42 protein-coding genes and 2 riboswitches (1 of these 44 running past the window's edge) are annotated in these 57,671 nt (G+C 45.8%); of the genes, 39 read left to right on the top strand and 3 right to left on the bottom strand.

Annotated features, from left to right (window positions below; all coding sequences use genetic code 11):
- A protein-coding gene (locus J2Z66_RS12405) for an AraC family transcriptional regulator (protein ID WP_209971726.1) crosses the window boundary here: on the bottom strand, positions 1-836 show its 5' portion. It extends 49 nt beyond the left edge of the window; the window shows 836 of its 885 coding nt (coding positions 1-836); its start codon is at positions 834-836; the stop codon falls past the left edge of the window.
- Positions 837-1,093: 257 nt separating this feature from the next.
- On the opposite strand from J2Z66_RS12405, the gene J2Z66_RS12400 reads away from it, so the two are divergent.
- From J2Z66_RS12400 to J2Z66_RS12240, 33 genes are all read left to right on the top strand, one after another.
- Positions 1,094-1,489, top strand: coding sequence for a hypothetical protein (locus J2Z66_RS12400; protein ID WP_209971725.1), 396 nt, complete (start codon positions 1,094-1,096; stop codon positions 1,487-1,489).
- Positions 1,490-1,504: 15 nt separating this feature from the next.
- On the top strand, positions 1,505-2,356 hold the full coding sequence (locus J2Z66_RS12395) for a phytanoyl-CoA dioxygenase family protein (protein WP_209971724.1): 852 nt from the start codon (positions 1,505-1,507) through the stop codon (positions 2,354-2,356).
- A gap of 22 nt (positions 2,357-2,378) precedes the next feature.
- Positions 2,379-2,618 carry a hypothetical protein gene (locus tag J2Z66_RS12390; RefSeq protein ID WP_209971723.1) on the top strand — a complete coding sequence of 80 codons (240 nt, stop codon included), beginning with the start codon at positions 2,379-2,381 and terminating at the stop codon, positions 2,616-2,618.
- Between the two features lie 54 nt (positions 2,619-2,672).
- Positions 2,673-2,963, top strand: a complete 291-nt coding sequence (locus J2Z66_RS12385) for a hypothetical protein (RefSeq protein WP_209971722.1) — start codon at positions 2,673-2,675, stop codon at positions 2,961-2,963.
- A gap of 252 nt (positions 2,964-3,215) precedes the next feature.
- Positions 3,216-5,186: a right-handed parallel beta-helix repeat-containing protein gene (locus tag J2Z66_RS12380; RefSeq protein WP_209971721.1), complete on the top strand. Its 1,971-nt coding sequence runs from the start codon at positions 3,216-3,218 to the stop codon at positions 5,184-5,186.
- A 39-nt stretch (positions 5,187-5,225) separates the two neighbouring features.
- Positions 5,226-6,593 carry an ABC transporter substrate-binding protein gene (locus J2Z66_RS12375; protein ID WP_209971720.1) on the top strand — a complete coding sequence of 456 codons (1,368 nt, stop codon included), beginning with the start codon at positions 5,226-5,228 and terminating at the stop codon, positions 6,591-6,593.
- Positions 6,594-6,697: 104 nt separating this feature from the next.
- Complete coding sequence (locus tag J2Z66_RS12370; RefSeq protein ID WP_209971719.1) at positions 6,698-7,834, top strand: ABC transporter ATP-binding protein; 1,137 nt, start codon at positions 6,698-6,700, stop codon at positions 7,832-7,834.
- Complete coding sequence (locus J2Z66_RS12365) at positions 7,831-11,043, top strand: extracellular solute-binding protein (RefSeq protein WP_209971718.1); 3,213 nt, start codon at positions 7,831-7,833, stop codon at positions 11,041-11,043. Before J2Z66_RS12370 ends, J2Z66_RS12365 begins: the two co-directional genes overlap by 4 nt.
- Positions 11,033-12,061, top strand: a complete 1,029-nt coding sequence (locus J2Z66_RS12360) for a carbohydrate ABC transporter permease (protein ID WP_312894521.1) — start codon at positions 11,033-11,035, stop codon at positions 12,059-12,061. Before J2Z66_RS12365 ends, J2Z66_RS12360 begins: the two co-directional genes overlap by 11 nt.
- Positions 12,062-12,065: 4 nt before the next feature.
- Positions 12,066-13,061 carry a carbohydrate ABC transporter permease gene (locus J2Z66_RS12355; RefSeq protein ID WP_245375496.1) on the top strand — a complete coding sequence of 332 codons (996 nt, stop codon included), beginning with the start codon at positions 12,066-12,068 and terminating at the stop codon, positions 13,059-13,061.
- A complete protein-coding gene (locus J2Z66_RS12350; RefSeq protein ID WP_209971717.1) occupies positions 13,062-15,128 on the top strand; it encodes a YIP1 family protein in 2,067 nt (688 codons plus the stop codon).
- Entirely contained in the window at positions 15,121-17,340 is a 2,220-nt protein-coding gene (locus J2Z66_RS12345; RefSeq protein ID WP_209971716.1) for a DUF5696 domain-containing protein, read from the top strand. The genes J2Z66_RS12350 and J2Z66_RS12345 overlap by 8 nt, the downstream gene beginning before the upstream one ends.
- Positions 17,337-18,230: a carbohydrate ABC transporter permease gene (locus tag J2Z66_RS12340; protein WP_209971715.1), complete on the top strand. Its 894-nt coding sequence runs from the start codon at positions 17,337-17,339 to the stop codon at positions 18,228-18,230. The genes J2Z66_RS12345 and J2Z66_RS12340 overlap by 4 nt, the downstream gene beginning before the upstream one ends.
- On the top strand, positions 18,227-19,210 hold the full coding sequence (locus tag J2Z66_RS12335) for a carbohydrate ABC transporter permease (RefSeq protein WP_209971714.1): 984 nt from the start codon (positions 18,227-18,229) through the stop codon (positions 19,208-19,210). Before J2Z66_RS12340 ends, J2Z66_RS12335 begins: the two co-directional genes overlap by 4 nt.
- A 53-nt stretch (positions 19,211-19,263) precedes the next feature.
- A complete protein-coding gene (locus J2Z66_RS12330; RefSeq protein WP_209971713.1) occupies positions 19,264-21,933 on the top strand; it encodes an alpha-amylase family protein in 2,670 nt (889 codons plus the stop codon).
- A gap of 915 nt (positions 21,934-22,848) precedes the next feature.
- The gene (locus J2Z66_RS12325) at positions 22,849-24,003 is read left to right on the top strand and encodes a response regulator (protein WP_209971712.1); all 1,155 of its coding nucleotides are present in this window, start codon (positions 22,849-22,851) and stop codon (positions 24,001-24,003) included.
- Positions 24,004-24,072: 69 nt separating this feature from the next.
- A riboswitch (cyclic di-GMP riboswitch) is annotated at positions 24,073-24,151 on the top strand.
- 103 nt (positions 24,152-24,254) lie between these two features.
- A riboswitch (cyclic di-GMP riboswitch) is annotated at positions 24,255-24,337 on the top strand.
- A gap of 13 nt (positions 24,338-24,350) precedes the next feature.
- Positions 24,351-25,157, top strand: coding sequence for a transglutaminase-like domain-containing protein (locus J2Z66_RS12320; RefSeq protein ID WP_209971711.1), 807 nt, complete (start codon positions 24,351-24,353; stop codon positions 25,155-25,157).
- Between the two features lie 431 nt (positions 25,158-25,588).
- Positions 25,589-26,299, top strand: coding sequence for a FadR/GntR family transcriptional regulator (locus J2Z66_RS12315; protein ID WP_209971710.1), 711 nt, complete (start codon positions 25,589-25,591; stop codon positions 26,297-26,299).
- Between the two features lie 57 nt (positions 26,300-26,356).
- Complete coding sequence (locus tag J2Z66_RS12310) at positions 26,357-27,616, top strand: MFS transporter (protein WP_312894520.1); 1,260 nt, start codon at positions 26,357-26,359, stop codon at positions 27,614-27,616.
- A 5-nt stretch (positions 27,617-27,621) separates the two neighbouring features.
- Positions 27,622-27,852 (top strand): hypothetical protein, encoded by a 231-nt coding sequence (locus J2Z66_RS12305; protein ID WP_209971709.1) that lies wholly within the window; start codon positions 27,622-27,624, stop codon positions 27,850-27,852.
- A 474-nt stretch (positions 27,853-28,326) separates the two neighbouring features.
- Positions 28,327-30,108 carry a sensor histidine kinase gene (locus tag J2Z66_RS12300; protein ID WP_245375510.1) on the top strand — a complete coding sequence of 594 codons (1,782 nt, stop codon included), beginning with the start codon at positions 28,327-28,329 and terminating at the stop codon, positions 30,106-30,108.
- Between the two features lie 2 nt (positions 30,109-30,110).
- The gene (locus tag J2Z66_RS12295; RefSeq protein ID WP_209971707.1) at positions 30,111-31,475 is read left to right on the top strand and encodes a response regulator transcription factor; all 1,365 of its coding nucleotides are present in this window, start codon (positions 30,111-30,113) and stop codon (positions 31,473-31,475) included.
- Between the two features lie 107 nt (positions 31,476-31,582).
- Positions 31,583-33,274: an extracellular solute-binding protein gene (locus J2Z66_RS12290; protein ID WP_209971706.1), complete on the top strand. Its 1,692-nt coding sequence runs from the start codon at positions 31,583-31,585 to the stop codon at positions 33,272-33,274.
- A gap of 185 nt (positions 33,275-33,459) precedes the next feature.
- Positions 33,460-34,506, top strand: a complete 1,047-nt coding sequence (locus tag J2Z66_RS12285) for a phosphotriesterase family protein (protein ID WP_209971705.1) — start codon at positions 33,460-33,462, stop codon at positions 34,504-34,506.
- Between the two features lie 49 nt (positions 34,507-34,555).
- The gene (locus J2Z66_RS12280; RefSeq protein ID WP_209971704.1) at positions 34,556-35,341 is read left to right on the top strand and encodes an amidohydrolase family protein; all 786 of its coding nucleotides are present in this window, start codon (positions 34,556-34,558) and stop codon (positions 35,339-35,341) included.
- Complete coding sequence (locus J2Z66_RS12275; protein WP_209971703.1) at positions 35,338-36,168, top strand: amidohydrolase family protein; 831 nt, start codon at positions 35,338-35,340, stop codon at positions 36,166-36,168. The genes J2Z66_RS12280 and J2Z66_RS12275 overlap by 4 nt, the downstream gene beginning before the upstream one ends.
- A gap of 71 nt (positions 36,169-36,239) precedes the next feature.
- Positions 36,240-37,724, top strand: a complete 1,485-nt coding sequence (locus tag J2Z66_RS12270) for a hypothetical protein (RefSeq protein ID WP_209971702.1) — start codon at positions 36,240-36,242, stop codon at positions 37,722-37,724.
- A 13-nt stretch (positions 37,725-37,737) separates the two neighbouring features.
- The gene (locus J2Z66_RS12265) at positions 37,738-38,982 is read left to right on the top strand and encodes a M24 family metallopeptidase (protein ID WP_209971701.1); all 1,245 of its coding nucleotides are present in this window, start codon (positions 37,738-37,740) and stop codon (positions 38,980-38,982) included.
- 10 nt (positions 38,983-38,992) lie between these two features.
- Positions 38,993-39,400: a sensory rhodopsin transducer gene (locus tag J2Z66_RS12260; RefSeq protein WP_209971700.1), complete on the top strand. Its 408-nt coding sequence runs from the start codon at positions 38,993-38,995 to the stop codon at positions 39,398-39,400.
- 104 nt (positions 39,401-39,504) lie between these two features.
- Positions 39,505-40,362: an ABC transporter permease gene (locus J2Z66_RS12255; RefSeq protein WP_245375509.1), complete on the top strand. Its 858-nt coding sequence runs from the start codon at positions 39,505-39,507 to the stop codon at positions 40,360-40,362.
- 51 nt (positions 40,363-40,413) lie between these two features.
- Positions 40,414-41,295, top strand: coding sequence for a carbohydrate ABC transporter permease (locus tag J2Z66_RS12250; protein ID WP_209971699.1), 882 nt, complete (start codon positions 40,414-40,416; stop codon positions 41,293-41,295).
- Positions 41,296-41,345: 50 nt separating this feature from the next.
- Entirely contained in the window at positions 41,346-43,382 is a 2,037-nt protein-coding gene (locus tag J2Z66_RS12245) for a hypothetical protein (protein ID WP_209971698.1), read from the top strand.
- A 644-nt stretch (positions 43,383-44,026) separates the two neighbouring features.
- Positions 44,027-45,139, top strand: a complete 1,113-nt coding sequence (locus J2Z66_RS12240; RefSeq protein ID WP_209971697.1) for an SGNH/GDSL hydrolase family protein — start codon at positions 44,027-44,029, stop codon at positions 45,137-45,139.
- 282 nt (positions 45,140-45,421) lie between these two features.
- Here the strand turns inward: J2Z66_RS12240 and J2Z66_RS12235 are convergent, their stop codons facing one another.
- On the bottom strand, positions 45,422-47,005 hold the full coding sequence (locus J2Z66_RS12235) for a response regulator transcription factor (RefSeq protein ID WP_209971696.1): 1,584 nt from the start codon (positions 47,003-47,005) through the stop codon (positions 45,422-45,424).
- Positions 46,990-48,813 carry a sensor histidine kinase gene (locus tag J2Z66_RS12230; RefSeq protein ID WP_209971695.1) on the bottom strand — a complete coding sequence of 608 codons (1,824 nt, stop codon included), beginning with the start codon at positions 48,811-48,813 and terminating at the stop codon, positions 46,990-46,992. The genes J2Z66_RS12235 and J2Z66_RS12230 overlap by 16 nt, the downstream gene beginning before the upstream one ends.
- A 265-nt stretch (positions 48,814-49,078) precedes the next feature.
- On the opposite strand from J2Z66_RS12230, the gene J2Z66_RS12225 reads away from it, so the two are divergent.
- From J2Z66_RS12225 to J2Z66_RS12200, 6 genes are all read left to right on the top strand, one after another.
- On the top strand, positions 49,079-51,238 hold the full coding sequence (locus tag J2Z66_RS12225) for an alpha-galactosidase (protein ID WP_209971694.1): 2,160 nt from the start codon (positions 49,079-49,081) through the stop codon (positions 51,236-51,238).
- Positions 51,222-52,439 (top strand): DUF2190 family protein, encoded by a 1,218-nt coding sequence (locus tag J2Z66_RS12220; RefSeq protein ID WP_209971693.1) that lies wholly within the window; start codon positions 51,222-51,224, stop codon positions 52,437-52,439. Before J2Z66_RS12225 ends, J2Z66_RS12220 begins: the two co-directional genes overlap by 17 nt.
- Positions 52,440-52,470: 31 nt before the next feature.
- A complete protein-coding gene (locus tag J2Z66_RS12215; protein WP_245375495.1) occupies positions 52,471-53,385 on the top strand; it encodes an ABC transporter permease in 915 nt (304 codons plus the stop codon).
- Between the two features lie 18 nt (positions 53,386-53,403).
- On the top strand, positions 53,404-54,297 hold the full coding sequence (locus J2Z66_RS12210; RefSeq protein WP_209971692.1) for a carbohydrate ABC transporter permease: 894 nt from the start codon (positions 53,404-53,406) through the stop codon (positions 54,295-54,297).
- 74 nt (positions 54,298-54,371) lie between these two features.
- Positions 54,372-56,120, top strand: coding sequence for an extracellular solute-binding protein (locus tag J2Z66_RS12205; RefSeq protein ID WP_209971691.1), 1,749 nt, complete (start codon positions 54,372-54,374; stop codon positions 56,118-56,120).
- 711 nt (positions 56,121-56,831) lie between these two features.
- Positions 56,832-57,671: IS110 family RNA-guided transposase (locus J2Z66_RS12200; RefSeq protein ID WP_209971690.1), on the top strand; the 840-nt coding region annotated here is incomplete at its 3' end.

Below are 57,671 nucleotides of genomic sequence, written 5' to 3'. Positions count from 1 at the left end.
GTCAACCGTTTGAAGGTTTTGGAGAAGTAATGAACGCTGCTGAAGCCGAGCATGCTGGATATTTCCGTAAAGTTGCGGACATCCTCGCGGATGGAAAGCTTGGCCTGCTCAATCTTCATATAGCTGAAATATTCCATAATGCCTTTGCCCGTTTTCTTCTTGAAAATATCCATCAGCCGACTTTTCGAAACATGCAGGGTATTGCTGATTTCCGAAATATGGACATGGGTGTACAAGCGGAATTTTAAAAACTGGATAATGGCATTTGTCATGTCGTCGTCGCTTCGTTCTTTGGCTGGAGAGGAGAGTGAAGTGTCGATTTCGCTAGGGGGGTTGGTTGTCATTTTACGAAGCAGACGGATTAGAAATATTTCCAAATAATTTTTGATCATTTGCTCAGAGCCGGTTTGCTGGTCATCCTTGCGTTGTAAATGTAATTGAAAAGGGAAATTGAAGGCGTTAGTGCCTTCCTTGATAATATCAGCAAGCAGGTTGCGCTCCCCGTCCTGAAGATAAGTAACATAATTATGAAAATGCCGCATCGCCTTGGAGCTGCTCTCGAAAGTGATTACGATCAGATTGATGGCCTTGTCCTGAATGGCATGGAATCTATGGAATTCATTGGGCTTGTGAAAAATAAGAGAGCCCTGCTTCAAGCTGTAATGGATGCCGTCCGCTGTCATCTCAATCTCGCCTTTATCAACATAAAACAGCTCCCAGAAATCATGATCTTCGCCGAGAAATTCGAAACATTTGGAAAATTCCAGATAGTACATCGTTACAATTTTATTGATAACTATTGTGGGCTTCAAATGAACTTTTTTATATTCAGGCATGACAGGAACCTCCTTAAAATTGCTAACTTGTCAACTTGACTACTTGCAAAATGGATGATTTCTACCAACAACTATGCCATATATGCCATAACCCTCATTCAGAGGAGGATTCTGAGTGATTCTGAGTCATTCGAGAGAAGAGATTCCAATTCCTTCTTGTTGACATAAAATCCTTTTTTTCGATAATTGGAGGACGAGTTTCCTGATTGCAGAGCTGACTGTTCCTGAAAGAAGGACTGGACAAAAAAACAAAGATTTTGGGTTATAAGACAAAGCATTTCTCAGATGTTTCTATCTATAATGAAAGCAGTTTCACCGTTAACCGGGAACTGATGCGATTCGGCTCTCCGGGCGAATATCAGCTGGACTGCATGGTGGAAGCGCCTAACGGCAAAATCTATATCGGTACCGCATACGATGGTCTCGTATACGAAATGAATCCGATAACCGGGGAGATCCGCAATCTCGGATCTCCGCCTGTTGACTCCACTCCCTGGATTTTTACGATGATTTGCACCCGTGACGGGGAGATCTACGGTTGGAAACGGGAATCCGCGATAGACGGCAACGGCTGCAAAGATTTACATTCAAATCGTATCGAACCAGTAGGGAAAGAACTGCTGGAGGGTAGTACCGAAATGAAATTCATGTGAAAGGGTGGAGTTACGATGTTTCAACCGAAGTCGTCTTATCGACAATTTTTTGAGGAAGGCTATCTTGTTTTCCCGCAAGTGTTCGAGGGAGAGCAGTTGGCCAAGCTGCTTGTCGCCTCCAACTATGTGCTGGAGCAATTTACGGAGGAGTTTGACAAGCTGAATCCGGGCGTTGATTTCTATTCCATGCGTCATCTGAACGATGCCCGTTGGCACAGGGAAACACGCGAGCATTTCAAGACGATCATGGAAGCGGTAGCCGATCCCCGTTGTTTGGGACCGGTCGAGCAAATATTTGCCGGTCCGTCACTGTTCCGCAGCACCAGTTATTTCGTGAACCCGCGTTTTACGAACAAGGAGGGTGATTGGCACCGCGACTCGCAATTTGCGGTCCAGAGCGAACTGGAAGAGTTGGAAATTTTAAAAAAAATATGGAGTCGGGATTATTCGGGAGGCTTTGGCCTGCAATTTCAAATCGCGCTCGTGGACAATGACGATGTTGAATATGTACCTTATTCGGCAGGCCGGTTCGATTCGCCGGAAGAATCATATATTCGGCTTGCCGATGAGAAAATCCATAACCGCGATGCGGGGATGCCGGGCGCGATGAGGATACCGCTGAAGGCCGGAGACGGACTCATCTTCAATCCGTATGGGCTGCACCGGGGCCGATATCACCATGACATTCCCCGACGCACTTTAATGTTAACTTACACGACGTTGGAGAACCCGACGTACGACTTTTTTTCCGATCAGCCGTGGTGCGAAGAGCCGGGTTATCTGGATGGGTTGTCATCGCGCGCGGCAGCTTACTTTCAACAATTTGCCGATGTGTATCGCGATTTCTGGGTTTCGAACAAGAATTAGAAAAAAAATTAGGAGGTATTTATTGTATGAAATCTATTTTTTATCGAAAACAGCCTTCATAGCCTTCATCCTCATTCTGTTACTCACTGCGGCATGCAGCAGTAAACCGCCGGGACCGGCAGAGGAAACGCCAAGACCCGATGCGACGAAAAGTACCGGAACCTCCAAAAGTCCGGAACCTGCCCAAGAGGTGAAGCACGATCCGGTTAAATTAAAACTGGCTAGGAGTCGGATTGTTTCATCTCGACTGGCGGACAGGTAAACTGACCAGCTGCGGTGTTGTTCCCGGAAATCATAAGACGAAAGGGCTTCAATCATGCAATCTGATTATAAGGACTCTGGAGCAGCGTCCGGACGGTTTATTGTGGGGCGATACGAACCGGTTCGTCTTACATTCGAGGAGTATTGGCGAAACGAATCGACAGAAGGGCCGCTGCATCGAATCGCAGGAGACGGGCTTTGGTTTTTTTCAGCTGGCCGCGGTCGATTATACAAGGCGGTACCGGAACGGCTCGAAATAGTATCCGTTGCGGACAATCCGGAGCCTGTCACAAGCCGCTGCCTTGCTGCCTCACCAAGCGGATTGCTCGGAGCGGACACAGATTAAATATTCGGTAATAGCTGGACAAAAAAACAAAGATTTTGGGTTATAAGACAAAGCATTTTTCAGATGTTTCCATCTATAATGAAAGCAGTTTCACCGTTAATATAGGGGAGGAATGCTGGATGAAACTTGTCGGGTGTTGTTTCGTGAAGGAGGAAAGCGGGTCAAGAATAATGTGCAAAAGAAAGTAATCGATTTCTAAGGAAAATGCCTTTGCTAGTTTACTTTGATATTTCATTCTGAGGAGGAACGTCAATGAATTCAACAAACGATCCGCATACTCAAGAGCAGAAAATTACGGCTGTAATAAGCCGAAGAAAGTTACTAGGCGTCATTGGGGCAACTGGGGCTGCCCTGACCGTCGGTTCATTATTCACAGGTGGAGGCGTAAGCCTGGCAAATGGAGATTCCGATTCCAAGGAATGGTTGAACGTTAGACGAAAGGGGGTCAAGGGGAATGGCACTAATGATGACAGAGCAAAGTTGAATAGTTTAATCGGAGAACAGAACGGCAAGCTGACTACTTTTTATTTTCCGCCTGGTGTTTACAGAATTGGATCTCTACTGGACTTTCCGGAACATATTCGTCTCATACTTGATCCGGGTGCGACCCTTGCGCCTGATTCTACAGTTACTGTAAAAATTATGGGAAGAGTAGAGGCAAAAGTACAGCAGATTTTTAGCGGAGCTGGAGAAGTCTTGGTTCAAGGGACCTTGAATGCACAGGTTTATCCTCAGTGGTGGGGGGCCAAGGGAGATGGCATTACCGATGATACGGCTGCTATTCAAAAAGCGGCTGATGCAGCCTCAAGTTTAAAGGGTAAAGTATTTTTTTCGCAGGGTACTTATCTATTTAGTACAAATATTCGTTTGAAGGATAATACGAGCCTGGAAGGGGAATCAGCCGTATTAAAAGCGGCACCCGGCGTGAATGACATCGGAATCATGGCTCAGAATTGCTCCAATATACGAATAAGTCATCTGACAATTGAGATGAACAATCCGGGAGCACCCGGGCAAAGCGGGAATCCGACCCAGCATGTGGGGATCAAGATTATTTCAAATGGCAAGACGTCTTCAGGGTTCACGATCAGTCATGTTACTGTGAAACATACTAAAGGCTATGGCATATGGCTGCAGGGATTGCCTGACGGAAATCCGGTCGCTCATCTGGCCCAAAGCACGTATACAGTGGATGATGTGCTGATCGAACATGTTACGGTTGAATCCAGCCATATGGGGATCGTGGTGGCCGAGGGAAGAAGAGTTGAAGTTAGCAATTGCAAGGTCAGCAAATGTCTGGATTCGGGAATATTGTTATATCATTGCTCTGATTACTCCATGGTCAATAATAATTGCTCCAGCAACGCCGGACATGGGATCACTGCCGATTTATCCCGCTATGGAACGACTTCCGGAAATATTTGCCATGATAACATCAATGAACAGTCAGGCTTAGCTTGGGGAATCGTGATGTCCCGCAACTGTCAGAATTTTGTGGTCAATGAAAATGTATGCCGTGGCAATATGACTGGTGGTATTTCCATCGATGTAACCCTCGACGACATGTCTCCTGTCAAAACTTACGGTATCGTTTCCAATAATGTTTGTACAGATGCCATCAGATTTCATGGGATATATGCAACTTATGCACATGACTTGGAGATCACAGGCAATCACTGCTCCAACAATAAGATGACGGGAATTCAAGTGGGCCCAGTCCATAATGTCAATGTAAGCGCTAATACGTGCAAAGGAAATGAGACCGGGATTAACACCGCAGGAAATAGTACAAATCTGTTAATCAGCTCTAATGTATCCAATGAAAATAAGGTGTATGGGATCGTATTTTATGAAACTTCCTACTCTTCTCTTCAGAATAATACGATTCAATGGAACGGCGCAAATGGAATTCACGTCGGATTTATCGCTAATTCCAGCATTGCGGGAAATGTGTGTACTGGAAACGGGGAATTGAACGCCCAAAATGCGAATATCTGGGTGCTTGGCGGATCACAGCGAAATTCAGTACAGGGAAATACAGTAAGAAGGGACAGGAACGGCGCAGCTGTGAGCAAATATGGAATCGTGATCGATCAACAGTGCACGTCCAACCTGGTAATGAATAATGATGCTTATGAAGGTGGTACTACCGAGGGCATATGGAACAACGAAACTACAACTCATCTTGTGAATAATCGGAAAAATGATGGGACATTTGCCTAGCTTTAGCTCTACATACATGTATAAAAAGGGGAGATTAATATGAAAAGAAAGCCCTCATTTGTTTTATTTACGTTACTGCTAGTAAGTTTGCTGATTTTTACGGCATGTTCAAAAACAAATTCCACTGAAGAAAGTGCATCACCAGAAGGCACACAACAAACGGATAACGCTGCAGCGACAAAAGCACCCCCGAAAGAGGAAGAGAAGCACGAGCCTGTTACTCTGAAATTGCTGGCCTGGCATGTAGGAGCTCATCAGGAGTTGTTTGATAAGTTTCACGAAAAGTATCCATGGATAACGATCGAGGTGGTGGAATCGGGAGTTGACAAAGCCGTTGCCATGCAGGCAGCTGGCGATCCCGCCGATCTGGTATGGATTTCAGGGTTAAGCCCTTGGCTTAAGGATGGTATGCTGGAGGATCTGACTCCCTATATTGCCAAAGATGAGACGATACAAAATGCAAAAATCATTGATGGCTTCCTGGATGCTTTTAAAACACCGGACAATAAAACCTGGGCCATTCCTTATACCGCTATATCCGAGTGGATTGTGGTCAATAAGGATTTATTGAAAAAGCACGGCATGGAAATGCCTCCTTATGATTGGACTTACGATGACATGCTGGAAATGGCCAAAAAAGCTACAGATCCTGCAGCGAATGAATATGGGATTTCCTATGATGCTCTATTTTCCCAACAGTTTAGCTGGATATTGCCTGTAGCGAATGGAAATGCCCAGAATTTAAGGTATTTCAACGAGGATTTGACGAAAAATTTAGTGGACACGCCGGGTGTGCAGGCTGACTTGAAGTGGCTGCAGGAGCTGACAACCAAGTGGCATGTCAGACCTACGGATGAAGAAGCTAAGAAGCTGGGCTGGGAACAGGCCAATAATTTCCTGACCGGCAAAGTACTGTTTACCCTCGGCGCAGATTGGGTCATACCGGGGTATAACGAGCATGCAACCTTTGAATGGGATATTCTCCCTCTGCCAAAGGGCAAGGCAAAGCAAGCAACGGTTCAAATTCTGGGGCCGATAGGGATTCTAAGTGCATCCAAGCATAAGGAAGAAGCGTTTAAATGGCTCAGCTTCCAGTTTGAGCTGGAGGCCCAGAAATGGAATGTGAACAATGGCTCTAGTCCATTTGTTATTCATCCTGAGATCGATGCCGAAATTGACCGGACGCCAACCTGGGAAGGCAAAGACAGAGAAGTTGTGAAAATGACCAGGACCATGTGCTGTAATTTGCCAGGCCCGACCATTCCCGGCTTAGATTTTTTTGATGCAAACATTGATTTACAATTGTATCAGGCGATGACAAGCGGCGCCGACATTACCTCACTTATACCTGCAGTTGAGAAATTTAATGAAAATACGTTGAAAATACGCAAAGAGCTCGGCTGGTAATTCATTTGCAGGTATTTGCTCTTGCGCTGTAAGTAAAGCTACGGCGCAAGGGCAATTAAGTTTTTATCAGGCCTTAATGCAAGTCGAAAGGAGGGTTTTGAAAAGTGGGGAATGTGGTATTTCAGCACGTATATAAATATTACAAAGGGGAGCCGAATCCCTCGGTTAATGATTTTCATCTGGACGTTGCAGATGGGGAATTTCTTGTGATGGTCGGACCGTCTGGCTGCGGCAAGTCAACGACGCTGCGGATGCTGGCTGGATTAGAGGACGTCTCCCAAGGTGACATTTACATTGACGGGAAGTTTACGAACTATGTATCGCCGAAGGACCGGGACATTGCCATGGTGTTCCAAAACTATGCGCTGTACCCGAACTTATCGGTCTATGACAATATGGCACTGGGGCTGCAGCTGCGCAAGGTAGCTAAACATGAGGTAGAGCTGCGTGTAAGCCGGGCTGCCAAGATGTTGGAAATTTCGCACCTGCTGACGAAGCGGCCGGCTCAGCTGTCCGGAGGACAGAAGCAGCGGGTGGCACTCGGGCGGGCACTGGTCCGGGAGCCGAAGGCGTTTCTGATGGATGAGCCGCTCTCGAACCTGGATGCGAAGCTGAGGGCGCAGACGCGCGCTGAAATTATTAAAATCCACAGTCAACTGCAGACAACGTTTGTGTATGTCACACATGACCAGACAGAGGCGATGACCATGGGCACGCGGATCGTGGTGATGCGTGACGGCAAAATTCAGCAGGTAGCTGCGCCACAGAAGCTCTATGACGAGCCACGCAACATGTTTGTAGCCGGATTTATCGGGACACCGCAAATGAACTTCATCGAAGGGGCGATTGCTGCTCATTCCGATGGCATTTACTTTGAAAATAAACGGTTGAAGCTGCTTCTCCCTGAGACGTACGCCCAGTATGTGCGGGGGATGAATACGAACCTGCGGCATGTCGTGCTGGGCTTGCGTCCCGAGCATGTGCTGTGCGATGGGGATGCGCTGCAAACCGATCTATATGCCGGCTGGCAGGTGTCGGTGACGGTGGAGATGAAAGAGCCTATGGGCCCCGACACGTATGTACACGCCAATTTGGGCGGGAATACGATTTTATCGAGAGCTGATGCACATACGCCCGTGCGCATGGGAGATACAATCAAGCTGGTGCTGCGGATGGATAAAGCACATCTGTTTGAGCGGGAGAGCGGGGAATCGCTGACAGGGCGGGAGGCTTCGGGATGAGGAACGTGAACAAATTTCGGGGAACGCTCATCTTGGGCTTGATGCTGCTGCTTGTTATGGCCTTGTGGGGAATAAGAGATTACTTCCAGGAGGATCGTGTATTTCCAAAGCTTCAGGCCAGCGCGATCCAAATGGGAAGCACGCTCGAGGCATCGGCTGCCAAGACGCAGACGATTCCAGCCTACGTGCAGTGGCTGCGGAGCGAGCAGGCTCAGGCGCTGCAGGGCTTGCTGACTTTGGAGACTTTGGAGACCTTGGAGACCTCAGAGACCTCAGAGACTCCAGGGACTCCAGGGACATCAGAGCTTACAATCCGCGCAGCAGAATACTCAGCGGCTTCCGCAGATGCCCAAATCGTGCTGCGCAGCGATGAACAGCAGGGTGAGGTCATCGACTGGACGGATGCCGGGGGCTGGCTCGAATGGACCGTGGACGCGCCGCAAGACGGATTGTACACGCTGGCGGTGGCGTATAGACCGCTGAAAGGAAGCTTCGCCAATGTGGTACGTGGTCTCCAGATTGACGGGAGCTACCCTTACCAGGAAGCGGAGCGGATTACCTTGGAGCGCCTGTGGAAGGACAGCCAGTATCCGTATGAGCGCAATGGACTGGGCAATGAAATTCGTCCGGTACAGATAGAACTGAGCGAGTGGCGGACGGTGCTCGTGACGAATTATGCGGCGTCATCGGAGCCACTCTTGTGGCCACTGACGAAAGGTCGGCACACGATCCGGCTGATGGGAGGCAGGGAGCCGCTATCGCTCGCTTCGCTGACGCTGGCGGCTCCGCAGCCGATTCCCGTGTATGCGGAATATGTGGCTGCTGGAGGAAAGGACAGAGAGTCGGATAGTAAGGCAGGTGAGGTGGCTGGTGCGGATTCAAATGCGGTGACAGGCGTGGAGACAGAGGACGATGCAGGCTTGGAAACAAAAGCAGAGATGAATGCAGAAACGAATGCAGAAACGAAAGCGGTGGCATCCGCAAAAGCCTCCCCGCAATCAGGCACAGGCTGGTTCGCTATCATGGAGGCGGAGCAGTATAGGGCCAAGTCGGCGATTGGGATTCAGACGCAAAGTGTGGCTGAGCCGTATCTCTCCCCGGACCCGAAAGGCCGGCTCGTCTATAACGCCATTGGCGGAGACCGCTGGCAGCAGGCCGGGGACTGGATTGAATGGGAATTTACCGTGCCGGCAAGCGGCTGGTATGTGATCGATATGAAGGTTATGCAAGGCTATAACGGCAAAGCAGCCGCTTACCGCACGGTGATGCTGGATGGACAGGTGCCGTTTCGCGAGCTGCTCCATTATGCCTTGCCGGCAAGTTCGGACATGGAGATTCGTTCATTGAATGACGAGACTGGCAAGCCCTATCAGTTTTGGCTGGAAGCAGGAGTACACCAGCTGCGTCTCATCGCAGATAGCTCGCTGATCAGTCCGGCGGCTGAATCCTTGCGGGATGTGCTAACGGATCTAAGCGTGATGGAGCGGGATATTCGCCTGATCTCCGGCAACTACGGAAGCGGAAGCAGCTCGAATCTGGATACCGGACGGACCTGGCAGGTGAAGACGTACGATCCTCAGATCGAGACCAAGCTCTCGGGAGTTATCGAAAGGCTGCGGACCGTTCGCGATTATGTCGATGGCTTGAATCAGCATGTGACCGATCCGACGACGGCGATTTCTTCCGCGATGAACAGCCTGGAGAAGATGCTGGAGGATGTGAATGAAATCCCCAACCAAGTGAAGGTGTTTGCGGATATACAGACGAGCATCAACACGTGGATGAAGCCGATGGAAAGTCAGGCTGTGCTGCTGGATTATCTGGTCGTGCGCGAGCCGCAAGCAGATCCGGGGCTCAAGCTTCCTCATGCATGGGACAAAATCAGCTACAGTACACTGAACTTCGCACGTACCTTTTTTCAGAAGTATGACCTGAAGGATTTGAACGATGAGGAAGCGATCACTGTGTGGGTGCAGCGGGGCCGGGACTATGTCGATTTGCTGCAAAAAATGATTGAAGCCGACTTTACGCCCCAAACAGGCATTCGGGTGAACGTCAACCTGATGCCGAGCACGAATGTGCTGATGCTGGGCAATGCGGCCGGGGATCAACCGGATATAGCGCTTGGCCTGGGAATGGAAACGCCGGTCGATTACGCCATGCGCGGGGCAGCAGCAGAACTATCCCAGCTGGCGGGCTTTAAAGACGTCGTGCAGCGCTTTAACCCTGGCGTGATGCGTTCTTATGCTTACGACGAAGGCGTGTATGGATTGCCGGAGACCCAGTCGTTTATGGTGATGTTTTACCGGACGGATGTGCTGGAGCGGCTGGGATTGACCCCGCCGGATACATGGGACGATGTGCTGAACCTGCTGCCGACACTGCAGGAGAATGGCATGGATATGTATTATCCGGCCAAGGAATTCGTGATGCCGTTCTACCAGCAAGGGGCGGAATTTTATACAGCGGACGGGATGCAGACGGCAATCGACAGCAAGACAGCGCAGGCGGCCTTTCAGCGGTGGACCGATTTGTTCAGCACCTATAATGTGCCGAAGGAAGTGCCGGCCTTTTTCAATCATTTCAGGTCGGGGGACATTCCTATTGGCATGGCCGATTATAATACGTACATCCAGCTTAGCGTGGCTGCACCGGAAATTACCGGGAAGTGGAAGATGGCACCTCTGCCGGGACTGCGGGGGGAAGACGGGCAAGTCGTCCGCTGGTCGCAGCAAAGCACCACAGCAGCTATGCTGATGGAGAAGAGCAAGAACAAAGAGCAGGCGTGGATGTTCCTGGATTGGTGGACATCGACGGACACACAGGCCCAGTATGCGAACGATATCGAATCGTTTGCCGGGATTGAATACCGCTGGAATCCGGCCAATATCGAGGCGCTGCAGTATGTGCCATGGCCAAGTGAGGATATGCAGGTGCTGGCCGAGCAAGGACGCTGGGGCAAAAACATGCCTTACGTGCCGGGTTACTACTTCCTAGCGCGGGAAATGGACTTTGCCTGGAATAACACGGTGCTGAGCGGCATGCCGCCCAAAGAAGCGATCCGGAAAGCGGCAGTTTCGCTGCAGCGGGAAATGACCCGCAAGCAGAAAGAGTTCGGCTTCGGACCGGGGATGAATCTGCATCTACCCGGTTATGAAGGGGAAGTCGGCGTAAGCATAGGGGAAGGGGGCGATGAGGGTGCGAAATAAAGACCACATAAGCCAATCTGCGCTGGTGCCCATGGAGCCGGTTGCGTCAGGTGCAGCAAGAAAGGCAGGTATGCGAGATGTCCCGACAGGCCCCCTCTTTGTGCGGCGGTTCCGGCAGTTTGTACGGGAATGCTGGAGCGCCCGGTTATCGTACCTGTTTTTGGCGCCGTTTCTGATCGCCTTTTGCTGCTTTATCCTGATTCCAGTCCTTATGGCGGTTGTGCTGAGTGTGACCACGTTCAACGGGTTTGCCTTTCCGACATTTATCGGGATCGATAATTTTATCGCCTTAGTGACACAGGATGTTGTGTTTATGAAATATACACTGCCCAACACGTTCAAATTTGCACTGATCGTAGGGCCTGGCGGTTACGTGCTGTCCTTTGTATTCGCCTGGCTTATTCATCAGCTGCCAAGAAGTGTCCGGGATTACTTTACTTTGGCTTTTTATGCGCCTTCGATGGCGGGAGGTGTGGCGTTATCTGTCATTTGGATCGCTACCTTCAGCGGAGACCGGGTCGGCTACTTGAACAACATCCTGCTTAAGTTCGGCCTGATTGAAACGTCGCAGCTGTGGCTGCAGGACCCGAAATATTTGATGAATATTATGATTATCGTCACGCTGTGGACCAGCATGGGCGTAGGTTTTCTGGCGATGCTGGGCGGCCTGCAGACGGTGAATACGGAGCTGTATGAGGCCGGCCGAATTGACGGCATCAAAAATGCGCTGCAGGAAGTGTACTACATCACGATTCCGTCGATGAAACCGCAAATGCTGTTCAGCGCCGTGATGGCGATTGTGGGGACGCTCAAAGCCGGGGCGATCTCGACCCAGCTTACAGGGCTGGCCATTACGCCGAGCTACTCGGGGCACTTAATGACGAATCATATAGATGATTACGCCTTCCTACGCTATGAGTGGGGCTATGCCTCGGCGGTTTCGGTGGCGCTGCTGATCATTTCCTATTTGGTTATGCGGTTTTGCTATCGTTTGTTCGCGACAAAGGAGGGGGAATAACCCGATGACACAACTTCCGCCTCAGGAGCTTTCAAAGCCTTCCGAGCTTGCCAAGCATTCTAAGTTTTCGAGGCAATCCAAGCTCTTCAAGCAATCCAAGCCAAATAAGCCTTCGACGATCTCCCGGTTTTCCAGGATGTCAAGGCTATCCAAACTTAAGCGAATCTCTCTATCCAGATCGCTGCTCGTTGTCATCTTTATTGGCCTAGCGGTGTTTATGCTGCTGCCGATTATCTTTTTGTTCAACAATGCTTTTAAACCGCTGAACGAGCTGTTCTTATTCCCGCCGACGATTTGGGTGAAGGAGCCGACGATGCGCAATTTCGAGCAGCTGTTTTTGCATGCGGGGGCTGCTGTGGTGCCGTTTACACGCTACTTGTTTAACAGTATTGTCGTCGTTTCGCTATCGCTCGTTTTCGTGATCCTGGTCAGCACGATGGCGGGGTATGTGCTGGCGAAGCACCGCTTTCACTTCAAGGCGCTGATCATGTCGCTGATCATGCTGTCGCTGATGTTTGCACCGGAGACGGTGGCGATTCCGCGCTATTTGATCGTCAGCAGCCTGGGGATTACGAATACGTATCTGGCCCATATTTTGCCCTTTATCGCTTCGCCGGTGGCGGTGTTTCTGATGAAGCAGTTCATCGACCAAATCCCGGACTCCTTGCTGGAGGCGGCGAAGCTGGACGGAGCGAATGATATGTACATTTTCACGCGTATTATTATTCCGCTGACGGCTCCGGCCGTAGCTACCATTTCAATTATTACGTTCCAGGCGGTTTACCTGGACGCAGAGGGCTCGACACTGTACACGACCAAGGAGACGATGAAGACGCTCGCCTTCTATGTAACTAGCTTAACAGCCAACCTGCAAAACAGTGTAGCCGGGCAAAGCATGGCAGCCGCAGCCGCACTGCTGATGTTTATTCCCAACCTCATCATGTTCCTCCTATTCCAGCGCAAAATGATCCAGACGATGCTGCATTCGGGGGTGAAGTAAATGAGAGGACGGGATGAGAGGCAGTTTGCTGGGGGAAAGACGGCATGGCTCGCTTTCATTATACTGATTTCGCTTGTTACAACACTGCTGTTTCCAGTGTCCACTTCGGCCCGTTTGCCTTATAGCACCTGGTTTATCGATCAGGAGACGAACCGGGCGATCAAGATTCAACCGCTCTACGTACCCAGGCAGGTGATCGGATACGCTGACATCGACATTCCGCTCTCGGCTCCCAGTGATGTATACATCGCTGCTGATAATCACGTCTACGTGGCGGACACCGGAAATAACCGCATTGTTGAGTTTGATGAGCAGGGCAAGTTTATCCGGTCGGTCGGTACGAACGAGGGCGAAGGGGTGTTGAATGCCCCGGAAGGCGTATTTGTCTCCAAGGATGGAATGATTTACGTCGCTGATACCGGAAACAAACGCATTGCCAAGTATGCAGCCAACGGTGACTACATTCGTATGTTCGAAAAACCGCAATCGCCGCTTCTGCCGGAAGGCTACTTCTATGTACCAACCAAGCTGGTCGTGGACAGCCGAGGCGTTATGTACGTCGTGATTAAAGATTCATATCAAGGGCTTCTGAGGATGAATGGGCAGGGGGAATTCACCGGCTTTTTCGGTGGCAATAAAACCGAATTGGACTTCCTGACACAGCTGAAACGGACGATCTTAAACCAGACGCAAATGGAAAAGGAAATAGCCAAACGTCCGGGAACGATCGAAAACGTGTCGATGACCGGTGATGGTTTTCTTCTGACGGCAAGCAGCGGGGTGAGCCGGGGGCAAATCAAGAAGCTGAATGCGGGAGGCGCAGACGCCTTTCAAAATAAATCATTTTTTGAGAACAAGCTTGTCGACACGGCCATTGATGCGGATCGCTTTTTGTATGGAATGAACAGTGAGTTCGGGGAAATTTCGATTTATGACCCGTTCGGCAATGTGATGGTTTATTTTGGAGACGCGGATAAAAAAGCACATCAACAAGGCATTGTAAATTTCCCAACAAGCTTGGCTGTGAACAGCAAAAATGAGCTGTGGGTCGCTGACAGCAGCTTGAATCTGCTGCAAGTGTATGAACGGACTGCGTTCGGGGAAGCTTTCCTGACTGCCTCAAGGCTGTATTATGAAGGCAGCTACGAGGAAAGTAAGCCGTACTGGGAAGTCATTATGCAGCAAAACGGCATGATGAACTTGCCTTACAACGGCTTGGGGGAAATTGCGCTGAACGAGAAGCGTTACGATGCGGCGATGGCGTATTTTAAAGACTCATACGATGAGGCCGGATACTCGGATGCTTTCTGGAATGTACGCTATGATTGGATACAGAGCTACCTGATCTATGCTTTTTTGCTGCTGATTGCTGCTTTGTGGCTGCTCCGACTCGCAGTAAAACGGGCAGGCTCTTATGCAGATAAGCGTTCCTGGCCGCCTTTTGCCGCCCAATATGGAAAGGAAGCGAAGGATGCGCTGTACCTGATGTTTCATCCCTATGAAGGCTTTTATCGGCTGAAAGAACGAAAAGTATCATGGTCGATGATTTTCACCATCATTCTGTTAACGATCGTTATTCGTCTTCTTTCCATCTACGGCATGGGATTTATTTTCCATCCCTATGATTTGAGCAAGGTGAATCTCGCTCTTGAGGTTGGAGTGCTGCTCGTCCCCTGGGTTACCTGGATCATTGCCAACTACCTGGTGAGCACCGTCAAAGGCGGGGAAGGGCGCTTCCGCGAAGTGCTGCAGGCGAGCACTTATGCACTTGTACCGTACATTGTGCTGATGGTGCCAGTGATTTTGCTTTCGAACATAGTAGTGCTGGAAGAGCGGATTGTCGTCGATTCGATCGTGCAGATCATGTGGATCTGGATCGTGGTGCAGTTTTTTATCATGACACAGGTGATTCATAATTTCGACTTTTTTGAGGCGGTAAAAAATGCGGCTGTTACCTTGTTTACGATAGGGGTCATTTGGATATTTATCGTCATTATGTCGGGCCTGAGCTATAACCTGTTCGACTTTGTGAAGCAAATTTACCGGGAGGTGACATTGTATGCCTAACGGATATCAACGTTTATGGCCGAAGCGCCCTTGGATGCGATACATGCTCATCCTCGCCTTCGCAGCACTTATCATTATCGTGACCTTCATAGCGGCTAACCGCGATACGCTACCGAAGCTGCAGGAAATGGGCATCGCCGAGCGGGTACAAACGTTCACCCCCGTCAGCGGGGGTGAAGCATGGTCGCCGGGGCCGCTGGATGCTGACGGGTTCGCGACCGTTCACGAAAATAGCCTGTTCACACTGCTGATCGCACCCGATACAACACAAATCGCTGTGCGTAACAAGCTTACTGGCTTCCTCTGGCGCAGCAATCCTGCGAAATCAAGGCTCGACAAGGAGACCGTGAAAGGACTTCTCTTATCCAATCTGGAATCTCCGTATGTGATGGAATATGTGCCTGCAGGCAAGACGCAGCGGAATATGACCAACGCGTTGGAAGAGAAGATGGAAAAAAGCTTTATCCGGACTGAGCATGGAGTTGAAGTGACATACCGGTACACGAAGCTTGCCATGACGATTGTGATCCGCTTTGAGCTTACCGAATCCGGATTGGAAGTGACGGTACCCTCGCAGGGCATCGAGGAGAGCGGCGACAATCGCTTGTTCTCGGTACAGCTGATGCCGTTTTTTGGGGCGGTTTCTGGTACAGAGGAGGATGGCTACTTGTTCGTACCTGACGGGCCGGGGGGACTGATGTATTATGACCGGGACCGTCCTGCGTCTGGCAAGCTTTATGATTATATGATTTACGACGAAGATCCGGCCAATTTGCAGGAACGCGACGTCCCGCGCGAAGCGATTGCTTACCCGGTTTTCGGTCTCAAGCGGGGAGACCAGGCCTATGCGGCCATCGTCAAAGACGGCAAGTATACGGCGCGGATTACGGCCATGCCCGCAGGCGTGCAAACGACTTATCATTCGCTTGGCGCGAAGTTTCTGTACCGTGAGGAATATTTACGCAAAGTAAGCACGATGGCGGCGCCAGTCAACTCGGTTCAGAAGGATCGGATCCTGCAAGACCGGAAGGTTGAATACCGGCTGCTGTCAGGAGATGCAGCGAATTACAGCGGCATGGCACAAGCTTATCGGGATTACTTGATGGAAACGGGGCAGCTGTCTGCATCTCTGCAGAGGGTGGAGCACATGCCGCTTATGCTTGGGCTTGTTGGCGGAGACACGAAGGATGTATTTGGCGGCAGCAGCTATATCCCGGCAACGACTTTTAAACAAGCCGAACAGATGGTAACAGAACTCGAGAGCCAAGGTGTTGCTGGCATGCAGGTGCTGTTCCATGGCTGGCAGGGTGGTGGCTTCATCGAAAGCGACCGGCGTTTTCCGATCCAGTCCAAGCTGGGTGGACCAGAGCAGGCGAAGCAATTTACTGCCGCTATGAAAGCTCGCGGTATTCCTGTGCTGTTCGAAGATTTTCTGACGTGGATGAAAATCGGCAAGACGGACGTATCCATGAAAACCGAAGGGATTCGCAGTATTGATACTACGGTATTCCAGCGGCGGGGAACGAATTTTCTGCTGAATCCGGTGACGGCGGTTCGCTCGGCGAAGGAAACGATCGACAAGCTATCCAAGCTGGGAGTGGACGGCATTGCCTTCAACGGCGTGGGCAGTACCGTGTTCCGTGATTATGATACACATGCACTCGAGCGGGAGGATACAGCGTCCTTATACTCGGCGCTGCTGGCCTACACGAAAGAACAGATGGGCAGCGTGGCGACCAACCGGGGCAACGATTATTCACTGAAGTCAACGGATCTGTTGACACGCTTTCCCTTGGAATCGAGCTATGACTTCTTCGTCGATGAGACGGTGCCGTTTTATCCGATGGTCGTACACGGTTCACTGCTGTATACGGGCATCGAGGGCAACATGCGCAACGAATACGACAAGGAACTGCTGAAATCGATTGAATATGGGGCAATTCCGTCCTTCCTGTTGACGTATGAGCGCAGCCGCGAGCTGAAGGGCACGGATTACGACGACTTATACAGCAGTGAATATGCTGTGTGGAAAGAGCGCATTGTGGAAGAATACAAGAAATTTGACGAGCTGGCGCCGTTAGTCCATCGGCGGATGATCAAGCATGAACAACAAGCCGAAGGGGTCTACACGATGACGTATGACGATGGCAGCCGAGTGACCGTTGATTATAATAAAAACCGCTTTGAAGTGATGAAAGGAGGCACGCCATGAGCAAGCAGGAACGCCGCAAAGGCTACTGGAGCTACCGCTGGAAAGACTACGGAACCGGCTACCTGTTCATGCTGCCCTGGGCGATTGGTTTTGCCATTTTCGTTGCTTTTCCAGTCGGATGGTCGTTCTTCAACAGCTTTAATCAGGTACGTTTGACCAATACAGGATTCACCTATAAGTGGGTCGGGCTCGATAATTTCCGGCGGGTGCTCATGGAGGATAACGTGTACCCGATTGAATTGATCCGATATTTCCAGGAAATGCTGCTTATGATTCCGCTGATTCTTATCTTTTCTTTTTTTGTGTCTCTGCTGCTTAACCAGAAACTACCTGGACGTGCCTTGATCCGGGCCATCTTCTTCCTTCCTGTTATCTTCGCCACCGGACAGGTGCTGATGGAATTATTCAGTCAGGGTGCCGGGAAGCTGCCCTTTATCGCCCAATATAATCTGGATGGGCTTGTAAAGCAGTATGTCGGACCCAAGCTCGCTGAGCCTATACTGAATGTACTGAGCAAGGCGGTTATTATTTTGTGGTATTCAGGCGTACAAATTCTGATTTTTATTGCTGGTTACCAAACCATTCCCCGGTCGGTATATGAAGCCATCCGGATCGACGGAGCTACGCCATGGGAGGCATTCTGGAAGATTACGCTGCCCGCAATGGTGCCGTTCATTGGCTTGAACGCGGTGTTTACTATCGTAGACCTGTTCACGTTTCCGACCAATCCGGTAATGTATCAGGTGAGCAAGAACATGTTCAGCCCGCAAGCCGGCTACGGCTATGCGAGCGCGCAGGCATGGATCTATTTTCTTTTGATCCTGCTGCTGCTTGGTCTCACACTATGGCTGACCTACCGTTCGATTGTGAAGAAGGGGGCATTTCGATGAAAGCAAGCGAAAATTATCGGCAAATCAAAGCGGATATAGGCCACAAGCTGCACAGCCGACAGGTGCAGCTTGTAAAGAAACTGCTGCTGGGACAACATCTGAACGATGGCTGGCTGGCGAAAATCGTCATTTACTTTTTGCTTGCCATTATTGCTTTTTTGTACTTGCAGCCGTTATTTTACATGATATCGACGATGGTCAAGTCCGTAAGCGATCTGATCGACCCTATTGTGAAATGGATTCCGCGGGAGTTACACTGGAAAAACCTGGGTGACGCATGGCGCGGCCTCCGTTATCCGGAATCATTTACTAATACACTAACCATTGCCCTGACATGCTCGATCCTGCAGGTGGTTTCCTGCGCGATTACCGGCTATGCGCTGGCCCGGCTTCATTTTCCTGGCAAAACACTGGCCTTCTTTCTGATCATTGTGACCTTTCTTGTACCGCCGCAAATTACGATTATCCCGATGTATTCGATTTTCGGCAAGCTCGGCTGGTTGAACACGCCGCTTGTCTTTATCATCCCGGCTGTGTTTGGTCAAGGACTGCGGGGGGCGCTCTTTATTATCATTTTTCGGCAATTTTTCCAGACTCAGCCAAAGGCGTTGGAAGAAGCGGCCAAAATCGATGGAGCCAGTGTTTTCCGCTTGTTCTTCCGCATTATGCTGCCGCTTGCCCGTCCGGCGATTATCGTTGTTTTCCTGTTCTCCTTTGTCTGGTACTGGAATATGTACTACGAGCCTTCGATGTTTCTGAGCAAAGGGTTTCAACCGTTATCACTCAGGCTTAGCTTAATGCAGCAGGAGCTGATGGGCAGCAGTGCCATCCATTTTGATGCGGGGGTAGGCAAGGATCCGATTTCCGAGGGACCGAAAATGGCGGCAGCTTTTCTGATTATTTTGCCTCCGCTTATTGTATATATGTTTACGCAGCGGTGGTTCTCGGAAGGGATTGAACGTACTGGGCTTGTAGAGTAACTATATATAATGTGCAAAACCGAAACTAACATGTTTTAAAAAGGAGGATACAAATGCTTGAACTTTTTCGTGACAGCAAAGGAAAGACAGCGCTTCAGCTGCCTCATTTTCCGACGCAAATGCAAGCTATCGTGTGGCGGAATTGGGGGCTGGTACCCGTCGGACACATCGCGAAAGTATTAAGGACTAATGCGGAGCAAGTGGCCCTGCTGGCTGAGGGAATGGGCTTGTCAGCCGCTCCTGAAGTGAATCCATTATGGCTTTCAAGAGGATATATTACGATCATAAGGGCTAACTGGCATTTATTAACGTATGAGCAGTTGCTGATATTACTTGATTGGACGGAGGAGCAGCTCGTATTTGCGTTGAAAGAAGATGATTTCTTATGGTATAAGCTAGGCCTGTTCAAGCCGGAAATCGAGGAAATTTATTATCGTTCCCTTTTGCCTGAGGAGAAAGAACAGACGGAGCAGCTCAGACAGCGGATCGTAGAGCATTTTCCTTCTGGTGTTCCTGTTGGTTTGCCCGGGGATAAAGATAAAGCATTTGGTTTTCTGGATCGTTTCAAAAGAGCTGATCCTATAGAGACTTATACAACTCCACAGCCCTCAGACTGGAAAGAATATGAAGTGAAACTAGGAGAAATTAAGCTTGATGCCAGCTGGACAATCACTTATCCGACTAACGGAAAACATGTCAAAGATTTTATAGATCAGTTTGTTCGCAAAATGAAAAAGAACTGGGGAATCGACCTTAGAGCCTTCTCTAAGGATGAAGAAAGGCAAGGGCAAACCGGGGAATACAGCTTGCAGCTGCAGATTGAGCCCCATACCAGCGTACTTGCGGAAAGTCATGAAATTCATGTGTTGGCAAAAACAATTACGGTTAAAGCTGTAGATGAGCCAGGGCTGCTCAAAGGCTTGCAATGGATGGCAAAGCAAATGGATGAGCGTGGGGGGCCGCTGCTTCAGCAAGGTTATACAAAGCGTCTGACGAAATTTGATCTTCGCTATATTTATTCTTATTCTGCTGTATTCGGAGATCCCTTGATTGATCCTGAGCTGGATCCCAATCCAGATGGGCTGCTAGAAGCGTTGTCTGAGCTTGGCGTTAATGGGATATGGCTGCATTGTGTGCTTTACAACTTAATTCCTTGGAAAGAAGCGCCTGAACTTTCACAGGATTGGGAGAAAAGGCTTGAGGGACTGCGCAGGCTGACAGAACGGGCGGCGAAATACGGTATTGGCATTTATCTTTATTTCAATGAACCCCGCGGTATGGCGCTGCCTTTCTTCGATCAGCATCCTGACTGGAAAGGAGCGACGGAGAACGGCGTGCAAGCGGCTCTTTGTACATCAAGACCGGAAATACAACAGTATATTAGAGAAAGTACAGCAAGTTTATTTAGGGAAGTCCCTGAACTGGCCGGACTATTTACGATTACGATGTCGGAAAATTTAACGAACTGCTATTCCAGAACTTTTGGTAATGATACGGAGTGTCCGCGCTGCAGTCAACGAAAAGCGTCTGAAATCGTCGCCGAAGTGAATCGCTGCATCGCCGAAGGCGCATTCAGTGTCAAGCCGGATGCCCGGATCATTTGCTGGACTTGGGGATGGGATTCTTTTTCGGAAGAAATGCTGCTTGAAGCGATTGAGCAGCTTCCTGATGGTGTACGCTTGATGTGTGTGAGTGAGGAGCTTATGCCCACCAATATTGCGGATACGAAAGGGATTGTAAGGGACTATTCCATCTCTATTGTTGGACCGGGCGAAAGGTCAAAGACAAGCTGGGAAGCGGCAAACAGGCGCGGACTCCAAACGATGGCGAAGGTCCAGCTCAACAACTCCTGGGAATGCTCGGCTGTTCCTTATTTGCCTGTTTTGGATATCATTGAGGAGCATCTAGACAATCTTTCGCAGTCTGGAGTCAGCGGACTTATGTTAAGCTGGACGTTAGGCGGGTATCCTTCCCCTAATCTGGAATTGGCTTCGGAATATTATTGGGAAACGACAAGGAGTAACCCGGCTGAAACAAATCGTGAGGCTGCTGGACAACAGCAGGTGGCACCCGGCAAGAATGAATTGCTGAAACGTAAATTTGGCCGCGGCGCATTCGAACGGGTTTCCAAGGCAATCAGTCAGCTTAGTGAAGCATTTCGTGAATTTCCATTTCACTGCGGTACACTCTATGTGGCTCCGCAAAATTACGGTCCATCCAATAAGCTGCATCTTACGCCCACGGGCTACACCGCTACGATGGTGGGCTTTCCTTATGATAACTTGGAGGCTTGGAAAAGTGTGTATACTGCAGACCGCTTCGAGGAGCAATTCCAGCTCCTTTCGCAAAAGTGGAAGAAGGGTATGGATCAACTGGGGGATGCGGAACCCTATATTGCAGCTGGCGGGCATGAAGCTTATACAGAACTGGTTAATGCCGCATGGGGAGCTTATTACCACTTCCGCAGCACTGCTTTGCAAATATCGTTCGTGATCAAACGCGATCTTTATTTACAAGAAGAAGACGCAAGCATGCGTGAAAAGCAGCGCGGCGAACTTCTTACGATCATCGATGAAGAAATCGGGCTTGCCAAAGCATTGTATGAGTTGGTGGGCAGGGACTCGCGAATAGGCTACGAGGCTACTAACCATTACTACTATACACGTCAAGACTTACAGGAAAAGGTATTGAACTGCCTCCATATCAAAGCGCTGCTTTCATAGTGTTCACTAAATGCCGTTCAACCTCAATCAAAAGAGGGGGAGCGGCGTTTTTTTACCATATAGGAAAGTTTAAGTATTTTACAGTTTTAAAGTATGGAATTAGGCCTGCCTTCTAATCGCGGAAAGCCACCCTCCACTAATCAGAAAGAAAGCTAAGAAAGCTAAGAAAGCTCATCCTATCGCCACTATCCCTTTCTCTCAGGAATGTAGCTTCTGCTGTCAGTCCGTTTGAGCGTTAGTATCGGCCACCCTCCGCAGAAATGAGCGTGCACAAGACTTAACGATGTTTTTCATCGTTAAAAGAGGACGGATGGCCACTCAGGGGGTTAAAAGGGATTTTAACGATGTTTTCATCGTTAAAGTATAGATATAGAGAGGACCCAGTGCTTTTAACGATGAAAAACATCGTTAAAGTAGAAGATCCTTCCTGGCTGCGCGCGCTCTTCTTTCCCAGTGTCTTGAAAGCTGGGATATCTCTTCCAATCAATAGAGAACCCTTGCCGGCTGTCCGTTTAAGCTCGGTGTTCGTACGATTATAGCTAAAGAGAGGGAATGGCTGTGGGTGGAAGAGCGTTAGCGCCCGCCTTTAAAGATTTGTTCCAACCCCCACATCCATTCCATTCAAAGGAACAAATCTTTAACAGCGGCTGGAGCCCACAGCCATTCCCTCCCCTCATGCACGCACGTAATGAACACGTTCCTCAAAGGACACCGCAAGGCATTTTTCTTTTATGATACAAGAAGTAGAACGTATAAATTAATCAAGGTTTTCCATACAAGCAAATTAAGGTATAATATGATCAAATGTTCTAATCATTTACCAAAATGTTACAAAGTTCTGCATTTTTTTCCTCGTGCTATAAGATCGCTACGAACTTATGCCGATAATAATTAGGGGGAGGATGTGACTATCAGATGAGAGTTATATTGGTCGATGATGAGCGGCTAGCTTTGCTGCAGCTAACCAAGATGTTAGAGAAAATGGGGGGAATCGATGTTGTAGGAACGTATTTAAATCCGATAGAGGCTATCGAATGGATTGGTGAGCTTCGGCCGGATGCTGTATTCCTGGATATTCATATGCCCGGGATTGATGGTTTGAAGATGGCTGTGCAAATTCAGGAGAACTGCCCTGCTATACAGATTGTGTTCGTAACTGCATTTGATCAATACGCGGTTCAAGCTTTCGATCTTAATGCATTGGATTATGTGATGAAGCCGCTTCATATGGACCGTTTGGGAAGAGCCGTTCAACGTTTACAAGATCGTGTCAGAGGGGACGTTAATGTTACAGTTTCTTCATCACCACAGTCTGTGCTTATTCGCTGCCTGAAAACACTCCAGTTTGAAATGCCGGGCCAGAAGTCAGAGAGGCTGAAGTGGCGAACCTCCAAGGCGCAGGAATTGTTCGTGTATTTGCTTCATCACAGAGGCAGGGTGATTGCCAGAGATGAATTGCTTGAATTGCTATGGCCGGATTTCGAAGAGCGAAGGGCAGCAGCCCAACTGTATACGACTATTTATCAGATTCGCCAATCTTTACAGCGCAATGAAGTTGGATCTGTCACTATTAACAGTGGAAGCCTGACAGATGGATACAGCCTAGATACCAGCACTGTTCGTATCGACACCGAAGAATGGGAGCATCAATTAAAGCAGCTGGACAGTCCTGAGCAGCACACTATCGATAAGCACGAAAGCTTGTTTAACCAGTATACAGGTGATTATTTGAGCGATTATGATTACTTGTGGGCAGAGCACGAACGTGAACGACTGCGGAGGCTGTGGCTGCATCATGCGCAAAATATGATCCGGTTTTACACCCGGCAGGGCATGCACAGCGAGGCAATCAGGATAAATTTGAAGATTCAGCAGTTGAATCCTGTTTTCGAGGAAAGCTATTTTTCTTTGATGAAGCTCTATGATTTATCACATCATAATGCGGCTGTAGAAGAGCAGTACATGCTGTTGACGGAGACTTTGAAAAGGGAGCTCGATTCACGGCCAGATGATAGAGTTGCACAATGGTATCAAGGTTGGAAGAGCGAAGGTTTAGTTTATAATAGGTAAATATAATCATTTATAGTGTGTGTCTTGCTATATTCAATAGATATGATACTATGAAGAAGTAAAACTTTTTCACGATAACGGCAAACCTGTCGAAAGATAGGGACGCAAAGCTAAAGGGCCTTCCGATTGATGGCAGCCAGCTACCGAATAGAACGGTTTTTTTGTTTTTTTAAAAGTTTAAGTTTTAATTTAAAAAATAGTTTGAAAAGTTTGTATAATTGTATAGTTTGAATAGTTTTAGATAGAACTTTATACGATAATGGCAAACCTATCGAAAGGTAGGGACGCAAAGCTATAGGGCCTTCTTAATGAAGATGGCAGCCTGGCCACCGAAGGGAGTTTTATTTATGCGTAAATTTACGCTGATAGCAACCATGCTTGCTATGTTTATCTCGTTGTTTAATGTCCCTGCATATGCTGCAGCTGTCAGTAAAGAATGGTTGAATACGGCGAATGTTGCTGCTGGAGCAGTAGGAATTAGCTATGATGTGAAAGCAAACGTTAAGACTATGGTGACGATCGTCAAAGGAAATGAAAAATATACGTATACCTTAACAGCGGGCAAGCAGGAGGAACGGTTCCCTCTGCAGCTGGGCAATGGAGAATATACGATCACAGTATTGGAAAATATAAGCGGCAACAAATATAAAGCTGTGCAAAAAGGTACGGTAAAGCTTAATTTGGCTGACAGTAAAGTCGTGTACTTGAATTCCATTCAAAATATAAGCTGGAGTGCTTCAAGTAAAGCCGTCCAAAAAGCGAAGGAGCTAACGGCGAAGAAAGAGACCGATGCTGACAAAGTAAAAGCCATCTACGACTACGTAATTAATAACATTAAATATGATTCCAAGCTTGCTACTAGCGTAACGAATGATTATCTTCCCCAAATTGACCGCACCTTAACTTCTCAGAAAGATATTTGTTACGGCTATGCATCACTTGTAGCAGCAATGCTGCGCAGCTTGGATATTCCAACCAAGCTGGTTATGGGCAAAAGTACTTATGTAAATGTGTATCATGCATGGAATGAAGTTTTCCTGGACAATAAATGGGTTATTATCGATACTACTGTTGATGCTGGATTGAAGGACAACAAAAAGAAATATGACATGGTTAAGAGTGCCACTCAATATACAACAGAAAAACAATACTAGATCGCAGCTGCTGCGAAGAGCCCTGACACCAGAATGATGGTCAGGGCTCTTTGTTATGAAGTTACTGGGAAGTATATGTTTTTGGTGGAAGAGTGGAGAGTGGAAAGTGGAAGAGCAATCCGTAGCAGCCCAGCAGCCTGTCCCCCGAATTGAGCGTGTGCTTCACTTAACGATGATTTTCATTGTTAAAGTAAGGTTGTGGAGACGACCTCGTGCTTTTAACGATGAAAAACATCACTAAAGTAGCAAGCGGCGACGCCACAGCGCGCTCTTCCTTCCCAGCGCCTTTGCCCGCTACGAAAGCTCCTCCAATTAAGAGGACTAGAAGTGTATGCTGTCGAAGTAATTCCCTATAACTAAACGGAGATACGATATTTACGATTGATCATTAATATAAGATATGGTAATATGCTCAAATAGGAGATGATCAGATGAATGCAAAAGTGTCTTTTCAGACTTTGAACCGTCCTAAGCTAGTGGATGATGTAGTGGTCCAGCTGCAGAAGAAAATATCCAGCGGCGAAATTCAGCACGGCGAGAAAATTCCTACCGAGCCGGAGCTGATGGAGCAATTTGGCGTTGGCCGCTCAACGGTTCGGGAAGCTGTAAGAGTGCTCGTCCATGCTGGCTTGTTGGAGAAGAAGCAAGGCTTTGGGACATATCTAATAGCGAGTCCCGTTATTCAAGAGCCGCTTGCGAACCGGCTGCGTAGGGCTGAAATTCTGGAAGTATACGAAGTCAGAAAAATGCTCGAGCTGGAAATTGCCAAGCTTGCCGCGGAACGGCGTGATCAAGAGGATCTGGATCAAATGCGCAGTCATTTGGAAATACGTTCACAGGCGCTGGAGAAAGGAGATACACAAGCCTACTTAAAGGCTGACGTGGACTTCCATCTTAGCGTGGCCGTCGCCAGTAAGAATGCTGTCGTCATCGACTTGTACCGGACGTTCTCGGCTGTTCTGCTCGATGCGCTCCATAAGCTAACGAACGAGCAGCGTGATGAGCATGATCCGCATGTTTTATTTCACGAAAATTTGTACGAAGCTATTAAAGCCAAGGATGGCTCGGCAGCTGTGCATTGGACAATGCAAAATTTGGAAAAGACAGTTACTGAGCTTAAGCAAATTTTTAATCAGGAATGACGGTCATTTCTGATTTGCTTTAAAACGTCAGATGTTAAGATGAAAGGATGTTTTTTTATGAGCGTAACAGCGGGAAAAGCTGCAATCAACCCCCAACAAACGAACCAGACGAATCAGATGCACCAGAGGACTGTTTATTCCATTCTGTTTTCAATCAGTATTGTTCATTTATTGAATGATTCGATTCAATCTGTGATACCGGCGATTTTTCCCATTCTTCATGAATCGTTAAAGCTGAGCTTTTCACAAATTGGCTGGATCGCTTTTACATTAAATGTGACCGCTTCGTTATTTCAGCCGTTGATCGGTCTGTATACAGATTCGAAGCCCAAGCCATATCTGCTTCCTGCCGGTGTAGTTTTTTCTTTGATCGGCATGGTCGTATTAGCTGGAGCGAGCTCTTTTATACAGGTAATTTTGTCGGTAATTTTCATCGGATTGGGATCATCCGTTCTTCATCCAGAGGCGTCCCGTGTGGCTTATTTAGCTGGAGGACAGCGGAGAGGACTGGCACAGTCGATTTTTCAAACCGGGGGAAACATTGGTCAGGCATTGGCGCCTGTTTTTACCGCACTCATTTTCGTCCCGTTTGGTCAATTCGGTATTATTTGGTTTACATTTGCAGCCGTAGCAGCTATTATTGTGCAATTTTTTGTCGCCAAATGGTACCGCAATTATATAACAAGTCAAACGCTGGTAAAGAAAGTGATTATCGCAAAAAAACAGCTGCCTACAAAAATAATAGCGTACTCCATGACTATATTAATTTTGCTGCTGTTCTCCAAATTTGTATATATGGCGAGTATGACCGGGTTCTATGCGTTTTATTTGATTGACCATCATCAAGTTTCGACCGAATATGCGCAAGTGTTTATTTTTGCTTTGCTGGCTGCCGGAGCAGTAGGAACCTTCCTCGGGGGACCGATGGCGGACCGCTTCGGAAGGCGGAATATGATCTGGTTCTCGATTCTGGGAACGGCACCTTTCTCGCTGCTGCTGCCATATGCCAATTTGTTCTGGTCAGGCGTGCTTTGTGTGCTTATTGGATTTATTTTGCTGTCAGGGTTTTCGGTCATCATCGTTTACGCACAGGAGCTACTGCCGGGGAAGGTAGGGACCGTATCCGGATTGTTTTTCGGCATTGCCTTTGGCCTTGGCGGCATTGGTTCAGCTGTGTTAGGGATGCTGGCTGATGTAACCAGCATTTCATTTGTTATTCAGCTATGTGCTTATTTGCCGTTGATTGGCCTACTGGCGGCGCTTCTTCCTACGGATGCCAAGCTGCAAATGGGTTCTGCCCCTTCGACAGCGAAGTGATGGTAATGATAGGAAAAGTAGAAGGAGTAGAAACAGTAGAAACAGTAGAAACAGTAGAAACAGTAGAAACAGTAGAAATAATAGTACTAAGATCTCTTGACGCCGTAAGGCGTTTTTTTGTTTTGTTGGAAAGTATAAGTATTTGGGGGATGCATGGAGCAAAAAATTCAATTACACAGTGCTTTACAGTGGTTAAGGTGGATATTATTATTATCGGTTTGAGAGTGGCACGTTAGGCAATTTGTGGCTGAGATCAGGGCAGGGATTTGGGAATAGGAGGGATAGTAGTGTCTAGAGCAAGCCTGTTTTTCACCGGAATGAGCATATGCTTGACTTAACGATGTTTTTCATCGTTAAAGCAAGTGTTTCCAGGTTAATCAGCACGTTAATGATGTTTTTCATCGTTATAAGAGGTCGGATGGCCCTCTCAGGGTAGAAAACAGGGATTTAACGATGAACATCGTTAAAGTAAGGATGTGGTTGGAGCTGGTGCTTTTAACGATGAAAAACATCGTTAAAGTAGCAAAGCAGCAGTTCCCCTCTCGGTTTTGCGCGCTGGCGGGCCGTTCTTCATCTACAGCGGCTGGAGCCCACAGCCATTCCCTCCATAGATAAAACGAACCAGCTGTCGTATAATGAGTCTGATTAAAGGCGTATGCTTACGATACAGGTTTGGATGATGCGATCATGGGGAGGATGGATCATTGTACATGTGGAAGAAGATGAAATTTGGCAATATTCCTATTTTTCCGAAGCTTATTATCACTTTTTTGGTTATTATGATGCCTCTATTTGCCTTGAGCCTTACTCTAAATGAGCTTGGCAAGCAAGAAGTGAAAAACCAAATATCGAACTCCACGAGCACAACGATTCATTATTATTTCATGTCGCTGGAGAAGGAGCTGGAGCGCATTAGCCGCGCGCAGCAAGAGTTTATTAATGATGAGGATCTTATGCAATTGAGCTATCAAATGCCTATTATGACGGATTATATGCGGACGAAGGCGATCAACAATTTGAAGATGAAATTAACGGCATTAAAGGATTCCAGTGTGTATGTCAAGGATATCAGTATTTATATCGATTCGCTGGGAAGTGCAGTTTCAACCTCCAATGCCCCCAACAATCCCAATGTGAAAAAGGAGGCGGAGGAAATCGTCGAGGCTACTTCCAGCAGCGGGTTTCCGTTAACCTTTTGGAAAGATCGGCTGTACTTAAATTTAACTTATCCAAATATTTTGATCAACAGGGATTCGAAGCCCCCTCAATTTATTCAAAATATCGAATTGTCTGTGGATGCGCTGCGAAATGCGTTGAATGCGTTCCCACAGGAGGGTGGGGCGATATTATTTAACGAAAACTGGACGGTTGCTAATGATAAGTACCCCGAGCCTGTGGCGGAAATCAGAAAGCAGCTGGGAAAGCAGCTGGAGTCAGAGATCGGGCAAGCGGCTGTTTTCACGAAGCAGGTCAGCGTCGGCAAAGAAAAATATGTGGTTATTTATGAGAAGTCAGCTTTTTTGGAAGCAGCACTGCTGTTTTATTTTCCTGAGAATATAATTTTGGGGCAGTTGAAAACGTATGGCACCTGGTTCTGGCTGCTTGTATGCTGTTCGATTGTGATTGTCATTTTGTTCTCATACGGTATTTATTTGCTGATTCACCGCCCTCTGCAGATTTTGATTAAACGGTTTAGAAATGTGGAAGAAGGCAATTTCAATGCGGCGCTGCCCTCGATTCGGCAGGATGAATTCGGCTATATTTTTAACCGTTTCGATAGAACGGTACAAAGCTTGAAGACGCTCATTGATGAGCTTTATGTGCAGAAAATCCGATTACAGCAATCCGAGCTGAAGCAGCTGCAGATGCAGATTACCCCTCATTTTCTTTATAACAGCTTTTTTATTCTTCACCGCTTGATTAAAAACGATGAGAATGAGACAGCAGAGAAGGTGTCCAAAAATCTGGGTGATTATTTTCAGTTTATTACCCGTAACGGCTTAGAGGAAGTGTCCATCGAGAATGAGGTGAATCATGTCAGGTCTTATGTAGAGATCCAGAATATTCGTTTCTCCAATCGAATCACTACGGATTTTCAACCGCTTCCCGCTGGCTTTCAAGATATTATGATTCCCCGCCTGATTTTTCAGCCTCTTGTCGAGAATGCTTATGAGCATGGGCTCGGTGACGTTGTAGCAGAAGGAAGATTGCATATTGGCTATGAGATCGCTGAAGATAAGCTTTATTTCTCGGTAGAGGATAATGGAGCTGGCTTGACGGAGGAGCAGTTGGCAGACATGCGCAGGAAGCTAGCCTTTGATGAGGAAGGAGAGACGACGGGACTCGTTAATATTCAGCGCCGTCTGAAGCTAAAATATGGTGAACGCGGAGGACTGGAGGTCATGCCTGGTGCTATGGGCGGCTTGCTGGTCCGGATTTATATCCCTAATGACAAGCATGATAAAAATGACAAACCATACAAAGGAGAATAAACATGTATCGTGTACTTATCGTCGATGATGAGCCCATTATTGTAAACAGCTTGTATCAATTGCTTCGCGAGGCCGCGCATTTGGAGCTGGAGGCTTGCCGCGCTTATAACGTGTATGAGGCACTGGATTATCTGCAGCAAACGCGGATTGATGTGGTGATTTCAGATATCCGTATGCCTGGAATGAGCGGAATTGAGCTTCATAAGCAAATCATGCAAAGCTGGCCGCGCTGTAAGGTGATTTTTCTTACGGGATACAATGATTTCGACTACGTTCGTCATGCTATCCGCACTGGCGGCGTTGTTGATTATGTGCTGAAAAATGAAGATGATCATATTATTTTGGCAGCTGTGAAGAAAGCGTTTGCTGAACTGGAGAGGGTTGAGGACGGAGCTGATTATATGTTGAATGCGAAAAAAAAGCTTCAGCTCGCCATCCCGGCCCTGCAAAAAAACACGCTGTTCGATCTGATGCAGGATGCCTCTCTTTCCTTGAAAGAAATCGGAAAAAGATTTAACGAATCGGAAATTCCTCTGTTCCCGGAAAAAAGGGTGCTGCTTGTGGCGGGTAAAGTGGATGTATGGCAGGACGACTTAAGTGAGTCTGATCGAACACTGCTTATATATGCTTGTCAGAACATTGCCGAGGAATACTTGTCACCAACGGTTGCTCATGTTTCTGTCGTATTTGAGTCTTATAAATTTCTGTGGTTTATGCAGCCTAGAGATTTATTAGAAAAAGATACTTTAGACCTGGAGCAGGAAAAAAGAGCTTGGCAAAATATGAAATCAAGAGTTTATGGCATTATGGAGGCTGTGCAAGAAACTTGCGGGCAACTGTTGAAGCTGCCTGTGTCCTTTGTCATTGGCCGCGAAGCTTACGCATGGGAGCAGCTGGGCTCCCAATTCGACCATTTGAAAACGCTGCTTGGACAAGGCTTCAATGGCGGGCACGAGCTGCTTATCCAGGATAGCGAAAGCTTCGGGTTCCCAAAGGGGACGCAGATGCTTCAGCCTGTTTCCGAATCACAGCAAAGCCAAGGGCTGATTACCTCCATCAATCAGTATATCCAGCAGCATCTTGGAGGCGACCTCTCTTTGACCAAGCTGTCTACCATAGTTCATCATAGCCCGACTTATTTATCCCGTTTGTATAAACGGATGACAGGAACGATGCTTTCAGACTACATAACGGAAGAACGAATGAAGAAAGCCAAGCAGCAGCTCGCTGAAACGTCTGTGAAAATTCAGGAGATAGCAACGAACGTAGGGTATGAAGCGGCGCCTCAATTTAACCGGTCGTTCAAAAAAATGTTCAAAATGACGCCGCAGGAGTACAGGGACTCTTTTCAAAAGAAGAATTTGTAGAAAAGCGCAACAGAAGTCAAGGAAAGCAACAATGGCAAATAGCTTCGACCATCCCGATCTCTTATGATAATAGAGCAAGCACAAATTGATATTGGGGGGAACAAAGCATGAAAGGTAAGACCGCAAAACGGCTGATGGTATGTCTACTCGTATTTTCGATGATTCTTGTCTCAGCCTGCAGCTCCAAGCAGAAGGACGGGAAAGAGGGAGAAGCATCCGCTACACCTACAAGCAGCACAGAAGCAAGCAGTACACCAAAGGAAACTCCTGCTGCAAGCCACGATCCGCTTGGCAAGATTGATCCGCCAATTGAAGTAACGGCAGTAAGACAGCTGGATTCAACGACCAAATTCGTAGAGGGCGAATCGATTGAGAAAAACGCCTGGAACCAATTATATGAAGATGAGTTCGGTATTAAGCTCAAGTATTTGTGGGTTGCCGATCCGAGTCAATATAACCAGAAATTTAATGTTACGATGGCTTCCGGAAAGCTGCCTGATATTATGCCAGTCGACAGCACTCAGTTCAACCAATTGGTTGAAGCGGATCAATTAGAGGATCTGACAGAGGCGCTTGAAAACTATGGATTACCGATCACGAAAGAATTACTGACCAAAGATGGCGGAGTCGGCCTTAATTCGGCAACCTTCGGCGGCAAGCTGTTAGGCATACCTGTAAATCCCGGTGCGGTTGATAATGCTCCGCTCCTCTGGGTGCGTTCGGATTGGTTAAAGAAATTGAATTTGCCGGAACCGAAGACGATGGAGGATGTATTCAAGATCGCAGAAGCCTTCGCCACGCAGGACCCGGATGGCAATAAGGTGAAGGATACTTTTGGTCTAGGCGTGGATAAGCTTCTATATGACCCTGTGTTTGGATTGACGGGCTTCTTCAACGGGTATCACGCTTACCCTAAGATTTGGGTCGAGAATGCAGCTGGCGAATATGTATATGGAAGCATTCAACCTGAAATGAAAGAGGGCTTGGCAAAGCTTCAGAATATGTACCAAACCGGGGTGCTTGATCGTGAATTTGGCGTTAAAGATATAGAAAAGCTGATCCAGATGGGTAATGCAGGCAAGCTCGGCATGTTCTATGGTGTCATGTACGGCAATAGCTACTTCCTCGAAGGCAAGAAATTGGATACGGAAATGGATTGGATACCTTATGCGCTTCCATCGATTGATGCTCAAGCTGCTAAACCGCAATTGGTGTTCCCTATAGGTAAATATTATGCCGTGAAAAAAGGGATGAAGCATCCCGAAGCACTGATCAAGATGTTGAATGCGTTCAGCAACGACTGGGACCGGACGAAATATCCGCTTACTGCGATCAACCAGGATGGAGATATTGCGAAATGGATGTATGCTCTGGTGGCAGGAGCGAATCCAACTCAGAATCTTGACATGTATGACCATGTATCGAAAGCGATCGAGAAGGGGGACGAATCCCTGCTGGATCCGAAAGCGCCAGGTCAGAAAATATTTTTTGACAGCCTGAAGAAATGGGAAAAAGGAGATATTGAAGGGTGGAGCTACGCCAGAATTTATGATGCTCAAAGACTATTGTTTGAGTACAACAAAAATGACGGACTCCTGATGACCAAATATATAGCCGGGCCTACAGCAACGATGGTAGAAAAAGGATCGACTCTGGATAAGATGGAGCTGGAAACTTTCACGAAAATTATTATGGGAGAAGCTCCGATTGATACCTTTGATGAGTTCGTAGCTAACTGGAAAAAGCTTGGCGGCGACACGATTACCCAAGAAGTGGCCAAGTGGAAGGCGAGTAAATAGCAGCAAGTAAAAAAGCACATAAGAGCAGCTGGAAAAGCAGGCAGAATGAGATCGTAGGGACTAGTAAACGAAACGATCTGAGGGATCACATGCTAGGGATTACATTTGGATCACTGCCTTCTTCGCTTTGCCTGCTTTTTCCGGTAAGTATGAATTTTTAAGCCAAATAAGAGGAAGTGAATGAAATGTCCGTAATGACAGTGACAGGCAAGGTAAGGGCGGACACTCTAGGCTTGGTGCTGCCCCATGAGCACGCCTTTATTGATCTAAGAAATCTGGTGCCTGCTCCGCATACCATTTCCGGAAAAGTGCTGGCGCAAGAGAAAGTAAGTATGGCTAATCTGGGCAAGCTGCAGAGGAATCCTTATGCTGTTCTGGATAATGCAGTGCTCGATGATGAGAACATTATGGAGTGGGAGCTCCTTGAGTTTAAGAAAGCCGGAGGCAAGACGTTCGTCGATCTTACTTTGCGGGATATTGGCAGAGATCCGGTTCTGCTTGCACGATTAGCAAGGGCGCTTGATATTAATATCATTGCTGGCTGCGGATATTATATTAAAGCTTCCCATCCGCCAGATATGGATGATAAAACGATTGATGACATTACGGAGGAGATACTCCGGGAAATTAAATACGGAATCGATGGCACGACGATTAAAGCTGGTGTAATTGGTGAGATCGGCACGAGTGAAATTATTTATCCGAATGAAAGAAAGACGCTGATTGCAGCGGCGGCAGCCCAGCAGGAAACTGGACTTGGTCTTCATGTGCATACAGATTTGTGGGCAACAAACGGCTATGAGGTTGTGAAAATTCTGACGGAACAGGGTGCTGCACCCGAAAAAATATGCATTAATCACATCGATGTGGACATCAAGCTGGATTATATCAAGGAGCTGCTTCATCAAGGCGTTTATGTTGAATTTGACAATTTCGGCAAGGAGTTTTATGCCGACAAGAGGCATAGAAGTGTTCTGAAAGGACTTTTTGCCAGAGATATAGAGCGGGTTAGAGCGATCAGGGAGCTGATCAGCTGTGGATTCCTCTCCCAAATACTGCTGTCCACGGATGTTTGTCTGAAAACCTGCATCCACCATTATGGCGGATGGGGATATGATCACGTTATTACCAATATCATCCCCATGCTGCAGGATGAAGGCGTATCGGATGAACAGATCCAAATGCTGATGGTCCACAATCCCGCAGTTTTTCTGGATGACGGAAAAGAGTAAGGAAGCGAGTAGCGATTAGTGAGTAGTGAGTAAACATACGAGGTGCCCTATGAAAATTATCGATTGCAGCTGTGCTATTGGTTACAAAACAGTCAATTATGAGGTCGTTAATCATGAGAATCTGATTGTTCGGGAAAAAGTGAAGCAAGCGCGTGATGCGGAGGAGCTGCTGGCCGAGCTGGACTTCTGCGGGATTTATGGCGCGGTGGTGAGCCACAACACTATGGCGGATGTGGATCCGGATTACGGCAACCGGGCAGTTCTCGCCGAGGTCGCGAAAGCACCGGATCGGCTGCTGCCGACATGGACGATTCTGCCGCCGATTACGGAGAGCCAGTATGCGCCAGAGCATTTATTTCCCGCTATGAAGGCTAACCGGGTTCAGATGCTGAGAGCTTACCCCGAACGCAATCGTTACCTGCTTAACGGAGTCGTCATGGGTGAGCTGATCGGGGAAATTGCAGCTGCCGGCATTCCGCTGTACCTTTCTCCGAGTGAAGGCTGGCAGGGAATATACAGCATACTTCAGGAGTACCCGACCTTGACGGTTATTCTTCACAACTACGGCTTATGGAGCCATGCCCGTTTAACCTTTCCGTTATTTCAGACATATCCAAATTTCTATATCGAAACAGGGGATATGCAGGCTGCCGGAGAGATCAAGGAAATCTGCGGCAAGTTCGGTTCGGAACGCCTGCTTTTCGGCTCCGATTTCCCGAGTAATGCTATAGGCGGACCGCTGGCCACATTGTTGGGAGCTGGAATAGCCCCAGCGCATATCGAGAACATTGCCTACAAAAATGTGGAAAGAATGCTGGGTGAGGTGAAGCTATGAGCAGCATAACGATGACCAATAAATCGCAGCTTGCCAAGGAATTTGTGGAAACAGGCCGGTTATCCAGCATCTCTGTTATAGATATGCATACGCATATGGGACCCTTCTACGGCACTTATTTACCGGAAGCGCATCTGGAAACGATGATGCAGACGATGGACAGGGAAAACATAGAATGGATTATTTCTGCACCGCATAGTGCGTTGTTTGACCCGATTGGTGGAAATTCAGAGATTCGTGCGGCGATGAGTCAATATCCGGAGCGAATCTATGGCTATTATACGGTGAATCCACATTATGATCACGATCTGGAACGGGATCTGGAGGAATATGATAGTGTGGGCGGTTATGTCGGGTTTAAGTTTCTGCCCGATTATCACAAGTATCCGCTTGACGGCGAAAAGTTTCGTAGAATCTATGAATTTGCCAACGAGCGCGGCTTGCTTATCCTGTCTCACACCTGGGGACACAGCCTTTACAATCCCCCGCAGATGGTGGAAAAGCTGGCCAAGAAGTACAGCAATATTACTTTCCTGCTTGGCCATTCGGCACCTGGAGAAACCGATTATGCGATAGAGCTGGCCAAAAATCAGCGGAATGTATATCTGGAGCTTTGCGATACAGGGCGGCTGAGCGGGATGATCGGCAAAATGGTCCGGGAAGCATCCTCCGAAAAAGTATTGTTCGGAACGGATTTCCCTTGGTATGACCCGCACTATATGCTGGGCAGCGTGTTGTTCTCCGGCATTAGCGACGACGATATACGAAATATTATTCATCATAACGCTGAACGTTTAGTGAGCGACATATTAAAGCGTAAAGCTTAGCAGAGCAGCAAAACTTAAGCAAAATTTAGCAAGCAGGAAGCACTAGAAGCAAGGGAAGGACAGTGAACATCATGACAGCATTCATAGAATCTTTTGAGACTGCTAAAGGCAATGTTTTCGGAGATCTGCTGACCACGAAAGTGGAAAGCAAGACACTTAAGGTAGGTTTGGTCACGTTGGGCTTTTTCGAGTATTGGAGAATGTTCCCGGACTCCTTGAAGGCCAATGTTACAGCGGACATGACTTGCATCTATAACAATCTGAGCAAGCATCTTCCTCAAGACAACGTTATCTGGCCGGGTATCATTGATACACTGGATGCTGCGGAAGCAGCGGGAAAACAGCTGGCAGCGGAGCAGGTTGATCTGATTGTATATGTTGCCGGGACTTATTGTCCGGATTATATGGCGATTCAGGCTTTGGAGCATATCCGGCACGTTCCGGTCCTGCTGTTTAACACCCAACATGACAATAAAATTAATCTGGGCACGAATTATGAAAATATTTTAAGGAATAGTGCCTTAATTGCCAATCTTCAACTAGCAGCAACCTTCAAAAAGATGGGCTGGTACAAAGAACTGAAGGTTGTGGTAGGGTCCATCGAAGACGTCTCCGCTTATGATGAAATCACCAAGTATATTCGCTCCTATAAAGCCTATATAAACCTTAAAAGTACGAACATAGGTGTAATCGGTCATGTATTTCGGGGGATGTACGACTTTGAATACGATAAAACGATGATTAAAGGTACGTTAGGGCCGAATATTATTTCCATTCAGGTGGATCACCTGCTTGAGCAGTTCGATAAGGCGACGGATGAAGAGATCGAAGCGATCAATGAAGCGACCAAGAACAGGTTTCGGATTGTAGGGTTGAGCGAGGACGACATTTATAAATCTTCCAGGTTTTACGTTGCACTGAGAAATACGCTGGAGCGATTTAGACTGGATGCACTTACGCTGTTGGGTCAGCATTATGTGGAGCAGAAGACAGGAACGACCTCGTATTTGGCCAACACCTTGATGCATGAAGAAGCCAAGTATGTTGTAAATACCGAAGGTGATGTCCACGGCCTGATTATTATGAGCCTGATGAACATGCTCAGCGGGAAAGTGCCGGCCTATGCTGAATGGGGCGAATTCGATGAAGAGCTTAACGCTCTCCTGATGGTTCATCACGGCTATGCCAATACGGAATATGCGACAGACCGCAGCACGGTTCAGGTCAATCGCTCTCCCGAGCAGTGGGGTCTCCAAGGATCGGGCTTCGGCTTTGAGTACACACTGAAGCCCGGAGAGGTGACGATCAGCCACCTCATTATCGATGCCGAGGGTTATAAAATGTTAATAGTCAAAGGCCAGGCGCTGCATATTCCGGAGAACATTCCTTGTGAAGAGATCACAGCAGTCATACAGCTCGAAACGCCCATCAAGCAGTTTCTTAAGGAATTGATCAAGGAAGGCTTTGCTCATCACTGCATTATTGGCTACGGAGATCTGACGGAAGAGCTGTCGAATATTGCCGATTTCATGAAAATCAGAAAATACATGTATTAAAGGAGTGTTTACATTGCAAATAGAGCGTACAGATACAGAACATACAGGGTATACATCACTGTTAAGAATCCCGGCTGAGGAATTTGCTGACAGAGTCAGAAAGCTAAGGGTGCTGATGAGCGAACAGGGTATTCAAGCTTGCTTGATTTATGGAGACGAGTACAGGAAGGAAAATTTGCGGTACATGAGCAATTACTGGCCTTTATTTGAAAGAGGCGCTGTTATGGTGCCGCTAACGGGCGAGCCTTTCGTCATTGCAGCCCCGGAAGGGGAGATGTTCTGCCGCGAAACGAGCGCATGGCCGGATATCCGGCTTCTTCCGGAATTCAATTGCGTGACCGTACCAGATAAGATTGAATATCCTCTGGCTCACTATACAAGCCTGACCGCGATCAGCAGGGAGTTGCAGAGCAGCCATCCGCTGCAAAGAATAGGCCTCGTTGGCATCGATGCGATGCCCGTTCCCTTAATGAAGATGATTGAACAAAGCTTTGAAGGCGTAGAGATCGTCGATGCGGGTGATCTTTTATTCAAACTGAGGATGACCAAGACTGCGAATGAAATTGCCTGTCTCCAGGAAGCGGCGAGAATTGCTGACGCGGGCTACAAGATGATGATTAACCAGGTGAAGCCGGGCATGACCGAGCTGGAGCTCGCCTCATTGGCTTACGGGGAATGTACCAGGCAGGGAGCGGAAAGTATTCCGTTCTGTCTGTTAACAAGCGGTGAGCGGGTTCATACGATTATCGGAAGAGCATCGGGAAAGGTAATTGAGAACGGAGATATGATCATGGCCGCTATTGCGGTGCAGGTCGAGGGCTACGTGGCCACCTTGAATTTTCCTTTTGTTGCAGGTGAAATAAGCAGCGAGCAGCAGGCATTTATTACGATTCTAGTTGAAGCCGAAGACCAGGCATTATCCCAAATCAAAGCGGGGGCCAAACAGAGTGAAGTGGTGCGCGCCGTTAAAGCCTATTTCAAAGACAAGGACGTAACGGAGTATGACCTGTACCCGCCACTGCATGGCTGCGGACTGGCAGAAGCGGAGTCACCGTACCCGGATGAAAATTCCGAGGCGATATTTGCAGCAGGAATGACGGTTAATACAGACGTTAGTCTTTTCGGACATCCACACGGCTCCAACCGGATTGAGGAAAGCCTGCTTGTAACCGATACCGGGTACGAATCGATGTCCAAGCTGGTCAGACAGCTAAGCACTACGTGGAAAGAAACAGGGATCGTAAAGGTCTTGGAATAGGAGGGCGAAAATGGACAAAAAGAACGTGATGGAGGACAAACAGGATAAACTGGGAGCCAAAAACTGGTACATTATTGACGGGTATTTACCCTATAAAGGGAAAGTGGATCATGATAACCTGGAAGGTCATGAAGCAGTAATGATTCTTAACTGCCATGATGAAGATGCCGAAATATTGATGGATGTTTTCTATGAAGATCGGGAGCCTGACACGAACATCCCGCTCGTTGTTCCGGCAAGAAGAGTTAAATGCTTCCGAATGGATCATCCGGATGAAATTGGCGGTATAAAGCTGGAGCCGCAGCTGCAATATTCCCTGAGATTCAGAAGTCAGATTGAAGTCGTTGTTCAGTATGGCCGGATGGATGTAGCCCAGCCCAATTTGGCTTATATAGGTATGCTCGGGTATTCGGAATGATGGATAATGTGAAATATACGAAAAGTGATACAAGTGTACAAATTCCCCATAATGCCCGAAGTACCAAAAAGGCAAAGCACAAGCGTGAGTTTCCGCTGCATCTTATGCTGATTCCTGGAGTCATTATTGTTTTGATCTATAGTTATTTGCCGATGGTTGGCATTCTCTTCGCTTTTCAAAAGTTTATTCCTGTACAGGGCCTGTTCGGTTCAAAATGGGTCGGATTCGATAATTTCCGTTATGTGCTGCAAATGCCGGATGTTTGGCAAGTGCTATGGAACACCTTTTATATCGCCACGATGAAAATTATCGCAGGACAAATTGTTCCGATTACGGTTGCTTTGTTATTAAATGAAATGAAACGTGCCTTTGTTAAACGCGGTGTCCAAACGCTCATTTATTTGCCTCATTTTTTATCCTGGGTCATTCTTGGAGCTATTATTGCTGATATTTTATCGCCTTCAGAGGGAATTGTGAATCAAATGCTCCAGGCATTTGGCATAGATCCGGTATTTTTCCTTGGCAGCAACAAGTGGTTCCCATCCGTACTGATTATTTCCGATGTTTGGAAGGAATTCGGTTTTAGTACAATTGTATATTTGGCGGCCATTACGAGCATTAACCCCTCCTTGTACGAAGCAGCCATTGTCGATGGCGCGAATTATACCAGACAGGCGTGGCATATTACACTGCCGGGGATGGTGCCGATCATCATTTTGCTGGCTACCTTAAGCTTGGGAAGTGTACTGAATGCCGGGTTCGATCAAGTGTTTAATTTATACAGCCCAACCGTTTATCAAAGCGGGGATATATTGGACACCTTAATTTACCGTATAGGTCTCATTGACGCTCAATTTGGCGTGGCAACGGCAATCGGACTGTTTAAATCAGTAGTATCGCTGGTGCTCATATCCATTTCGTATATCCTGGCCTATCGGATAGCCAATTACCGTATTTTTTAAAATAAAGGGATTGTAAAATATCGTTTACCCTTGACGAACGGAGTGTATCGCATGCATCATCTGTCCCTGAGTAGAAAAATATTTGTTGTTGGTAATTATACGTTTTTAATTCTGATTTCTCTGCTTTGTCTGTTTCCATTGATCCAAGTGCTGGCGATTTCCTTTAGCTCCAGTCCGGCAGCATCGGCAGGCCTGGTGAAGCTGATCCCGGTTGATTTTTCGCTTGATTCGTATAAGTATATTTTACAGAAAAAAGAGTTTATTAATTCGTTCAGTATTACTATGCAGCGGGTTGTGCTGGGTTATATACTGAATATATTGCTGGCATTATTATGTGCGTATCCTTTGTCCAAAGAGGTGAAGGAGTTCAGGGTCCGAACTTATTATGCCTGGTTTTTTGTATTCACCATTTTATTCGGAGGAGGTCTTATTCCCACGTATGTGGTGGTTAGCGCAACAGGCTTGCTGGATACGATCTGGGCCTTAGTTTTACCTGGTGCAGTTGGCGTATTTAATGTGATTCTGCTGCTGAATTTCTTCCGGGGTTTGCCTAAAGAGATCGAGGAATCGGCATTTATGGATGGAGCGGGGCATTGGACCGTCTTATGGAAAATGTTCGTACCAATGTCGATGCCTGTGCTTGCGACTATTTCTTTATTTACGCTGGTTGGCCACTGGAATGCCTGGTTCGATGGATTAATTTACATGAATTTTCCGGATAAATATCCGTTGTCTACTTATTTGCAGCTGATGGTTATTAATAGCAATCCAATGAAAATGGATATTAATAATTTGCAGGGTGCGCTGGAAATTTCGGAGCGTACTACACGGGCTGCGCAAATCTTCTTGGGTGCCCTTCCGATTCTTATCGTGTATCCGTTTCTGCAGAGATATTTTGTTAAAGGGATCGTGCTCGGAAGCGTGAAAGGTTAGAATAGCAGGGTTAGGACAGCAAGCAGCCTTAGACAAATGGAGGAGAACGAATGAACACTGCAACGGACTATGAAAAATGGATTTGGATCGAGCTGATCGGGTTCGATCATCTGGCGGACGATTATGGAGTTGAAGCTTATTTGGAAAGGGCGGGGTTTATTCCCGATGGCTTGTCCCTGCTTCTTTTCACACCCGATTTTATTCACGCTCATCCCGGGATGGAGCAGGAGAGTTTGCTTCCTGTGGAAGCGTGCTCCTACGCTGGACGTCCCTATGGCAAGCACCGGCACAGGCAAGCCTGGACGAATTATCAGCTCCGGGGGCTGATTCGGGAGCTGCAGCGGCATGGGGTTGAAGTGTACTGCAGCTTTTTTAATTTGTTTTTGTACCGTGACGATCAGGGGAATGAACAGGCCAGCACTTGGTGTGCCGCACATCCGGAGCTTTATGAGATGAGAAATACCGGTGAAGCGTTCCCGGTCCTTAATCCGCTGAAGCGGTTCAAGGATGGCAGCTATTATGAAGACTTATTGATCAGCGACCTGAGCAAGGTCATGCGGGACTACAATTTCGACGGCTTTCATGGAGCGGACGGGTATACCAGTCCTCGTCTAAGCCTGGCTGAAGCGGATTATTCCGACGATATGATCGGGCAATTTCTTCATATTAGCGGTGTTGAGCTGCCAGGGGAAATTAAGTCCGTATGTGATGGCGATCCGCTTGAAATGAAGAAGCGTGGAGATTGGATCTGGAAGCACGAGCATATGGCATGGATTCGTTTCTACGCCAGACGCTGGGGAGAATTGTGGCAGAAAATTATGCCTGCTCTCCGTCAGATAGGGAAGAAGGCTGTGCTGAATTCTGTCTGGACGCGGGACCCATTCGAGGCGTTGTACCGCTACGGCGTGGACTATCAGCTGCTTATAGCTGCCGGTGTTGACGGCATTGTCGTGGAATCCGGTGCCGCTGCTCTGTCGGCTGGGGCCGATGGAATGGAATACGAGCCGGGTACTGAATTTATGGCCATGCTGATGGCCGTCCAGGCGCATGTGCCGAATATAAAGCTTATATGTTTGAATGGAATCCAGGACACGACTGAGCAGTGGGATGCGATAAGCCACGCCCCTACACTGGTGGAACGGGATGTGTATACTTTTTCCAATTTATATATCCAGCAGCGTGAAGGACCGCGCCGCTGTGCATCAGGGTTTATGGCCTGCCTGGGGGATGGAATCAGTCGGGATGGCTGGGAATGGCTGGTCAACCGTTGGGACCTTGGCTTTAATGGACAGGCCGAGCGGGTGATCGGAGCCAGCTATGTGTGGTCGGACGAGCAGTTGTATCGTTCGTTGGCCGCTTATCCCGCAGAACGTCACTGGCCTGCCCATAAATTCGTGAAGGAAATGCTGGATCGGGGCGCACCGCTGCATGCCATGGTGAATGTGCATGGCCTGGAGCATCACAGTGGCGCAATTTGCATTACCGGCCTGGAGCTATTGCCGGATACGGAGCTAAGGAAGGTTCTTGCTTACCGCAACGGACCGGCTGTGCTCCTCGGCACCATGACGGCACCGCTCGCTCACGAGCTGGCGAAGGCCGGAGTTCAGGTGGAGTGCGAGGATAACCGGATGTTTGCAATTGTCCGGGAGACCGGCGGCACGGTTGTGGAAGCTGTAGCGATGGAGCAGGGTGCGGACGTCGCGGCTGGGGACAGGGCAGCGCATCATGCGGGCATCAATGATGCTTTGTCCTGGATAAAGCCGCTGTATTACAGCACGCTTTCCGAGTCTTTCCTGCAAGCATGTGTCAGATTGCTTAGAGATATTTCGGGGGCGCCGCGCCCGCTCAAGAACGAGGCATATATCCGCAGCATCGCGCTGGAGATGGAGCCGGGCCGCTGGCGGCTGCTGCTCCAGAATCTGCACATGAACTACAAATCGGCGCAATTGGATTTAGGGCGCCCGATCCGCAGCATTCAGGTGCTGACCGATTTCCCGGGCATCCCGATATTCCCTAAAGGACCGGAATTTAGTTTGTATGTGCCCGGAAGAGGCATGGTTATTGTGGAGGTTGATTTTCAGGTTTAGAGGGATTCCTGTTTGCAAATAGAATGCAGCTGCTGCAGCTGTTTTCAAACATACTTACCTTAAGGACGCCGCAAGGGACTGTTGACAAAAGCCAATTTTACGAAAAATGACTTTTAGATACCCAGTGTTTATGCGGGTTCTCAAACGTCAATTTCGTCAAAAAGGTAATTTGTCAACAGTCCCGCAAGGCGTCTTTTTTTTAACATTATAAAAAAGTTTAAGTGTTTAAGGAGGAGCGACGCGCTGAAAAGAAAGACATAGATCCTCTCGGTGTACGCGCTAGAGGGGCCCTTCTTCAGTCCCAGCGGCTTGGCTCGCGGGGAAATCCCCTCCTATCAAGAGAAAAACCCTTGCTGGCAGTCCGTTTGAGCTTGATGTTCGTGTGATTCGTGCGATTGTAGCTAAAGAGAGGGAATGGCTGTGGGTGGAAGAGCGATAGCGCCCGCCTTTAAAGATTTGTTCCTACCTCCTCATCCATTCCATTCAAGGGAACAAATCTTTAACAGCGGCTGGAGCCCACAGCCATTCCCTCCGTACGCACACACGCAATCACGCACCTCAAAGGACGATACAAGGCGTCTGCGCACTATCCCCTTGCCTCAGGAGAAGCTTTCCGTTTATTCTATTTTTAGGAGGTGTTAGCTTTGCATACCAAAAAAATACATACGTTCAACGATGCATGGATGGAATGGTTACAAGGAAATAAATTCCCTATTGCTTTCTTCGGTGATAGTACGGTTGACGGTGCGATTACAACAGATTGGGTGCCCAATACGCTTGGGGTAGACAGTACTTCGCCGAACGCTTTTTCGAAGAAATTGGAGGAATTGCTTCGCCAGGCTACAAAGAACGAGACATTACGCATATATAACGCGGGCTTTAGCGGACAAATCGCAAGCTGGGCGGTAACAGTCCTGGAGGAGCAGTTTGGCGGGGCGTCCGCTTACAGTGACGTACGAATGATTGGCATCGGTTTCGGTATCAATGACCGCAACGATCCGCTTTACTATGCGAACGAAAAAGCTTACAGGATCGGATTCAAAGGGTTCATCGAACAGATTGTGGAATGGTGCTACTCGAAGAATATTCAGCCGTTTCTGCTAACGACTCAAGCGGTCATCGAACCGGGCGTGCAAACTGAATACATCTATGATTACCCGATGAGAACGAGTGAGCATATCGAATGTATAGCCAACGAGGTGAAAAGGGAGCTGGCTGCAGAGTATGGTCTCCAGATCGTTGACATGAATGCATATACGGAACAGTTTTTGCAGTATTCCTCTATTAGTGCCCAGCACATCATTCCAGATCGGCTGCACTTTGGAGACATGGGTCATTTGTATGAAGCGGGAGTGCTTTTTTCCCACCTGTCCCCTCGTACAATCACCGTAGACGGCTATACCAAAATCGATTATTCCAGTCAAAAAATCAAGGACAGCGTACCTGAAGACTGGTTAACAATGCCTGAGGTGCTTAAGGACAGCTTCAAGGTTTACGTTGACTATACGAAGGCTGATTCCACGGACATGATCATCCTGTCTGCATGGGTGTTTGTTAATGCCAAGAGGAAGCTGACTTTGAGGGCTTACAAAGGGGAGTCAGAGTCATCGCATACCTATGTCAAAATAAATGGCGTTATCAAAAGCTTAACCAGCGCGGAAACCATCATTGATCAGTTGGATCTAGGGCTGTATAACCTGGAAGTTTTTACGGGAGCTTCATCGAAGGTAGATTTCAAGGGCTTCATTCTTGAATAGGTTTAGATGTTCGCCATGAACGCCTTTCGGCGTTCTTTGGTCTGTGTAACGGACAGCCTGAAAGGGTTCACCTTCCTACCGCAGTCTTGGCTACGAATACACGGAGCATGCGATAAAGCAACGCATTCTGCAAAACCAGTTGCCGCAGCGTCAGATGCTCCTGCCGTTGCCGCGGCGCAGACGAGCCGTTATTGTTCGCAGCACCCTACTACATCGGACGTCTGCAAGCTTGTATCTGAGTTACTTATTCAAGTAATTTTTTCGGGGATTCAGATTATTAAGCTAATCTGTTTTTAGATTATTCAGTCTATACTTGGTGGGATAGATCCCTGTTATTTTTTTGAATATATTATTAAAATAGCTTTGGTTGACATAACCCACCTTTTCCGCGATTTCTTTTAGATCTAGCTTCGTATTCTGTAGCAGATCCTTCGCACTTTCAATCCGTTTGCCGTTCAAATAGCTGGAAAAGGTATTCCCTTTCTCTTTAATAAACATCTGCCCTAAATAAGCGGCATTAACGTTGAAGGCTGAAGAGAGTGTTTTTAAGGAGATATTGTCCGCGTAGTGGATTTCCAGATGGTCAAGAACCCGTTGTATAAGCGGATTTTTACTAGCTTCTTCATATTTCAATTTATCAATAGATTTTAAAACAATTATTTGGAGCCAGGTGGATAGTTCCTCTAAATTTTTCATTTTTAGCAATTGCACGAATAAATTGTCCTGAATCTCAAAGAGTGTGGCAGGATCTATTTTGTTTGCGTTTAAAACACCCAAAATGTGGAACAACATTTCAGTTGAAATATTTTGTACAGTAATAGGAGAAATCCCGGTTTTTTTGGCGATTTGTTCATAGATATCCACAATGAAGCCTGTTGCTCCATCCTTATTTTTAGATGAGATATGTTGTTTGAAGATTTCGTAATTAGCATTTATTTTATCAGGATCACGTTTGTCTATTTGGTTCATCTGCGCATAATCCACTATCGTATTAGGCGGTAATATCAAGTTATACTCCATCAGGTGAAGCGCGTTGGCATAGCTTTGATGTACGAGCTGATTCTCTTTTTCAGCACTCCCCATGGCAATAAATACTTCGCGTTTAAAAAATTTATTAATGTAATTTTGACATTTTTTTAGTAAATCTTGGAGCTTTTTGTAGTCAAAATGCGGTTGATTTGTATGTATAATCAGAACCAAGTAGCCATTCGAATCCGTTACGGTAATCGTTTTGCATAATGGGGATAATAGTTCATTGCAGATGTTTTCACTTCCGTAATTGATCATGTTTTTGAAAGACGGATCATCATTTTCTTGGAAAACAACCTTCACTAAGCAAACTAGATATTGTCGGCTGCTAATATCAATTTGTAATATATCTGCTCTTTCAACAAGATTAGCCGAGCTGATACTATTGGTTAACCAGCGGTTTATAATGTTGTTTCTGAGGATTAAAGCACCACTTCTTAATTGAATTTGCTGAGTCACTTCATTTTCTATTTTTTCCGAAATATTTAGCAGAGTAAGTGAAAGCTCATCTCTAATAATTGGCTTAAGTAAATAGTTTTCAATTCCATGCATGGCCGCTTCTTTAACTAATGCAAAATCATCGTATCCGCTTAAGATAATAATCTTAAGGTATCGATTAAGTACTCGCGCTTGTTTAATAAGCTCTAGACCATTCATCACAGGCATTTTAATATCAGTAATAAGTATGTTTATATTCCAAGCTTCTATAATACTTAGAGCATCGGCTCCATTATTGGCTTGTCCTATAATTTCAATCCCATAATCCTCCCATTGGACTATGTCAATCAATCCTTTAAGAATCCCTGGCTCATCATCGACTATTAAGGCTTTATACATGCAAGTAACAACTCCTCTTTGGAATGGGCTGGGATTTTTATCTGAATGACCGTTCCTTTTTCTCGAGAGCTGGCAATTTCCACGCCGTAGGGCTCACTAAAAAACAGACGAATTCGATTATGGACATTGGAGATCCCAATACTGGAATTATGAATGTTTTTAGTAAGCATCTCCGTTTTTATTTTTTTTAAATTCTCATCGTCAATGCCATTGCCATTATCTGAAATCTCGATGAATATCGTCTGATCATGTCTGTAGCCTTTCACAGTTATTTGATTATCCAGTTGATCATATTTAATGCCATGCATTACAGAGTTTTCAATAATGGGCTGAAGAAGATGCTTTAAAATGCCAAGCTCCAGAATTTCTGGTTCGATCACAAATTCGATATTGATTTGTCCATTATAACGAATATTGTATAGCTCTAAGTAATTTTCACAAAAACGTAGTTCATCTTTGATTTGAACAATCATCCCGTTTTTAATACTATTGCGGAATAGTTGAGCTAGAATTTCGATCATATGGCTTACTTGCTCGTTTCCTGTGGTTAATGACTCCATACGAATGGCTTCCAATGTATTGTATAGGAAATGAGGTTCAATTTGTGATTGGAGCGCATACAGCTCCGCATCCTTTTGCTTAAGCTCAGATACAAATACCGTATTCACGTAATCAGTTAACTGTTCACACATTTGGTTGAAATTAGCGGCTATCCGGCCAATCTCATCGTTTTCATGCATATTGCGAATCCGATATGTGAAATCACCCAGTTGAACTTTCTGAATAGCTTTATTAATAATTTGAACTCTGCGGGAGAAAAAACGGATACTTATAAGAGCAAGAAGAATAGCAATCAAGGCGCATAAGATGGAAATGATCAGAATCGTATTTCGGATGGAATTGGTTTCTTTGTTTACTTGAGATAAAGGCAATAAGCCAACAATGGTAAAGCCTAAATAGTCGTTAACCGTTGAGTTGACGATTTGATCAGTCACTAACGTAATCTTAGTTTGAGACTGCATGACTTTGTCAAAGTAGGGATACTGTTTTTCATAATATTGATTTGTCGAATCGAAAATAACCTCTCCTGATTTAGTCAAAATCATTATATCGCTGTTATATTTTTGTTTCAAATTGGCATAAGACAGCTTAATTCTTTCGGTATTGAAATTTAATGCTAGGATAGCAATGCTTCGGTTAAAATCATGGTCTAAGTTTAATCCTCTTATATTGGCCGCAATGGTATAAATCATTTGATTACTTTGATAGTTATAGGTTTGTGAATAAGAAGGAGTAATACTCAAGCCATAGAAATCGCGGTCCATGCTGTTAAATAAATTCTCGTTATGTGTAAAGTAATCATCGACGCTTAGTTGCTGGTCTACGGAACGATAAAAGCTTTCTCCACTGATTTTCTTATAAATATAGGCATCGAGAATATCTCGATCCATGGATAGGGAAGCATCCAAATAATAATTTAGGAGAATAGATTTTGCTAAATAATCGGTGTCAAAAGTTTCATTGCGATTAGTTAGTAGATCTATCATATCCCGGTTTTGCACAGGATTCATATAAATCTGCTGCAGCATCAGCTTCGCCCTATTTACCTTTTGTGTGAAATAGGTATCCACAGCTTGAATGGTTTGTACGTTGTTGAGGACAGCGTCTTTTTCTGTAGAAACCGTTATATTTCTCGAAATAAGGAAACATAGCAACATAATGGTGAATATTATGATTAACGTGTAAATAAGTAACACTTTGTTAAAAAACTTTTGTTTGATGAGATTGTTGTAAAGTTTTTTAATCATATTTAACCTTCTCCTCATCCCATGATAAAGAAACTATAATTATGAAAAAAACATATAATTTTGCGACTATGTTCACGAGAAGTTCTAACATACAATAATTTTAAAGAAATGAGAGTGAGTAGTTAAATACTAATATTAAGGAGGGGGAGAAGGATTGTCAAATATAAAAAAAGACGAAAATCTAAGGGTCAAATTACACTTTTGATGATGGCATTTCCTTGTGTGATTGCCCTTATAAATAACAAAGAAAATTAGGAGGATTTATATGTCAATAAGTTCAAAGGTAATTTTTTCAGATGAAGGAAAGAAGCGCTTTCAGTATGGGTCAGACCTGTCCATCTACACTGAGAGGTTTATTGATGGCAAACTACTAAGTTCAGGTTTTCAAGATAATGGTGTGACTATTTATGAACATAGTGAATTTGTAGATAAACCAGCTTTTGATCTTGTGATTGATGGCGAGTCACTATACTACGGCTGGGAATTTATAAGCTTTGATTCGACCGAGGATGAGTCGGGGAATGCAATTGGTTCATTAACGTTGAAGCATTCCTTGAAGTCTATTCAATTAAAAATTATTACGAGCTGCTGTGGATTTGGTTTCTTCAGAAGAGCCATGGAAATTACTAATTTATCGGACGTTGAAACTGTTGGGCTTACAAGTGTAGTTCCTTTAAAAGGTTATATTTGGGAAATGACTCATAATATCACTGAGAATCTCAAGGATGCTACAGTCTATCCTTATTCTGTTGGTCGGTTTAGGGATGTACATTGGTCCAATGAAGGAAATTTTGATTGGCAGGATATTGCCTTAAACACGGGTACTTTCTTTAATTCAACACAAGGGCAGAGTGGGCATGGCAGCCCGTTTTTTGTGCTTAGAAACAATATATATGGCGGATATATGGTTTGCCAAATGGGCTGGTCTGCTAATTGGAAGGCATCTTTCTTAGCTGATTATAACAACGATAGGCATTCACATGAAACGAAGATAAACCTCAATTTTGAGATTATGCCAGTAACTGTGTCTCCGGCTAGACTGATTGCTCCTGGGGAGACAATTCAAGCATCGGAAGTACATTTTGGGATGAGTCATGTCGATTTCGATACGGCCATTCAAAACCTGCATGCTTATCTTAGAAGATCCGTCTTGAAACAAGTAGGTGATGGATTACAACCTGTAATTTACAATCAAGCAGGTTACATGGTACCTAGTCTTTTAGAGCCGGGTATGAGTGAAGACGGACTTAAACGGGAAATTGATATTGCCGCTGAGATAGGAGCAGAGCTCTTTATGGTGGATGCTGGATGGTACGGTAAAAATGGTCAAACAGGGACAGATTGGGGAAATACAACCGGTGATTGGTATGCTGCAGAAGGTCTGCCTAATGACTTGTTTCCTGTATTTGAATACGCAAAGGAAAAAGGTTTGAAGTATGGTTTGTGGGTAGAAGCAGAAAGCGCAGGTTCTAAATCGAAGATTGCAGCGGAGCATCCGGACTGGTTCATAGAAAAACATGGAAAGACAATAGATAGAATCCTGGATTTGTCGAAACCAGAGGTTCAGAATTTTGTGGAATCAGAGATTATAAGACTTGTTGAAAAATATGATTTGGATATGTTCCGTTTAGATTACAATTCATGTTCACCTGAAGGCGGGTTCAACCTCAAGGGAGGCAGGAATGAGAATACACATTGGAGACAGGTCGAAGCGATTTATGGTATTTTTGATCGTGTTGGCAAGCGGTTCCCCAACCTTCAATTAGAGAATTGTGCAAGTGGTGGTGGACGCACGGATATAGGTATTGTCAGCAGGTTTACAACAACCTGGGTTTCCGATTGGTTTAAAATGCCGAGGACGGTCCGCATATTAAATGGCATGAGCATGGCTCTTCCTCCTGAATACGTTAACAGGTCATACGGTGTAGGTATGCAAAGTTCGTATAATGGAAATGCCGATACACAAATGCATGTAATCATGATGGCACATCCTACGCTATTTGGGGTTACACCATCACTTGCAGAAGCAAATCCAGCTATTATGAAATGTACCAAAAAATATATAAAGATATACAAAGAATTTATCCGAACATTTCACAGAACTGCAAAGGTATATCATCATACCCCTGTGATTCCAGGAGCAGATGGATCAGGATGGGCTGCACTGGAGTATGTTTCCGATGATCAGAAGAAAGCAGTTGCTACGGTTTTCCGTTTAGTTAATGCAGAAGAGAATGTATATACGCTGAAATTCCGCGGTCTTAAAAAAGGTATGAAGTATCAAGCTCGGATTGAGCCAGAAGGAAGCGAGTTTATCCTTAGCGGGTATGCACTGTCTAAAGATGGAATCGAGATAAAGCTAGATACTGCTTTAACTTCACAAATGATTATGCTGACGGAGTATATGAATGAGCCAACCCAATGAACTAATTGAAATTGTAGTTAAAGCTGGGGGAAATGTTGGAGCGGACTGTGATTTTACGGATATAAAAACTGCCCTAGATAGTATTACAGACAATTCAGCCGAGAAACCCTACAGGCTAAGAATACAAAATGGAGTCTATGATGTCTCTTATGACGGAAATCTTTACCTTGGCATGAAGAATTATGTGGATATTGTTGGCCAATCCAGAGGTGGAGTACAGGTTATAAAAAGAGAAGCCGATTATAGTGATGCTAAATCTACCTTTGACTCAGCTTTTTATAAACAAAAGATTGAATATTCATCTCTACGTAACATGACGATAATAAGTAAAAATACGAAATGTCCTGTACACATTGATGATGATTATCTAAGCGGCACCATTGAGTTGATTGATTGTACCCTGATTAATGAGAATACGCCTGATATGGGAAATTATCAGAATGGATTGGCATGTGGATTAAGAAAAGGTCAGAGAGTTGTAGCTAGAGGTGTTTATTCCAACGGCATGCTCTGGGCCCATAACGGTGTTGAGTTATATGGTGATGAAGGCTGCAGGTTTGAGTTATTTCAATGCATCTGTAAATTCATTATGATAGGTGACCTTGCAACTTATGGAAAAGATATTGTCATAGTGGAAGGCTGCAAAGCAGAGTTTCTCAGATATCTATACTTTAAAAATCTTGATAAGGAGCATCTTCGTGGTTACAAGCAATCTAGTTTTACATTTGAATTACGAGGAAATCAAATCGAATATATTGAAGCTGTGGTTACTCTGGATGGTGGACATACCTTTATCCCAACTGGTTTTGACGAGGTTTATGAAGGCAAGTGGTCCATTTGTGATCCTGCTATTCATCAATTTGTGAAAAATACAAGTTCAATGAAAATAGTCAAGGGAAGCCCTGTTTCTAGAGATGCAGAAACAGATATGAATGGAGTAAAGAATTGGTGTGATGGTGATTTGTTATATGGAGTAGCTCTCGACTCTATTCAGGCAGGAGAGTTTGGCATTGTTCAATATAGTGGAATTGTGCAATTAAGTATTATTTCAGATAAAGGTATTTTATTAAACGATGCCCTTGAACTGGATGCTAGCGGAAACGCCATTAAACAAAGCAGAGGTGCCAAAATTGGATACGCTAGAGGGAAATCTAATTATGGAGGAGATTTATTGAAGGTTAAGCTTTTGATGGGGAATTGATTTTGAATAAAACATATAAGGGGGAGAGGAATTGTCAACTATAAAAAAAAGACGAATATCTAAGGGCCAAATCACACTTTTAATGATGGCATTTCCTTGTGTGATTGCCGTTATATTGTTTTCTTATTTGCCTCTATTGGGTTGGATAATCGCATTTTTTGATTATAAACCGGGTTTCAAAATTTTTGATGTTCCATTCGTGGGTTTTAAATATTTTGAAATGGCATTTAATGATCCAGAACTCTTGTTAGTGTTAAGAAATACTTTGGTAATAAGCTTTCTTGGTATCCTAATTTCTCCTTCGAGTGTAATATTTGCGATTATGCTTACAGAAATGAGAGGGAAAGTATTAAGGAAATTTGTCCAATCTACAACAACACTGCCTTATTTCATAAGCTGGGTTTTGGTTTATGCCGTTGCTTATGTCATGTTTTCGGTGGGTGATGGAATGCTTAATAAAGTCCTCTTTAACTTCCATCTTATCTCCAGTCCATTGAATCCACTAGCTAATCCGGATATAGTCTGGTTTTTCCAAACAGCTATCGCGGTCTGGAAAAATCTTGGCTTTGGAGCGATTGTCTATATTGCCGCTATTACTGGTATTGATCCGGAGCAGTATGATGCCGCTGCAGTGGATGGAGCGAATCGTTTAATGAAAATTTGGCATGTAACAATACCAGGGTTGATTCCAACCTTCCTTACCTTGTTATTGCTAAATATTGGCGGGCTGCTTAATAATGGTTTTGAACAATACTATCTTTTCAATAATGCGTTGGTTCAGGAAAAGATACAGGTGCTTGATCTCTATGTATATCGAATTGGAATTTATTTAAATAATTATCCAATGTCTACAGCCATCGGGATGACGAAGACGCTTGTGAGCATTCTACTGCTGACCACAGCAAATTATTTGTCAAAAAAATTAAGGGATCAATCGATATTTTGAATTAGGGGGTGTCTGTATATGGGAAGAAATAAGGATATTCCTTTTCAAATAATGAATTCATGCTTGTTACTATTGTTTGCATTCCTTTGCTTCTATCCTTTCTATTATATTTTCCTAGTGTCTGTTAGCAGTGCAGATGCGGTTGCAAAAGGGGGGTTGTATTTCTTTCCCTCTGGATTTACTATAGATAGCTATGTAAGAGTACTAGGGCTTAAAGGAATCATACCTGCTTTTGTCACTTCCGTCTCGAGAACGGTGATTGGAACGGTGCTAACGCTCTTTTTTTCCGCGATGCTCGCCTACATTGTAACTAAAAAAGAGCTGATTGGCAGAAAGTGGATTTACCGAGGGACGATTTTTACTATGTTTGTCAATGCAGGCTTAATTCCCTGGTTTATTACAATGAAAACATTAGGGCTATCGAACAGTTTCTTGTTATATGTTTTGCCGACTGTAATTTCTCCATTTGCGGTTGTACTGATTAAAACTTATATGGAATCTATTTCTCCTTCTTTAGAGGAATCTGCTTTGATTGATGGAGCGGGTTACTTTAGAATATTATATAAAATTATGATTCCGGTTTCTATGCCAGTTATTGCAGCCGTTGCTGTATTTTCGGCAGTTTCCCAGTGGAACTCTTGGCAGGATAATTTCTTCTTAGTTTCCAATCGTAATTTGCAAACGATGCAATATATTCTGATCAATTATTTGCAAGAAGCAGAAAGTATTGCGCAGGCAGTTCAATCTGGCAACAAGGACATACTTGGATCTTTATCAAGCAATAAACCGTTAGATCCATTTTCAATTAGAACAACGGTATCTATGGTGACGGTTATCCCAATTATTGCAGTTTATCCGTTTGTGCAAAGGTATTTTGTTAAAGGTATCATGTTAGGGGCTGTCAAAGGGTAAATCGGTCTTATTGAACTGCTATTTCAGGCAGTCATTTCAATAAAATAAATAATAATCAGGAGGTCGCATTATTCATGAGAAAAAAAGCAAAGTTCACTGTAGTCATTTTACTTTTATTGTCCATGCTGGTTTATATTTCGGCATGCAGCAGCACCAAAGAAAAGGGTAACAATGTAACTGGAAGTCCGAGTTCAAGTGAAAGCGCCAGTAGTACACCTGCAAAGGAGCCTGTCACTTTAACCTTTTGGAGTGCTTCTATGGCGAATAATGTACCAAGTGGAATACAGGAGGATCCTATTGCCAAACAAATTGAAAAAGAGTTAAACATAAAAATTGATATGGAAACGCATCCAAGTAAGGAGAAGCTGGCTGCCAGACTGGCTAGCGGCGATATGATGGATATTATGGTTATATCCGGACTCGGAGAGTTGCCTGATCAAGCATCCAGCTTTGCTCTGGATATGGAACCACTTCTCGAAAAGTTCGGTCCTGATATTAAGAAAAATATCCCGGCGGAGACACTTGCCTATAATAAAAACATACTAGGCAGGGGCCAATTAAAGTATATTTCCACTAAGGTAAGCGAAGTCAGTGCATTGCCGGATTCGATTTATGGAGGTGTTTATTTAAGATGGGATTATTATAAAGAGCTCGGTTATCCGGAAATTAAAACTTACGATGATTACTTAAACGTGGTGGCGGAGATGCTTAAGAAACATCCCACTAATGAGGACGGAAAGAAGTATTATGGCTTCTCTCCTTGGTTTGAATGGGGACCACGTATCATAACCGACACAATGACAGTCAGACATGAAGGGTACGAAACAGCAGGTGCAACACAAGTGCTGGAAATAGAGAGAAATACGTTTGCAACACGAAATGCGTTTCTGGATGAGAATTCATCCTTCTGGAACGGAGTCGAATTTTGGAATAAAGCTAATCAAAAAGGATTACTAGATCCGGACAGCTTTACGCAAAAGTATGACCAAGCCTTGCAGAAATACAGTACCAATCAAGTATTAGCATCCGAAATAAGCTGGATGATAGATGGCGCTAATACGTATCTTAGAGGTAAAGGGATTTACGATAAAGGCTTCTTCGGACCTATACCGATAACTGGCAGTAAAAGCTATTATTATAACAATTTTAAGTATGGCAACTCTAATGTATTTATGATCAATAAAAATAGTAAGCATCCTGAAGAAGCGATGAAGCTGATTAATTGGTTATATTCCGTTCATGGTGCGATGACGGTTTTGAATGGAATTGAGGGTACAGATTGGACGAATATAGACGGTAAATATGCGTATACAGCAACACATGATACCAATATTTTGGATCCGGATCATATAAATAAATACGGTTATGGAAAATTCGAAAATAATTTAGGTTTATTAAATTCAGGTGTAATTCCTGGAACTAAGGATCCGCTTAACATTGCATTAAGCAGAGATCTATTAATTGAATCGTTAAAGCTGCCGGAGAATAAACTGATGAAAGAAGTAGTGGACTACTATAAGGTTGAAGTGCCTTATGATGTGCTCCCTGCAGGGGTTACTTACGGTACTAACCCATTATCGGACTTGACACCTTTTCTTCCTAGTGCTGATCCGGATGAAATTGTACGGCTTAATGCAAAAATTGATAATTATCAAAAGCAAGAGGTACCTAAATTGATTTTGGCTAAAAACGATGCGGAATTCAAAGCAGAGAAAGCTAAAGCGATTGAGGAATTTAAGAAACTGGGTGTAGAGAAAGTTTATGAATATACTGTTGATAATTATACAAAAGCCATTGCAGCTTTGAAAGCTAATAAGAACTAATTACTTGAGTATATCAAGAACAAGCTTTAATGCTATAACGCGTCAAACAAATACATTGAAATATGGATGCAGATCCCCTTTTTTTCTGTGTATAAATCAGCTTGATAGAATGACAGTAATTTACTATAAATTACTGTCATTTTATTTTTTGAACTTAAAGTATAAGTTTTTTTGGTGATACCTGGAATGAAAGGAAGTAGTCGTATGGTGCAGCTTTACAGTGATGAAGCGAACGGTGTGACTGTTCATTCACCAAGGGAATCAGAAAGGCACAGATTTCTCTATCGACACTATCCCTCTCCCTCAGGAAAGTAACTTCTACTGCCAGTCCGTTATCCGTTTGATCATGGTAGTAGCAGCCCACCCTCGCTGAAATGAGCGTGTACTCCACTTAACGATGTTTTTCATCGTTAAAGCAAGGTTGTGGAGAGGATCTGCTACTTTAACGATGAAAAACATCGTTAAAGTAGCAAATCCTTCTCACCTGCGCGTGCTCTTCTTGCCCAGCGCCTGCGCCCGCTAGGAAATCTCTACTAACCAAAAGAAAAAGCCTTGCTGGCTGTCCGTTTGAGCTTGTGTTCGTGTGATTCGTGCGATTGTAGCTAAAGAGAGTTATGATGAACGTAAGACAGCTCCAATTTGTTCACACATAGGTTACAATGTTGTTAGGACTAACACATTGCAGAGCTATAAACAAAGGAGCTGACTACTATGAAGTATAGCACAAAGTTTATTGGATTTGACGTGTCTAAGGATAAAATAGCGATTGCTGTGGCAGATGAGGGACGAGAAGCATCCCGGTATTGGGGGACGATTGCTCATACGCCAGAAGCTGTACGGAAATTTATAAAGCAAATGGGTGACATCAAACAAATAGAAGTATGTTATGAAGCTGGACCAACGGGCTATGAGCTTCATCGTTGGCTAACGGCTATGAAAGTAACCTGTAGGGTCGTTGCCCCGAGCCTGATTCCAAAACGTGCCGGTGACCAAGTAAAAACCGATCGACGGGATGCTGAGCGTTTGGCCCAGCTCTTGAGAGCAGGAGAACTAACGGCCGTATATGTACCTGATCAAGATGATGAGGCCCTTCGAGATTTGGTACGAGCACGAGAAGATGCCAAAAAGGATATTCAAACCGCTCGTCAGCGTCTCCTCTCTTTTTTGCTGCGGCAGCAAAAGTTTCCACCCGTCGGAATTAAAAGACGGTGGACCCAGGTTTACCGCGAATGGTTGAATTCCCTGAAGTGGGAAAATGACATGCAGCGGATGGTGTTTGAGGAGTATATGCAGGCGATTCGGGAAAGTGAAGGGAGAAAAAAACGGCTGGAAGCAATCATGACGAAAGAGGTCGTACAAACGAAGCATGCCAAACTGATTGAGGCGCTGCAGGCGCTTCGAGGCATACAGTTATTAACAGCAGTAACGATCGCAGCGGAAATATGTACCTTTCTTCGTTTTAAAAGTCCCAAACATCTCATGTCCTATTTGGGTCTGGTCCCCCGAGAAAGATCGAGTGGTGCTACAACGAGGCGAGGGGGAATCACGAAG

Source organism: Paenibacillus eucommiae, assembly GCF_017874215.1.
Taxonomy (GTDB): Bacteria; Bacillota; Bacilli; order Paenibacillales; family NBRC-103111; genus Paenibacillus_AI; species Paenibacillus_AI eucommiae.
The sequence above is the reverse complement of the archived record's forward strand: the minus strand, read 5'-3'. Positions and strand labels throughout refer to the sequence as shown.

Bases quoted from the DNA above. Each gene is read 5' to 3' on its own strand.
- J2Z66_RS12225 (WP_209971694.1), top strand. From the start codon at position 49,079: ATGTCAATAAGTTCAAAGGTAATTTTTTCAGATGAAGGAAAGAAGCGC.
- J2Z66_RS12220 (WP_209971693.1), top strand. From the start codon at position 51,222: ATGAGCCAACCCAATGAACTAATTGAAATTGTAGTTAAAGCTGGGGGA.
- J2Z66_RS12380 (WP_209971721.1), top strand. From the start codon at position 3,216: ATGAATTCAACAAACGATCCGCATACTCAAGAGCAGAAAATTACGGCT.
- J2Z66_RS12375 (WP_209971720.1), top strand. From the start codon at position 5,226: ATGAAAAGAAAGCCCTCATTTGTTTTATTTACGTTACTGCTAGTAAGT.
- J2Z66_RS12325 (WP_209971712.1), top strand. From the start codon at position 22,849: ATGAGAGTTATATTGGTCGATGATGAGCGGCTAGCTTTGCTGCAGCTA.
- J2Z66_RS12345 (WP_209971716.1), top strand. From the start codon at position 15,121: ATGCCTAACGGATATCAACGTTTATGGCCGAAGCGCCCTTGGATGCGA.
- J2Z66_RS12230 (WP_209971695.1), bottom strand. From the start codon at position 48,813: ATGATTAAAAAACTTTACAACAATCTCATCAAACAAAAGTTTTTTAAC.
- J2Z66_RS12290 (WP_209971706.1), top strand. From the start codon at position 31,583: ATGAAAGGTAAGACCGCAAAACGGCTGATGGTATGTCTACTCGTATTT.
- J2Z66_RS12285 (WP_209971705.1), top strand. From the start codon at position 33,460: ATGTCCGTAATGACAGTGACAGGCAAGGTAAGGGCGGACACTCTAGGC.
- J2Z66_RS12340 (WP_209971715.1), top strand. From the start codon at position 17,337: ATGAGCAAGCAGGAACGCCGCAAAGGCTACTGGAGCTACCGCTGGAAA.
- J2Z66_RS12255 (WP_245375509.1), top strand. From the start codon at position 39,505: ATGCTGATTCCTGGAGTCATTATTGTTTTGATCTATAGTTATTTGCCG.
- J2Z66_RS12365 (WP_209971718.1), top strand. From the start codon at position 7,831: ATGAGGAACGTGAACAAATTTCGGGGAACGCTCATCTTGGGCTTGATG.
- J2Z66_RS12320 (WP_209971711.1), top strand. From the start codon at position 24,351: ATGCGTAAATTTACGCTGATAGCAACCATGCTTGCTATGTTTATCTCG.
- J2Z66_RS12395 (WP_209971724.1), top strand. From the start codon at position 1,505: ATGTTTCAACCGAAGTCGTCTTATCGACAATTTTTTGAGGAAGGCTAT.
- J2Z66_RS12295 (WP_209971707.1), top strand. From the start codon at position 30,111: ATGTATCGTGTACTTATCGTCGATGATGAGCCCATTATTGTAAACAGC.
- J2Z66_RS12335 (WP_209971714.1), top strand. From the start codon at position 18,227: ATGAAAGCAAGCGAAAATTATCGGCAAATCAAAGCGGATATAGGCCAC.
- J2Z66_RS12350 (WP_209971717.1), top strand. From the start codon at position 13,062: ATGAGAGGACGGGATGAGAGGCAGTTTGCTGGGGGAAAGACGGCATGG.
- J2Z66_RS12355 (WP_245375496.1), top strand. From the start codon at position 12,066: ATGACACAACTTCCGCCTCAGGAGCTTTCAAAGCCTTCCGAGCTTGCC.
- J2Z66_RS12260 (WP_209971700.1), top strand. From the start codon at position 38,993: ATGGACAAAAAGAACGTGATGGAGGACAAACAGGATAAACTGGGAGCC.
- J2Z66_RS12250 (WP_209971699.1), top strand. From the start codon at position 40,414: ATGCATCATCTGTCCCTGAGTAGAAAAATATTTGTTGTTGGTAATTAT.
- J2Z66_RS12315 (WP_209971710.1), top strand. From the start codon at position 25,589: ATGAATGCAAAAGTGTCTTTTCAGACTTTGAACCGTCCTAAGCTAGTG.
- J2Z66_RS12300 (WP_245375510.1), top strand. From the start codon at position 28,327: ATGTGGAAGAAGATGAAATTTGGCAATATTCCTATTTTTCCGAAGCTT.
- J2Z66_RS12280 (WP_209971704.1), top strand. From the start codon at position 34,556: ATGAAAATTATCGATTGCAGCTGTGCTATTGGTTACAAAACAGTCAAT.
- J2Z66_RS12235 (WP_209971696.1), bottom strand. From the start codon at position 47,005: ATGTATAAAGCCTTAATAGTCGATGATGAGCCAGGGATTCTTAAAGGA.
- J2Z66_RS12245 (WP_209971698.1), top strand. From the start codon at position 41,346: ATGAACACTGCAACGGACTATGAAAAATGGATTTGGATCGAGCTGATC.
- J2Z66_RS12205 (WP_209971691.1), top strand. From the start codon at position 54,372: ATGAGAAAAAAAGCAAAGTTCACTGTAGTCATTTTACTTTTATTGTCC.
- J2Z66_RS12305 (WP_209971709.1), top strand. From the start codon at position 27,622: ATGATAGGAAAAGTAGAAGGAGTAGAAACAGTAGAAACAGTAGAAACA.
- J2Z66_RS12275 (WP_209971703.1), top strand. From the start codon at position 35,338: ATGAGCAGCATAACGATGACCAATAAATCGCAGCTTGCCAAGGAATTT.
- J2Z66_RS12210 (WP_209971692.1), top strand. From the start codon at position 53,404: ATGGGAAGAAATAAGGATATTCCTTTTCAAATAATGAATTCATGCTTG.
- J2Z66_RS12330 (WP_209971713.1), top strand. From the start codon at position 19,264: ATGCTTGAACTTTTTCGTGACAGCAAAGGAAAGACAGCGCTTCAGCTG.
- J2Z66_RS12310 (WP_312894520.1), top strand. From the start codon at position 26,357: ATGAGCGTAACAGCGGGAAAAGCTGCAATCAACCCCCAACAAACGAAC.
- J2Z66_RS12385 (WP_209971722.1), top strand. From the start codon at position 2,673: ATGCAATCTGATTATAAGGACTCTGGAGCAGCGTCCGGACGGTTTATT.
- J2Z66_RS12270 (WP_209971702.1), top strand. From the start codon at position 36,240: ATGACAGCATTCATAGAATCTTTTGAGACTGCTAAAGGCAATGTTTTC.